Source organism: Streptosporangium sp. NPDC087985 (assembly GCF_044741965.1).
Classification (GTDB): Bacteria; Actinomycetota; Actinomycetes; order Streptosporangiales; family Streptosporangiaceae; genus Streptosporangium.
In genome coordinates, this window is record NZ_JBIUTQ010000010.1 from 97,406 (window position 1) to 151,992 (window position 54,587).

59 protein-coding genes and 3 tRNA genes are annotated in these 54,587 nt (G+C 69.8%); 25 read left to right on the forward strand and 37 right to left on the reverse strand.

Annotated elements, in window-relative coordinates; all coding sequences use genetic code 11:
• Positions 1-254: 254 nt before the first annotated feature.
• Both ACIN94_RS19845 and pta read right to left on the reverse strand, forming a co-directional pair.
• Positions 255-1,391 carry an acetate/propionate family kinase gene (locus ACIN94_RS19845; protein WP_400707978.1) on the reverse strand — a complete coding sequence of 379 codons (1,137 nt, stop codon included), beginning with the start codon at positions 1,389-1,391 and terminating at the stop codon, positions 255-257.
• A 34-nt stretch (positions 1,392-1,425) separates the two neighbouring features.
• Positions 1,426-3,471 carry a phosphate acetyltransferase gene (gene pta / locus ACIN94_RS19850; protein WP_400707980.1) on the reverse strand — a complete coding sequence of 682 codons (2,046 nt, stop codon included), beginning with the start codon at positions 3,469-3,471 and terminating at the stop codon, positions 1,426-1,428.
• A 442-nt stretch (positions 3,472-3,913) separates the two neighbouring features.
• On the opposite strand from pta, the gene typA reads away from it, so the two are divergent.
• The gene (gene typA, locus ACIN94_RS19855; RefSeq protein WP_400707982.1) at positions 3,914-5,764 is read left to right on the forward strand and encodes a translational GTPase TypA; all 1,851 of its coding nucleotides are present in this window, start codon (positions 3,914-3,916) and stop codon (positions 5,762-5,764) included.
• A gap of 343 nt (positions 5,765-6,107) precedes the next feature.
• Complete coding sequence (locus ACIN94_RS19860) at positions 6,108-6,347, forward strand: DUF397 domain-containing protein (protein ID WP_400707984.1); 240 nt, start codon at positions 6,108-6,110, stop codon at positions 6,345-6,347.
• 19 nt (positions 6,348-6,366) lie between these two features.
• Here the strand turns inward: ACIN94_RS19860 and ACIN94_RS19865 are convergent, their stop codons facing one another.
• The 3 genes from ACIN94_RS19865 to ACIN94_RS19875 all read right to left on the reverse strand — a co-directional run bounded on the left by ACIN94_RS19865 (position 6,367) and on the right by ACIN94_RS19875 (position 8,315).
• Entirely contained in the window at positions 6,367-7,194 is an 828-nt protein-coding gene (locus ACIN94_RS19865) for a polysaccharide deacetylase family protein (protein WP_400707986.1), read from the reverse strand.
• Positions 7,195-7,289: 95 nt separating this feature from the next.
• Positions 7,290-7,595, reverse strand: coding sequence for a hypothetical protein (locus ACIN94_RS19870; RefSeq protein ID WP_400707988.1), 306 nt, complete (start codon positions 7,593-7,595; stop codon positions 7,290-7,292).
• A 144-nt stretch (positions 7,596-7,739) separates the two neighbouring features.
• Positions 7,740-8,315, reverse strand: coding sequence for a helix-turn-helix domain-containing protein (locus ACIN94_RS19875; RefSeq protein WP_400707990.1), 576 nt, complete (start codon positions 8,313-8,315; stop codon positions 7,740-7,742).
• An 85-nt stretch (positions 8,316-8,400) separates the two neighbouring features.
• Here ACIN94_RS19875 and ACIN94_RS19880 point away from each other — a divergent pair, with 85 nt between their 5' ends.
• On the forward strand, positions 8,401-9,237 hold the full coding sequence (locus ACIN94_RS19880; RefSeq protein WP_400707992.1) for an EamA family transporter: 837 nt from the start codon (positions 8,401-8,403) through the stop codon (positions 9,235-9,237).
• A gap of 43 nt (positions 9,238-9,280) precedes the next feature.
• Here the strand turns inward: ACIN94_RS19880 and ACIN94_RS19885 are convergent, their stop codons facing one another.
• Entirely contained in the window at positions 9,281-9,868 is a 588-nt protein-coding gene (locus ACIN94_RS19885) for a sigma-70 family RNA polymerase sigma factor (protein WP_400708146.1), read from the reverse strand.
• 279 nt (positions 9,869-10,147) lie between these two features.
• On the opposite strand from ACIN94_RS19885, the gene ACIN94_RS19890 reads away from it, so the two are divergent.
• Positions 10,148-11,224 (forward strand): PLP-dependent cysteine synthase family protein, encoded by a 1,077-nt coding sequence (locus ACIN94_RS19890; RefSeq protein WP_400707994.1) that lies wholly within the window; start codon positions 10,148-10,150, stop codon positions 11,222-11,224.
• Between the two features lie 400 nt (positions 11,225-11,624).
• Here ACIN94_RS19890 and ACIN94_RS19895 read toward each other — a convergent pair whose 3' ends face one another.
• Positions 11,625-12,635 (reverse strand): ABC transporter substrate-binding protein, encoded by a 1,011-nt coding sequence (locus tag ACIN94_RS19895; protein ID WP_400707996.1) that lies wholly within the window; start codon positions 12,633-12,635, stop codon positions 11,625-11,627.
• Between the two features lie 97 nt (positions 12,636-12,732).
• Here ACIN94_RS19895 and ACIN94_RS19900 point away from each other — a divergent pair, with 97 nt between their 5' ends.
• From ACIN94_RS19900 to ACIN94_RS19910, 3 genes are read left to right on the forward strand one after another with little or no spacing between them, the layout of a single operon-like run.
• The gene (locus ACIN94_RS19900; protein ID WP_400707998.1) at positions 12,733-13,785 is read left to right on the forward strand and encodes a FecCD family ABC transporter permease; all 1,053 of its coding nucleotides are present in this window, start codon (positions 12,733-12,735) and stop codon (positions 13,783-13,785) included.
• Positions 13,782-14,858 (forward strand): FecCD family ABC transporter permease, encoded by a 1,077-nt coding sequence (locus tag ACIN94_RS19905; RefSeq protein ID WP_400708000.1) that lies wholly within the window; start codon positions 13,782-13,784, stop codon positions 14,856-14,858. Before ACIN94_RS19900 ends, ACIN94_RS19905 begins: the two co-directional genes overlap by 4 nt.
• Positions 14,855-15,637, forward strand: a complete 783-nt coding sequence (locus ACIN94_RS19910; protein WP_400708002.1) for an ABC transporter ATP-binding protein — start codon at positions 14,855-14,857, stop codon at positions 15,635-15,637. The genes ACIN94_RS19905 and ACIN94_RS19910 overlap by 4 nt, the downstream gene beginning before the upstream one ends.
• Before the next feature lie 19 nt (positions 15,638-15,656).
• Here ACIN94_RS19910 and ftsY read toward each other — a convergent pair whose 3' ends face one another.
• Both ftsY and smc read right to left on the reverse strand, forming a co-directional pair.
• Positions 15,657-16,778, reverse strand: a complete 1,122-nt coding sequence (gene ftsY, locus ACIN94_RS19915) for a signal recognition particle-docking protein FtsY (RefSeq protein WP_400708148.1) — start codon at positions 16,776-16,778, stop codon at positions 15,657-15,659.
• Between the two features lie 104 nt (positions 16,779-16,882).
• Complete coding sequence (smc, locus tag ACIN94_RS19920; protein ID WP_400708004.1) at positions 16,883-20,563, reverse strand: chromosome segregation protein SMC; 3,681 nt, start codon at positions 20,561-20,563, stop codon at positions 16,883-16,885.
• Positions 20,564-20,729: 166 nt separating this feature from the next.
• Between smc and ACIN94_RS19925 the strand changes: the two genes are divergently transcribed.
• Positions 20,730-21,536 (forward strand): alpha/beta hydrolase-fold protein, encoded by an 807-nt coding sequence (locus tag ACIN94_RS19925; protein ID WP_400708006.1) that lies wholly within the window; start codon positions 20,730-20,732, stop codon positions 21,534-21,536.
• 75 nt (positions 21,537-21,611) lie between these two features.
• On the opposite strand, the gene ACIN94_RS19930 is transcribed toward ACIN94_RS19925, so the two are convergent.
• From ACIN94_RS19930 to recG, 9 genes are all read right to left on the reverse strand, one after another.
• Positions 21,612-21,806, reverse strand: coding sequence for a hypothetical protein (locus ACIN94_RS19930; RefSeq protein WP_400708008.1), 195 nt, complete (start codon positions 21,804-21,806; stop codon positions 21,612-21,614).
• 187 nt (positions 21,807-21,993) lie between these two features.
• Positions 21,994-22,269, reverse strand: coding sequence for an acylphosphatase (locus ACIN94_RS19935; RefSeq protein ID WP_400708010.1), 276 nt, complete (start codon positions 22,267-22,269; stop codon positions 21,994-21,996).
• Positions 22,266-23,132 carry a bifunctional DNA-formamidopyrimidine glycosylase/DNA-(apurinic or apyrimidinic site) lyase gene (mutM, locus tag ACIN94_RS19940; RefSeq protein ID WP_400708011.1) on the reverse strand — a complete coding sequence of 289 codons (867 nt, stop codon included), beginning with the start codon at positions 23,130-23,132 and terminating at the stop codon, positions 22,266-22,268. Before mutM ends, ACIN94_RS19935 begins: the two co-directional genes overlap by 4 nt.
• A gap of 18 nt (positions 23,133-23,150) precedes the next feature.
• Positions 23,151-23,834 carry a ribonuclease III gene (rnc, locus tag ACIN94_RS19945; protein ID WP_400708150.1) on the reverse strand — a complete coding sequence of 228 codons (684 nt, stop codon included), beginning with the start codon at positions 23,832-23,834 and terminating at the stop codon, positions 23,151-23,153.
• A 258-nt stretch (positions 23,835-24,092) separates the two neighbouring features.
• Positions 24,093-24,272: a 50S ribosomal protein L32 gene (gene rpmF, locus ACIN94_RS19950; protein WP_012894381.1), complete on the reverse strand. Its 180-nt coding sequence runs from the start codon at positions 24,270-24,272 to the stop codon at positions 24,093-24,095.
• A gap of 1 nt (position 24,273) precedes the next feature.
• Complete coding sequence (locus ACIN94_RS19955; protein WP_400708014.1) at positions 24,274-24,828, reverse strand: YceD family protein; 555 nt, start codon at positions 24,826-24,828, stop codon at positions 24,274-24,276.
• A 66-nt stretch (positions 24,829-24,894) separates the two neighbouring features.
• Positions 24,895-25,371, reverse strand: a complete 477-nt coding sequence (coaD, locus tag ACIN94_RS19960) for a pantetheine-phosphate adenylyltransferase (protein ID WP_271221957.1) — start codon at positions 25,369-25,371, stop codon at positions 24,895-24,897.
• A gap of 15 nt (positions 25,372-25,386) precedes the next feature.
• Positions 25,387-25,956: a 16S rRNA (guanine(966)-N(2))-methyltransferase RsmD gene (gene rsmD, locus ACIN94_RS19965; RefSeq protein WP_400708016.1), complete on the reverse strand. Its 570-nt coding sequence runs from the start codon at positions 25,954-25,956 to the stop codon at positions 25,387-25,389.
• Between the two features lie 468 nt (positions 25,957-26,424).
• Positions 26,425-28,596, reverse strand: coding sequence for an ATP-dependent DNA helicase RecG (recG, locus tag ACIN94_RS19970; protein ID WP_400708018.1), 2,172 nt, complete (start codon positions 28,594-28,596; stop codon positions 26,425-26,427).
• Between the two features lie 251 nt (positions 28,597-28,847).
• On the opposite strand from recG, the gene rpmB reads away from it, so the two are divergent.
• Complete coding sequence (gene rpmB / locus ACIN94_RS19975; protein ID WP_012894387.1) at positions 28,848-29,033, forward strand: 50S ribosomal protein L28; 186 nt, start codon at positions 28,848-28,850, stop codon at positions 29,031-29,033.
• A 107-nt stretch (positions 29,034-29,140) separates the two neighbouring features.
• On the opposite strand, the gene thiD is transcribed toward rpmB, so the two are convergent.
• The 3 genes from thiD to ACIN94_RS19990 all read right to left on the reverse strand — a co-directional run bounded on the left by thiD (position 29,141) and on the right by ACIN94_RS19990 (position 32,089).
• Positions 29,141-29,938, reverse strand: a complete 798-nt coding sequence (thiD, locus tag ACIN94_RS19980; protein WP_400708021.1) for a bifunctional hydroxymethylpyrimidine kinase/phosphomethylpyrimidine kinase — start codon at positions 29,936-29,938, stop codon at positions 29,141-29,143.
• Positions 29,939-29,961: 23 nt separating this feature from the next.
• Entirely contained in the window at positions 29,962-30,957 is a 996-nt protein-coding gene (locus ACIN94_RS19985) for a hypothetical protein (RefSeq protein ID WP_400708023.1), read from the reverse strand.
• Between the two features lie 175 nt (positions 30,958-31,132).
• A complete protein-coding gene (locus ACIN94_RS19990; RefSeq protein ID WP_400708025.1) occupies positions 31,133-32,089 on the reverse strand; it encodes a thiamine-phosphate kinase in 957 nt (318 codons plus the stop codon).
• Between the two features lie 51 nt (positions 32,090-32,140).
• Between ACIN94_RS19990 and ACIN94_RS19995 the strand changes: the two genes are divergently transcribed.
• Both ACIN94_RS19995 and ACIN94_RS20000 read left to right on the forward strand, forming a co-directional pair.
• Positions 32,141-32,374 (forward strand): Lrp/AsnC family transcriptional regulator, encoded by a 234-nt coding sequence (locus tag ACIN94_RS19995; RefSeq protein ID WP_400708027.1) that lies wholly within the window; start codon positions 32,141-32,143, stop codon positions 32,372-32,374.
• 18 nt (positions 32,375-32,392) lie between these two features.
• Entirely contained in the window at positions 32,393-32,839 is a 447-nt protein-coding gene (locus ACIN94_RS20000; protein WP_400708029.1) for a DUF3515 domain-containing protein, read from the forward strand.
• Here the strand turns inward: ACIN94_RS20000 and ACIN94_RS20005 are convergent.
• The 3 genes from ACIN94_RS20005 to ACIN94_RS20015 all read right to left on the reverse strand — a co-directional run bounded on the left by ACIN94_RS20005 (position 32,822) and on the right by ACIN94_RS20015 (position 35,772).
• Positions 32,822-33,931 (reverse strand): D-alanine--D-alanine ligase family protein, encoded by a 1,110-nt coding sequence (locus tag ACIN94_RS20005; protein ID WP_400708031.1) that lies wholly within the window; start codon positions 33,929-33,931, stop codon positions 32,822-32,824. The two genes, ACIN94_RS20000 and ACIN94_RS20005, sit on opposite strands and share 18 nt — an antisense overlap.
• 105 nt (positions 33,932-34,036) lie before the next feature.
• Positions 34,037-35,038 (reverse strand): NAD(P)H-dependent glycerol-3-phosphate dehydrogenase, encoded by a 1,002-nt coding sequence (locus ACIN94_RS20010; protein WP_400708033.1) that lies wholly within the window; start codon positions 35,036-35,038, stop codon positions 34,037-34,039.
• 20 nt (positions 35,039-35,058) lie between these two features.
• Positions 35,059-35,772 (reverse strand): lysophospholipid acyltransferase family protein, encoded by a 714-nt coding sequence (locus ACIN94_RS20015; protein WP_400708035.1) that lies wholly within the window; start codon positions 35,770-35,772, stop codon positions 35,059-35,061.
• A gap of 67 nt (positions 35,773-35,839) precedes the next feature.
• On the opposite strand from ACIN94_RS20015, the gene cofC reads away from it, so the two are divergent.
• Together cofC and ACIN94_RS20025 are read left to right on the forward strand one after the other, a co-directional pair.
• Positions 35,840-36,502 carry a 2-phospho-L-lactate guanylyltransferase gene (gene cofC, locus ACIN94_RS20020; RefSeq protein WP_400708037.1) on the forward strand — a complete coding sequence of 221 codons (663 nt, stop codon included), beginning with the start codon at positions 35,840-35,842 and terminating at the stop codon, positions 36,500-36,502.
• A gap of 9 nt (positions 36,503-36,511) precedes the next feature.
• Positions 36,512-36,739 carry a hypothetical protein gene (locus ACIN94_RS20025; protein ID WP_400708039.1) on the forward strand — a complete coding sequence of 76 codons (228 nt, stop codon included), beginning with the start codon at positions 36,512-36,514 and terminating at the stop codon, positions 36,737-36,739.
• Positions 36,740-36,830: 91 nt separating this feature from the next.
• Here the strand turns inward: ACIN94_RS20025 and ACIN94_RS20030 are convergent, their stop codons facing one another.
• The 4 genes from ACIN94_RS20030 to leuC form a co-directional block, all read right to left on the reverse strand.
• Positions 36,831-37,130, reverse strand: coding sequence for an HU family DNA-binding protein (locus ACIN94_RS20030; RefSeq protein ID WP_012894400.1), 300 nt, complete (start codon positions 37,128-37,130; stop codon positions 36,831-36,833).
• Positions 37,131-37,271: 141 nt separating this feature from the next.
• Positions 37,272-37,526: a hypothetical protein gene (locus ACIN94_RS20035; protein ID WP_400708041.1), complete on the reverse strand. Its 255-nt coding sequence runs from the start codon at positions 37,524-37,526 to the stop codon at positions 37,272-37,274.
• The gene (leuD, locus tag ACIN94_RS20040) at positions 37,505-38,092 is read right to left on the reverse strand and encodes a 3-isopropylmalate dehydratase small subunit (protein WP_400708043.1); all 588 of its coding nucleotides are present in this window, start codon (positions 38,090-38,092) and stop codon (positions 37,505-37,507) included. The genes ACIN94_RS20035 and leuD overlap by 22 nt, the downstream gene beginning before the upstream one ends.
• Positions 38,093-38,103: 11 nt before the next feature.
• On the reverse strand, positions 38,104-39,483 hold the full coding sequence (leuC, locus tag ACIN94_RS20045; protein ID WP_400708045.1) for a 3-isopropylmalate dehydratase large subunit: 1,380 nt from the start codon (positions 39,481-39,483) through the stop codon (positions 38,104-38,106).
• Between the two features lie 71 nt (positions 39,484-39,554).
• On the opposite strand from leuC, the gene ACIN94_RS20050 reads away from it, so the two are divergent.
• On the forward strand, positions 39,555-40,271 hold the full coding sequence (locus tag ACIN94_RS20050) for an IclR family transcriptional regulator (protein ID WP_400708047.1): 717 nt from the start codon (positions 39,555-39,557) through the stop codon (positions 40,269-40,271).
• Positions 40,272-40,322: 51 nt separating this feature from the next.
• The gene (locus tag ACIN94_RS20055; protein ID WP_400708049.1) at positions 40,323-42,050 is read left to right on the forward strand and encodes a hypothetical protein; all 1,728 of its coding nucleotides are present in this window, start codon (positions 40,323-40,325) and stop codon (positions 42,048-42,050) included.
• 179 nt (positions 42,051-42,229) lie between these two features.
• On the opposite strand, the gene ACIN94_RS20060 is transcribed toward ACIN94_RS20055, so the two are convergent.
• The 3 genes from ACIN94_RS20060 to ACIN94_RS20070 all read right to left on the reverse strand — a co-directional run bounded on the left by ACIN94_RS20060 (position 42,230) and on the right by ACIN94_RS20070 (position 42,527).
• Positions 42,230-42,302 (reverse strand) — tRNA-Glu (locus ACIN94_RS20060).
• Between the two features lie 14 nt (positions 42,303-42,316).
• Positions 42,317-42,392: transfer RNA gene (locus ACIN94_RS20065), tRNA-Glu, on the reverse strand.
• Positions 42,393-42,455: 63 nt separating this feature from the next.
• Positions 42,456-42,527 (reverse strand) — tRNA-Gln (locus tag ACIN94_RS20070).
• A 175-nt stretch (positions 42,528-42,702) separates the two neighbouring features.
• Between ACIN94_RS20070 and ACIN94_RS20075 the strand changes: the two genes are divergently transcribed.
• Positions 42,703-44,682: a M3 family metallopeptidase gene (locus ACIN94_RS20075; protein WP_400708050.1), complete on the forward strand. Its 1,980-nt coding sequence runs from the start codon at positions 42,703-42,705 to the stop codon at positions 44,680-44,682.
• On the opposite strand, the gene ACIN94_RS20080 is transcribed toward ACIN94_RS20075, so the two are convergent.
• Positions 44,675-45,241 carry a PadR family transcriptional regulator gene (locus ACIN94_RS20080; protein ID WP_400708052.1) on the reverse strand — a complete coding sequence of 189 codons (567 nt, stop codon included), beginning with the start codon at positions 45,239-45,241 and terminating at the stop codon, positions 44,675-44,677. The two genes, ACIN94_RS20075 and ACIN94_RS20080, sit on opposite strands and share 8 nt — an antisense overlap.
• A gap of 54 nt (positions 45,242-45,295) precedes the next feature.
• Here ACIN94_RS20080 and ACIN94_RS20085 point away from each other — a divergent pair, with 54 nt between their 5' ends.
• Together ACIN94_RS20085 and thrS are read left to right on the forward strand one after the other, a co-directional pair.
• A complete protein-coding gene (locus ACIN94_RS20085; RefSeq protein WP_400708054.1) occupies positions 45,296-46,570 on the forward strand; it encodes an MATE family efflux transporter in 1,275 nt (424 codons plus the stop codon).
• A gap of 73 nt (positions 46,571-46,643) precedes the next feature.
• The gene (gene thrS, locus ACIN94_RS20090) at positions 46,644-47,972 is read left to right on the forward strand and encodes a threonine--tRNA ligase (protein ID WP_400708056.1); all 1,329 of its coding nucleotides are present in this window, start codon (positions 46,644-46,646) and stop codon (positions 47,970-47,972) included.
• Between the two features lie 12 nt (positions 47,973-47,984).
• Here the strand turns inward: thrS and ACIN94_RS20095 are convergent, their stop codons facing one another.
• The 5 genes from ACIN94_RS20095 to ACIN94_RS20115 form a co-directional block, all read right to left on the reverse strand.
• Positions 47,985-48,119 (reverse strand): hypothetical protein, encoded by a 135-nt coding sequence (locus ACIN94_RS20095; RefSeq protein ID WP_400708058.1) that lies wholly within the window; start codon positions 48,117-48,119, stop codon positions 47,985-47,987.
• 210 nt (positions 48,120-48,329) lie between these two features.
• On the reverse strand, positions 48,330-48,647 hold the full coding sequence (locus ACIN94_RS20100) for a type II toxin-antitoxin system PemK/MazF family toxin (protein WP_400708060.1): 318 nt from the start codon (positions 48,645-48,647) through the stop codon (positions 48,330-48,332).
• Entirely contained in the window at positions 48,644-48,841 is a 198-nt protein-coding gene (locus tag ACIN94_RS20105) for a hypothetical protein (protein WP_400708062.1), read from the reverse strand. Before ACIN94_RS20105 ends, ACIN94_RS20100 begins: the two co-directional genes overlap by 4 nt.
• Positions 48,842-48,913: 72 nt before the next feature.
• Positions 48,914-50,245: a glutamate--tRNA ligase gene (gltX, locus tag ACIN94_RS20110; RefSeq protein WP_400708152.1), complete on the reverse strand. Its 1,332-nt coding sequence runs from the start codon at positions 50,243-50,245 to the stop codon at positions 48,914-48,916.
• Between the two features lie 28 nt (positions 50,246-50,273).
• Positions 50,274-51,050: a fumarylacetoacetate hydrolase family protein gene (locus ACIN94_RS20115; RefSeq protein WP_400708064.1), complete on the reverse strand. Its 777-nt coding sequence runs from the start codon at positions 51,048-51,050 to the stop codon at positions 50,274-50,276.
• Positions 51,051-51,324: 274 nt separating this feature from the next.
• Here ACIN94_RS20115 and ACIN94_RS20120 point away from each other — a divergent pair, with 274 nt between their 5' ends.
• Genes ACIN94_RS20120 through ACIN94_RS20150 form a run of 7 tightly spaced genes read left to right on the forward strand, consistent with a single transcriptional unit; the run spans position 51,325 to position 54,449 of the window.
• Complete coding sequence (locus ACIN94_RS20120; RefSeq protein ID WP_400708066.1) at positions 51,325-51,831, forward strand: Asp23/Gls24 family envelope stress response protein; 507 nt, start codon at positions 51,325-51,327, stop codon at positions 51,829-51,831.
• Entirely contained in the window at positions 51,828-52,094 is a 267-nt protein-coding gene (locus tag ACIN94_RS20125; RefSeq protein WP_400708068.1) for a hypothetical protein, read from the forward strand. Before ACIN94_RS20120 ends, ACIN94_RS20125 begins: the two co-directional genes overlap by 4 nt.
• The gene (locus ACIN94_RS20130) at positions 52,091-52,279 is read left to right on the forward strand and encodes a hypothetical protein (RefSeq protein WP_400708070.1); all 189 of its coding nucleotides are present in this window, start codon (positions 52,091-52,093) and stop codon (positions 52,277-52,279) included. Before ACIN94_RS20125 ends, ACIN94_RS20130 begins: the two co-directional genes overlap by 4 nt.
• Positions 52,276-52,749, forward strand: a complete 474-nt coding sequence (locus tag ACIN94_RS20135) for an Asp23/Gls24 family envelope stress response protein (RefSeq protein WP_400708072.1) — start codon at positions 52,276-52,278, stop codon at positions 52,747-52,749. Before ACIN94_RS20130 ends, ACIN94_RS20135 begins: the two co-directional genes overlap by 4 nt.
• Positions 52,746-53,429, forward strand: a complete 684-nt coding sequence (locus ACIN94_RS20140) for a DUF6286 domain-containing protein (RefSeq protein ID WP_400708074.1) — start codon at positions 52,746-52,748, stop codon at positions 53,427-53,429. The genes ACIN94_RS20135 and ACIN94_RS20140 overlap by 4 nt, the downstream gene beginning before the upstream one ends.
• Positions 53,430-53,434: 5 nt before the next feature.
• Positions 53,435-54,019 (forward strand): hypothetical protein, encoded by a 585-nt coding sequence (locus ACIN94_RS20145; protein WP_400708076.1) that lies wholly within the window; start codon positions 53,435-53,437, stop codon positions 54,017-54,019.
• 52 nt (positions 54,020-54,071) lie between these two features.
• A complete protein-coding gene (locus ACIN94_RS20150) occupies positions 54,072-54,449 on the forward strand; it encodes an antibiotic biosynthesis monooxygenase family protein (RefSeq protein ID WP_400708078.1) in 378 nt (125 codons plus the stop codon).
• The last annotated feature ends 138 nt before the right edge of the window (positions 54,450-54,587 follow it).

The window sequence follows — 54,587 nt, forward strand, 5'->3', positions numbered from 1 at the left end:
GGCCGCCGGGGGGGGGGGGGGGCCCGCCGGGTAGACCGGGGCGCGCGGGGGGGGGGGCCCCCCCCGGGGGGTGGGGGGCCGGGCCGGCGCCCCCCCCCCCCCACGACAGCGGACGGACCGCTCAGCACGCCCCCGCGACGCTGGGCTACCGTCCGACTACATGAAGTATGTCCCACGGCCACCACTGCGTGATGATCCGCGTCCTGCGGACTTCTCCTGGCGGATTTCATCCATCCGCTCTAGATAGACGTCATTTATCCGCGATTGGTTCGCGAAATAACCTCAAGAGTTTGCCGGGCGATCTCCAGCTCCTCGTCCGTGGGGATCACCGCGACCTTCACGGCCGTGCCGTCGGCCGAGATCAGCCGGTCCCCTCGCCGGTTGCGCGCCGGATCCACGGCGATGCCGAGCGCCTCCAGACCGGCCAGTGCGGTCTCCCTGACCAGCGACGAGTTCTCCCCCACACCCCCGGTGAACGCGATCACGTCCACCGTGCCGAGCACGGCGTAGTAGGCGCCGATGTATCTGCGCAGCCGGTGGCAGTAGACCGAGAAGGCGAGCTCGGCGTCCGGATCTCCGGCGGCCAGCCGCTTCTCCACCGCGCGCATGTCGTTGTCCCCGCAGAGGCCGAGCAGGCCGCCGCGCCGGTTGAGCAGCGTGTCGATCTCCTCAGGGGACATTCCGCCTGTCCGCCCCAGATACAGGACCACCCCCGGGTCCAGGTCTCCGCTGCGGGTGCCCATGACGAGTCCTTCCAGCGGGGTCATGCCCATGGAGGTGTCCACGCACCGCCCCGCCGCCACCGCCGAGGCGCTCGCCCCGTTGCCGAGGTGCAGCACGATCACGTTGGCCGCCGGCCTGTCCACCGCGAGAGCGGCCTGGCGGGAGACGTAGGCGTGTGAGGTGCCGTGGAAGCCGTAACGGCGGATGCTCAGCCGCTCGGCCACCTCACGGTCGATGGCGTAGGTCGCGGCGGCCGGGGAGAGCGTGGCGTGGAAGGCGGTGTCGAAGACGGCGACCTGCGGCAGGTCGGGGCGGAGCCGCCGGGCGACCTCGATGCCCGCCAGATTGGCCGGGTTGTGCAGGGGGGCGAGCGGGACGAGCTCCTCGATCTTCCTGACCACCTCCTCGGTGATCAGTGTGGGCTCCGTGAAGGCCTTGCCGCCGTGCACCACCCGGTGGCCGATCGCGGTCAGCTCGGGGGAGTCGAGCCCGAAGCCCCGGTCGGCGAGTTCGGTCGCGATGACCTTCAGGGCCGCGTCGTGGTCGGTCACCGGGGAGCCGGCCTCGCCGATCCGCTCGACCGTCCCGGACGCCAGCCGTTCCTCGCCGGACAGGAGCCGGTATTTCACGGAGGATGATCCACTGTTGATCACCAGTACGCGGCTCATCACGCCTCCCCGGCCCCGGTCGGCACCCGCTCGCTCATCGGGTGACCTCCTGGGCCTGGATGGCGGTGATGGCGACGGTGCTCACGATGTCGTTGACCAGCGCGCCTCGTGACAGGTCGTTGACCGGCCTGCGGAGTCCCTGCAGGACAGGCCCGATCGCGACGGCCCCGGCGGAGCGCTGCACGGCCTTGTAGGTGTTGTTGCCGGTGTTCAGATCCGGGAAGATCAGCACGGTCGCCCGGCCCGCGACCTGGGAACCGGGCAGCTTGGCGGCGGCGACCCGGGCGTCCACCGCCGCGTCGTACTGGATGGGCCCCTCGACCAGCAGGTCCGGCGCCCGGTCCATGACCAGGGTGGTGGCCTCGCGGACCTTGTCCACGTCGGCGCCGCTGCCGGAGTGGCCGGTGGAGTACGACAGCATCGCGACCCGGGGTTCGATGCCGAATCGCTCCGCCGTACGGGCGGAGGAGACGGCGATGTCGGCGAGCTGCTCGGCGTCGGGGTCGGGGTTGATCGCGCAGTCGCCGTAGACGAGCACCCGGTCGGCCAGGCACATGAAGAACACCGAGGAGACGATCGAGGTGCCCGGCACCGTCTTGATGATCTGGAACGCGGGCAGGATCGTGGCGGCGGTGGTGTGCGCGGCGCCGGAGACCATGCCGTGTACGGCTCCGCAGTGCAGCATCATCGTGCCGAAGAAGTTGACGTCGGTGAGCACGTCCCTGGCCCGTTCGATGGTCATGCCCCGGTGCTCCCGCAGCGCGAAGTACTTCCGGGCGTAGGAGTCGCGCAGCGGAGAGGTCAGCGGGTCGACGACGGTCACCCCGGAGAGGTCGAGGCCGAGGTCTCCGATCCGCCGCCGGATCACCTCCTCCCTGCCCAGCAGGGTGAGGTCCACGATGCCGCGCCGCAGGAGGATGTCGGCGGCCCGCAGGATCCGGTCCTCCTCGCCCTCCGGCAGCACGATGTGCCGCCGGTCGGCCCGTGCCCGCTCCAGCAGGGTGTGCTCGAACATCATCGGGGTGACCCGGTCGGAGCGGGCCAGCTCGATCCGGTCGGTCAGGTCGGCGGTGCCCACGTGGGCCTCGAAGTGACCGAGGGCCGTCTCGATCTTGCGCGGGTTGTCGGCGGTGAGCCGTCCCTCCAGTCCGCCCAGGGTGGTGGCCACGCTGAAGCTGTCCGCGGCGGCCGCCAGCACCGGCATGCCGGGCGCCAGCCGGGCGGTGAGTGCCTTGACGGCCTCCGTGGGCTCCTCCCCCACCGTCAGCACCACACCGGACGGCCTGGCCGTACCCGTCGTCTCGGCCGCGGCCGAGACGAGCAGCAGGTCGGCCCGATCGCCCGGGGCGATCACCAGGGCTCCGTCGGTCAGGTATTCCAGGAACACCGGGAGTGTGGCCCCGCCGAACACGAACCCGAGCACGTCCCTGCGCAGCCCCTCCTCGTCCCCATGGATCTGCTTGGCGTTCACGGCCCGCAGCACCTGCCCGACGGTCGGCGCCGACAGCGAGGGGTTCTCGGGGATGACGTAGCAGGGCACCGGCAGGTCGAGCTCGACGACCGTCCCCTGCGGCGCCCGGTTGGCGATCACTGCCAGTACCGTGCCGCCCAGGTCGGAGAAGACCTGGTAGCCGGTGCGCATCTCCATCGCGATCTCGGCGGCCTGCTCACCGTGCGCTCCCACCACCACGATCATCGGGGCGCTGAACTCGGCGGCGAGGCGGGCGTTGAAGGCCAGCTCGCGCGGGAGTCCGTCGGTCTCGAAGGAACTGCCCAGCACCAGAAGCGCGTCGCACTCCCGCTCCAGCGCGTGGAACCGGGCGACCAGCAGGGCGATGAGCTCCTCGACGCCCTGCTCCGCGTAGATCGCCGCGGCGTTCTCTGCCGTGACCCCGATCGCCGAGACCGCCGGGCGGTATCTGGCGTTGAGCATCTCGAGCGTGCGGTCGTCCCCCATGCCGGTGATCGGCCGGAAAACCCCGACCCGATCCACGTGACGGGTGAGCAGCTCCATCAGGCCGAGTTCGACGATCTGCCTGCCGTCCCCACGCCCGAGTCCCGCCACGTAAACGCTGCGCATGCGCACCATCCCTTGTCTCGACACCTCCCTCGTCACCCCTGATCCCCGGGAGTAAACACTTCCTGGGGATCAGAAGGTGAGGGGTTGACGCTCCCTCGTTCGGGGCCGGAGGCCTGGTCCGAGCTTAGGGCGGTCACCGTACGCCCCCGGACATGCCCGGGGACGGGGGCCGGAGGGGAAACCGGCCGTTCACGGTCGCGGAGCCCCGGGACTGTGGGATTCTCGGAGGGCCGGAGAACGTCCGTGAGGGAGGCCACGGAAGTGGATTCCGGCAGTTCCGCCGGGGGAGAACGCGTGCGATTCGCCCGGCGAGAAGGTGTCCGCGAGGTGAATTGCCATGCTTCATACGGCGGACGCGTGAGAGTGATTGTGCGGATCAACTAAAATAGTGGGGTCGCACCGTCCGCGGCCAGCCTCCACGATCACAGAGCGAGATTCCATCATGCCTTTGAACAGCCGTGACGACCTGCGGAACATCGCTATCATCGCGCACGTCGACCACGGCAAGACCACTCTCGTGGACGCCATGCTCTGGCAGTCCGGAGCCTTCCGTGCCAACCAGGACGTGGACGACCGTGTCATGGACTCCAACGACCTGGAGCGCGAGAAGGGCATCACCATTCTCGCGAAGAACACCGCCGTCAAGCACGGCGACATGACCCTCAACATCATCGACACCCCGGGGCACGCCGACTTCGGCGGCGAGGTCGAGCGCGGTCTGTCGATGGTCGACGGCGTCGTGCTGCTGGTGGACTCCTCCGAGGGCCCCCTTCCGCAGACCCGGTTCGTGCTGCGCAAGGCGTTCGCCGCCAAGATGCCGGTCATCCTGTGCATCAACAAGGTGGACCGTCCCGACGCCCGGATCAAGGAGGTCGTGGACGAGGTCTACGAACTCTTCATGGACCTGGACGCCACCGAGGAGCAGATCGACTTCCCGATCGTCTACACCTCGGGCAAGGCCGGCCGCGCCTCGCTGAACCGTCCCAAGGACGGCGAGATGCCCGACTCCGAGGACCTCGAGCCGCTGTTCCAGGTCATCACGGAGACGATCCCGGCTCCGACCTACGACCCGACCGCCCCGTTGCAGGCGCACGTCACCAACCTGGACGCCTCGTCCTACCTGGGCCGGATCGCGCTGTGCCGCGTCCACCAGGGCGTGATCAAGAAGGGCCAGCAGGTCGCCTGGTGCCGCACCGACGGCACCATCCAGAAGGTGAAGATCACCGAGCTGCTGATGAACGACGCGCTGGAGCGCAAGCCCGCCGAGCAGGCGGGCCCCGGCGACATCATCGCGATCGCCGGCATCCCGGACATCATGATCGGTGAGACCCTGGCCGACCCCGACGACCCGCGCCCGCTGCCGCTGATCACGGTGGACGAGCCCGCGATCTCGATGACCATCGGCACCAACACCTCACCGCTGGTCGGCAAGGTCAAGGGCTCCAAGGTCACCGCCCGCATGGTCAAGGACCGGCTCGACAAGGAGCTCGTCGGCAACGTGTCGCTGCGCGTCCTGCCGACCGACCGTCCCGACGCCTGGGAGGTGCAGGGCCGTGGTGAGCTGGCGCTGGCCATCCTGGTCGAGCAGATGCGCCGCGAGGGTTACGAGCTGACCGTCGGCAAGCCGCAGGTGGTCACCAGGGTCGTCGACGGCAAGGTGCACGAGCCGGTCGAGCGCGTGACCATCGACTGCCCGGAGGAGTACCTCGGAGCGATCACCCAGCTCCTGGCCGTCCGCAAGGGTCGCATGGAGCACATGACCAACCACGGCACCGGCTGGATCCGGATGGAGTTCGTGGTCCCGGCCCGTGGCCTGATCGGCTTCCGGACCGAGTTCCTGACCGAGACCCGCGGCACCGGCATCGTGAACCACGTGTTCGAGGCCTACGAGCCGTGGTTCGGCGAGCTGCGCACCCGCAACAACGGCTCTCTGGTGGCCGACCGGCCTGGCCCGGTGACCCCGTTCGCCATGCTGAACCTGCAGGAGCGCGGTGTCCTGTTCGTCCAGCCGACCACCGAGGTCTACGAAGGCATGATCGTTGGTGAGAACTCGCGCGCCGACGACATGGACGTGAACATCACCAAGGAGAAGAAGCTCACCAACATGCGCTCCTCCACCAGCGACACGACGGAGACGCTGATCCCGCCGCGCCAGCTCTCGCTGGAGCAGGCGCTGGAGTTCATCCGCGAGGACGAGTGCGTGGAGATCACCCCGGAGACCGTGCGTATCCGCAAGGTCGTCCTGGACGCCGCGACCCGTGGCCGCTCCGCCGCCCGGGCCAAGCGCGGGTAGCTGACCTTCCGTCAAGGAACCGTACGCCCCGGAGGCGCCGGACCCGAGGGTCCGGCGCCTCCGGCGTCTCCGCGGGCTCCCTGGGGGGTCCACGCTCGGTGACGGCCACCGTCGGGATGGGCGGGCCGGTGCGGATCACCGCACCGCCCCGGAGCGGATGGGGCTTTCTGCCGCTTTGAAATGGTTGTCGAGGGTAGCGTATTCAGGCATGGCCTCTCACGGTCCTCATCACCGGCGGCATGTCGGCGGTGATGAAAACGGCCGGACTGTCCGAGGCCGTCCGCATCGAGGCGTTACCGCTTAACATGTCACCGGCCCTCATCTAGAGAATGGCAGAGGAGAGATGGACCCGAACAATCTCACATGGCGAAAATCGAGCCTCAGCAGCAGCAACGGCGGCGACTGCGTCGAGGTCGCGGAGCTCGGGAACGCCTCCCACCGGCCGGAGCACAAGAAGAACGCCACCCATGCCGTCCGTGACAGCAAGGATCCTTCGGGACCTGTGCTCTACTTCGATCTCATCGAATGGAAAACTTTCCTCAATAGCGTCAAATCATCCGGAATAGCGCCATTCTCGGCGTAGTCCTCCGGGGAAGAGTCCGTCAGGTCCGCGATCCCTTGTTCTTCAACCGATCGGACGTCCGCCCGTTGCCCGCCGCCTGCCGGGCGGGCTCGGTCTCTCCGAAATACTCCTTGCCCGGGGTGAGCTTGCCGTACATCTCGGAGAGTGTCACGAACGTGTAGCCGGCGGCGGTGAGCCGCTCCAGCACATGGGGGGCGGCCTCGACGGTGGTGCCGTGGATGTCGTGCATGAGCACGATGGACCCCGGCGTGGCACCGGTCGCGCGCCGCGTGACGACCACACTGTCGCGGTCGCGCCAGTCCATGGTGTCGAGGCTCCACAGGATCTGGGCGAGTCCCTTGCTGCGGGCCACGGCCGCGACCCGCTGGTTGGTCGATCCGTACGGCGGGCGCATGACGGTCATCCAGCGCCCGGTCATGTAGTGGACGATCTGCTGGGTACGGCCCAGCTCGCCCCTGATCCCGGCGTCCGACAACGCGGTGAGCTGGGCGTGGCTCCAGCTGTGATTGCCTATCTCGTGCCCTTCCGTCACCATCCGGCGGAGGTTGTTCGGGCCGTCCCCCGCCACCATCTGGCCGACCACGAAGAAGGTCGCCCTGGCGTTGTACCGGGCGAGGATGTCGAGCAGCTTCCCGGTGTACTGGCCCGGGCCGTCGTCATAGGTCAGCGCCACACACTTGACCCGCCTGCAGTCGATGCCGCGCGCCGCCGGCGCGACGGGGTATCTGCTCTTGGGCCACTGCGGCTGGATCCTGGCCAGTTTCGCGGCCAGCGCGCCGGGGTCGACCCGCGGAGGCCTCAGCGGGGGAACGGGGGCGGCGGCCACCGGCGCGTCCTCCGACCTCATCTGAGTAATGGGAGTGGCGCATCCCCCGGCTCCCAGGATCAGAACGACTGGAACAATCCACAATCGCATGCTTCCCCCAAGAAAGCAGAGCGAGGTTACGGATAATCCTCAGCCGCGTCTCCCCGCAAGATCTTGGCCAGGTCCTCCCACCAGGATGGGACGTCGATGCGCAATTCGGCGTATCGACGCGCCACGCGAACGGCACATCCACTCGGATCCGTACCCAGATGGCGATGTTTCACCTGTCCTTCCTGCCAGCGGTAGAAACCATCCCTGAAACGTATGACCAGGCCTATCCACACCGACAGGATTCCCTCATCCCCCACCTCATAGACACCGGTCACACCGAGCTCTCCCAGTTCGGTACGGAGCCGGGCTATCGCCACCTGGGGATCGCTCACCGGCCACCTCGTGGCCACGGGGAGAGAGACGGACGGCTGGGCATGCGCCCGCGCTCCGGCGGAGTCGACACGCCGATACGGGAGACCGAAAGCGACATAGTGTAATCATGCGGCTCCAGCCTGTGTCCGGACGGCCGATCACCACTATTGGTCAGGAGTCTCCTGAGGCTCCGTGACGACCATCGTGAACCGCAACGGCACGTCGCCGCTGTTGGCGTACCGGTGCGGCCGGTCGGCACTGAACACGACGGCGTCGTCTACCCGGAGGACATGGCTCCTGCCGTACACCGACAGGGTGAGCTCCCCCTCCAGCACGGTCAGCATCTCGCGGGTGCCCGGCGGGTGGGCGTCGCCGTCATGGTGCTCGCCCGGAGCCAGCCGCCAGTCCCACAGCTCCAGGATGGCCGGCGCGTCGGTGCCGACCAGCAGCCGCGCCGAACTCGCCCGGCCGTGCGGGAAGGTGACGACGTCGGCGGCGTGGACCACCCGGACCACCGGGGTGTCGGAGACCTCCACCATCCGCGCGACCGTCACGCCGAGCGCGTCGGCGATGCGGGTGAGCGTGTTGATGCTGGGGTTGGTCCGCCCCTGCTCGACCTGGACGAGCATGCCCCGGCTGACCCCCGAGCGCGTGGCGAGCTCGTCCAGCGTCATCTGCCGGTGTGCCCGCTGGGCCCGCACGTTGTTGGCGACCGCGGCGGTGATCGTCTCTGGATCCATGAGTTCAGTGTAGTGAACCTGTTTTGCACTACAGTGCACTCTATGTGCTGTACTAGTAGTTCAATCTATTGAACCGAGGTGATGTATGACCGCCGTGGTGCTGGCGACGCTCTGCGCGGTGGTGTACGGCACGGCGGACTTCTTCGGCGGCCTGGCGACCCGGCGGTCACGGGTGCTGGCCGTGGTGGCGCTCTCCCAGACGGCCGGCCTGGTCCTGGTGACCCTGGTGCTGCCGTTCCTGCCGGGGGTCCTCACGACGAGGGGCCTGGCCTGGGGGATGGCGGCCGGGGTGGCCGGCGCCGTGGGGCTGGTGCTGTTCTACCGGGCGCTCGCCACCGGCGTGATGTCGGTGGTGGCGCCCATCACCGCGATCACCGCGGCGGGGTTGCCGGTGCTGTTCGGGCTGGCCACCGGGGACCGCCCGGAGCCGGTGGCGCTGGGCGGCGTGGCGCTCGCGCTGGTCGCCGTGCTGCTGGTGAGCCGCGACTCCTCGCCCGCGGCCGCCGGCCGGGGCTCCGGCCCGGTCCTGGCCTCGCTCGCCGCGGGTGCGGGCTTCGGAGGCTTCTTCGTCCTGCTGTCCCGGGCTCCCGACGACGACGGCATGTGGCCGCTGTTCGGCGCGCGGCTGGCCTCGGTCGCCCTCATCGCCCTGCTGGCCCTGGCCACCCGCCGCACGCTACGGCCCGGTCCCGGCGCGCTGCACATCATCGTCGCCGCCGGAATCCTCGACATGGCCGCCAACGTGCTGTTCATGCTCGCCCAGCAGCGCGGTCTGCTGAGCATCGTCGCCGTCCTGGTCTCGCTCTACCCGGCGAGCACCCTGCTGCTGGCCCGTCACGTGCTGGGTGAGCGGCTCAACGCGGTCCAGGTGGTGGGGGTCGGCTGCACGCTCGCCGCCGTGGCGCTGATAGCGGCGGGCTGACAGCCGCAGGCGCGGGCCGTACCCGGCGCGGCGGAAAGGATGCCTACGCGACCCGCTGCTGCGCGGGAATCCGGAACTCGCCCTCCTCGATGGCGTAGTCCTCAAGCATCGTCCGGAGCTGACGACGGCCGCGGTGCAGGCGGGACATGACCGTGCCGATGGGCGTGCCCATCCGCTCGGCGATCTCCTTGTAGGCGAAGCCCTCCACGTCGGCCAGGTAGACGGCGATGCGGAAGTCCTCAGGCAGGGAGCGCAGGGCGTTCATCACGGCGCTGTCGGGCAGCCGCTCCAGTGCCTCGGTCTCGGCGGACTTGAGCCCGGAGGACATGTGGGACTCGGCGGCGGCGAGCTGCCAGTCCTCAACCTCCTCGGTGGCCGAGAGCTTGGGCGAGCGCTGCTTCTTGCGGTAGTCGTTGATGAAGTTGTTGGTGAGGATGCGGTGCAGCCACGCCTTGAGATTGGTGCCCTCGCGGAACTGGTGGTAGGAGGCGAACGCCTTGGTGACGGTCTCCTGAACGAGGTCCTCCGCGTCGGCGGAGTTGCGGGTCAGACGCATCGCGGACGCGTAGAGCTGGTTGGTGACCGGTACAACGTCACGCTCGAACCAATCCTGGCGCTGCTCTTCGGTCATCGTGATCACGCGATCCCCCTCTTACCTTTCCCCCCGGTCGCCGACCGGCACAGGCATGAAATTTCCCTTCCGACGGCTGATGGCATGCTTGCAGGCCCTCCGTAAAGGTGCCGTTAAAAGCGGTCCTGGCTGGTCAGGAGGTCTGTCAGTCACTGAGCCGATGGCGGGTTCAACACGCCTCGCAGTCAGACAAGTCTCATTAGCGTAACATCCCCCCTCCAATTTCGCCGGATGTGTGTCCATCATCACATAACCCCAGCTAGCGCTACCTTTGGGCTCATGGAATACGTGGATCGACATGACCCAGAGACCCGCTCGTGGGTGGCCGAGGCCATCCGCCGAGTCGAGGCCGATGCCCACCGGAGCTGCGACACTCATCTCCACGTCTTCCCGCTTCCCCCACGGTGGGGGGTAAACCTCTACCTGAAGGACGAGTCGGTCCACCCCACCGGTTCCCTCAAACACCGGCTCGCGCGATCCCTGTTCCTGTACGGCCTGGCAAACGGCTGGATCGGCCCCACGACCACGGTCGTCGAGGCGTCCAGCGGCTCGACCGCGGTGAGCGAGGCCTATTTCGCCCGGCTCGTCGGCCTGCCGTTCATCGCGGTGATGCCCGCCTCCACCTCACCCGAGAAGATCTCACTGATCGAGTTCTACGGCGGCAGGTGCCATCTGGTGGACGACCCCGGAACGATCTACGAGGAGTCCCACCGGCTGGCCGCCGAGACCGGCGGCCACTTCATGGACCAGTTCACCTATGCCGAGCGGGCCACCGACTGGCGCGGCAACAACAACATCGCCGAGAGCATCTTCAGCCAGATGGGGATGGAGCCCCACCCCGAGCCCGCCTGGATCGTGGTCGGCGCCGGAACCGGCGGAACCTCATCCACCATCGGCCGCTACATCCGCTACCGCCGCTACTCCACCCGGCTGGCCGTCGTCGACCCCGAAGGGTCCGCGTTCTACCCCTCCTGGCGCTCCGGCGACGCCACGGTCACCGCCCCCGGCTCCCGCATCGAGGGCATCGGCCGCCCCCGCGTGGAACCGTCCTTCCTGCCCAGCGTGATCGACCGCATGATCCAGGTCCCCGACGCCCGGTCCATCGCGGCGATGCGCTGGGTCCGTGAGGTCACCGGCCGCGACGTCGGCGGCTCCACCGGGACCAACGTGGCGGCGGCCGTACAGATCCTGTGGGAGATGCGCGAGGCGGGCCGGCAGGGCAGCGTCGTCACGCTGATCTGCGACGGCGGCGAACGCTACCGCGGCACCTACGACGACGACGCCTGGCTCGCGGAACGCGGCCTGGACATCGCCCCCCACCTGGAGGAGTTGAGGTCCTTCCTCACCCGTCCCTAGGTGCGCCTCCCCGCCCGGCGGCGGCCCGTCAGGCCCCGCCGTCCCGTCGCGCGTTCTTCCTGGCGATGGCGTCCACGACCTCGGAGACGTGAGGGCCGCACACGGGGTCGAGGGAACGCCGGCCCGAGAACCAGGAGGTCTGGATCACGAAGTCAGCTGGATATCCACATAGACATGTACCGGGAGATTCCGGATCTGCCGGCAGGACCGCCGAGCGGTGAGTCACCATGGCCCTGACTTTAGTCCGCTTTGACCGGTTGCCCAGAGGAAGCGGGAAACTCGGCGCGGGATCCTCGACGGGGAGACCGCCCGGGTGCGCCACCAGACGGGGTTCCATCGCCCGGCGGCGAGGGCCGGAAGCTCCGGGAGCACCCCACCCTCGCCGCCGGAGCCGGGCAGATCAGGCCGCCTTCGCCGGATCGACCCCGAAGATCGTGGCGAGGTCGTCGAGGATGGCGTGGGCGCCCTGCATGCCGACGGCGCTCATCCAGATGACGTCGGCGACGTCGTGCTTGACTCCCTTGAGCTTGCCCCAGAGCGGGTTGGCCTCGAACTTCTTCTTGATCGGATCGACGCTCGGGTCGGAGTAGGCCGCGACGAAGATGTGGTCGGCGTCGAGCTGGGAGATGTTCTCCTGGCTGATGTCCACCATGATCGTTTCGGTGGTGGTGGGCTGCTTCTCAGGACGCGGGAAGCCGACGTCCTTCAGCACCAGACCGGAGTAGGAGTTCTCCACGTAGAGGCGGACGGTCGGCTCACCGGCGAAGCGGGCGACGGAGACGGTGGGCAGCGCGCCATCCTTGGCCTTGATGGACGCCCCGATCGTGGCGGCGCGGTCCTGGTAGGCCGTGATCTTCTGCTCGGCGAGGTCCTCCTTGCCCAGGGCCTCGCCCATGAGCCGGATGTTCTCCTTCCAGATGGCACCCGTGGTCTCGCTGAACACCGTCGGTGCTATCTGTACCAGCTTGTCGTACAGCGCCTCGTGACGGACTTTGGCCGAGACGATCAGATCGGGCTTGAGCGCGACGATCTGCTCCAGGCTCGGCTGCTCCAGGGTGCCGACCGTCTTGGCCTCCTTGGCGTAGCCGAGGACCGGGGCCAGATAGTCGGGGAGCTTCTCGTCGATCGCCCGGTAGGTGGTGTAGCCGACGACCTCGGTCTCCAGGGTCAGCACCGCGTCCACGAAGCTCTGGTCGAGGGCCACGACCCGTTTCGGCCGGTCCGGGATGCGTGTCTCGCCCATGGCGTGCTTCACCGTACGGGGGAACGCCGCGGCGTCACCCGCCGCCGGGGCCGCGGTCGCATCGCCGGCGCCGGGCGCCGTGCCCGAGCCGCTCGATCCACAGGCGGCAAGACCGAGGGTGAGTACGGCTCCCGCCACGCCGGCGGTCAGGGCGCGTAACGCTCTCATCAAGGGCTCCCTTCAAAGTAAAGCCAACCTAATTTAGGTTAGCCATACCTAACCTGACATACTTGTCCGGGATCCGGCAAACACGAGAGGAGTACGGGTGAGCACAGAGGTAGCCACCGCGCGGCCACCGTCGCCGGGCACGGCACGGACGCCCCGGCACAGACGCCCGGCCGTGCTGGCCGGTCTGCTCGGCGCCCTCCTGGTGACGATCATGCTGAGCGTCACGATCGGCGCGAAGCCGGTCCCGCTGAGCGACGTGTGGCATGCACTGACCGGCCCGGCGGGCACCGAGAACGACATCATCATCCGGTCGCTGCGCATCCCCAGGACCGCCGTCGGCGTGCTGGCCGGGGTCGCGCTCGGCGTCGCCGGCGCGCTCATGCAAGGTCACACCCGCAACCCGCTGGCCGATCCCGGCCTGCTCGGCGTCACCCAGGGTGCCGCGTTCGCGATGGTACTCAGCATCATGGTGCTCGGCGTCACCAGCCTGTACGGCTACATATGGCCCGGCATGGCCGGGGCCCTGATCGCCAGCGTGGGCGTCTTCGCCCTCGGCATGGCCGGGGGCCGCGGCGCCCCTACCCCGGTGACGCTGGCCCTCGCGGGCACCGCGGTCAGCGCCTTCCTCTACGCCCTCACCTCGGCCCTGGTTCTGATGGACCAGCAGGCCATGGACGTCTTCCGCTTCTGGCAGGCGGGCTCGATCGCGGGGCGGGGTACCGACGTCGTCTGGCAGGTTCTTCCGTTCGTCACCGTCGGCCTGATCCTGGCCATGGTCAACGCCCCCGGCCTCAACGCGCTCTCCCTCGGCGAGGACGTCGCCCGCGCCCTCGGCCAGAACATCACCCTGACCCGGACCATCGGCGTGACTTCGGTCACGCTGCTCAGCGGGGCCTCCGTCGCGGCCTGTGGCGCGCTGGCCTTCCTCGGCCTGATGGTCCCGCACCTGGCCCGCCCACTGTCCGGCCCGGACCACCGCTGGCTGCTGCCGTACTCCGGGCTGATCGGCGCCGCCGCCCTGCTCGGCGCCGACGTGATCGGGCGGATCATCGCCCGTCCCGGCGAGCTGGAGGTCGGCGTCGTGCTCGCCCTGATCGGCGCGCCGTTCTTCGTCTCCCTGGTCCGCCGTAGAAAGCCGATCCGCCTGTGACCTCTCCCCCCGTACGGCTCGCGCACGGACGTCCGCTGCGGACCGGCCCCGCCTCCTGGCTGCTGCGCACCCGTTCCGTCGCGGTGGCCCTGATCCTGCTGGCCGCCGCGGTGCTGCTGGTGGCACTCGGCCTGCGCATCGGCGACATCCCGATGAGCGTCCCCGAGGTGTTCCAGGCGATCACCGGCGACGGCTCGAACCACTTCGTCGTGATGGAGCTCCGGCTCCCCCGTGCGCTGACCGGCGTCCTCGTCGGCGCGGCCCTCGCCCTGGCCGGCGCGATCACCCAGGCCATCGCCCGCAACCCGCTGGCCAGCCCCGACATCCTCGGCGTCACCCCTGGCTCCAGCGTTGCCGTGGTCGCGGCCATCGTGGCCGCCGGAAGCACCGCGGGCGGCGCCAGCGGCGCCCTGGCCTCCGTGGGCATCCCCCTCATCGCCCTGCTCGGCGGCCTGGCCGGAGCGCTGGCCGTCTACCTGCTGGCCTGGCGCAAGGGGCTGGACGGTTACCGCCTGGTGCTGGTCGGCATCGGTGTGTCGGCGGTGTTCACCAACGTCAAATACTGGCTGCTGACGGTCGGGGACGTCACCGACAGCAGCCGGGCGATGGTCTGGATCAGCGGCTCGCTGAACGGCCGGGGCTGGGAGCACGTCGTCCCGGTCGCGCTCGCGCTCGCCGTGCTCGTCCCGTCTGCCCTGGTCGGCACCCGTTCGCTCGGCGCGCTGCGCTTCGGCGACGACACCGTGACCGGCCTGGGGATACGGATGAACCTCGCCAGGTGCCTGATGATCCTGGCTGCCGTCCTGCTCGCCGCGGTGGCCACCGCGGCCGCCGGGCCCATCGCGTTCGTCGCCCTGGCGGCCCCGCAGATCGGGCTGCGCCTGGCCGGGGTGGCCCAGCCGCCCCTGGTCGTCTCGGCGCTTGCCGGAGCCGTGCTCACCGCCGCGGCCGACCTGGTCGCGCGGACCCTGTTCAGCCCCGCCGAACTGCCGGTGGGTGTGGTCACCGCGGTCCTCGGCGCCCCCTACCTGATCTACCTCTTGATCCGTGTGCGCAGAAAGGGACGATCGTGAGACTGCAGGCCGTCGACGTCACGCTCGGGTACGGTGACCGCGTCATCGTCGACGGGCTCGACCTCGGGATCGAGCCCGGGACGGTGACCACGATCATCGGGCCGAACGGGTGCGGAAAGTCCACGCTGCTGCGCGCGCTGGGGCGGCTGCTGCGGCCGTCGGGCGGCGAGGTGCTGCTGGACGGCAAGCGCATCGACAGGATGCCCACCAGGGAGGTCGCCAAGGTCCTGGGCGTGCTGCCGCAGGCTCCGACGGCCCCGGAGGGGCTGACCGTGGCCGACCTGGTGGCCAGGGGACGGCACCCGCACCAGACGTGGTACCGGCAGTGGTCGTCCGGCGACGAGGCCGCGGTCCGCGAGGCGCTGTCCATGACCGGCCTGCTGGAGCTGGAAGAGCGCCCGCTGGACGAGCTGTCCGGCGGGCAGCGCCAGCGCGCGTGGATCTCGATGGCCCTGGCCCAGGGCACCGACCTGCTGCTGCTCGACGAGCCGACGACCTTCCTCGACCTGGCCCACCAGGTCGAGGTCCTGGAACTGGTCCGCAGGCTCCACGGCGAGCACGGCCGTACCGTCGTCATGGTCCTGCACGACCTCAACCTCGCCGCCCGCTACGCCGACCGTCTGGTCGCCATGCGTGACGGCAGGATCGTCGCCGCCGGACCACCGCACGACGTTCTCACCGAACCCCTCCTCGCGGAGGTCTTCGACCTCGACGCCAAGGTGATCCAGGACCCCGTGGCCGGAACCCCCCTGGTCGTCCCGGTCGGCGTGCTGCACTGACCGCCGGTCTCGCCGGCGGTCAGTCTCCGAGGAGCGCGTCGACGAAGACCTCGGGATCGAACGGGGCCAGGTCGTCGGGGCCCTCGCCGAGGCCGACGAGCTTGACCGGGACGCCCAGCTCCCGCTGGACGGAGATGATGATGCCGCCCTTGGCGGTGCCGTCGAGCTTGGTCAGGGCGATACCGGTGATGTTCACGGCCTCGGCGAACACCGTGGCCTGGCGCATGCCGTTCTGACCGGTGGTGGCGTCGAGGACGAGCAGGACCTCGTCCACCGTGGCCTTCTTCTCGATGACGCGCTTGACCTTGCCGAGCTCGTCCATCAGACCGGTCTTGGTGTGCAGCCGCCCGGCGGTGTCGACGATCACCACGTCGACCTTGTCCTGGATGCCCTTGGCCACCGCCTCGAAGGCGACGGAGGCGGGGTCGCCCCCCTCCGGACCGCGCACGACCTCGGCTCCGACCCGGTCTCCCCAGGTCTGCAGCTGGTCGGCGGCGGCGGCGCGGAAGGTGTCGGCCGCGCCGAGCACGACCTTGTTGCCGTCCCCGACCAGGGAACGGGCCAGCTTGCCGCTGGTGGTGGTCTTGCCGGTGCCGTTGACACCGACCACGAGCACCACGGCCGGACGCTCACCGTGCGGCGTGACGTGCAGGGTGCGGTCCAGATCCGTGCCGAGCTGGGTGAGCAGCTCCTCCTTGAGCAGGGCGCGCACCTCCTCGGGCGTCCGGCTGCCCAGCACCTTCACGCGGGTGCGCAGGTCCTCGACCATCGCCTGCGTGGGCGCGACGCCGACGTCGGCGGTGATCAGGGTCTCCTCGATCTCGTCCCAGGTGTCGTCGTCGAGACGGTCCCGGGAGAGCAGGTCGAGAAGCCCCCTGCCCAGGGTGCCCTGCGACCTGGCCAGCCGGGCGCGCAGCCGTACCATCCGGCCGGCGGACGGCGGCGGGATCTCGATGACCGGGCCGACGACCACGGGCTCGGCCGGCTTGACCGGCGGAGGCGGGATAGTGGTGGTCGCCGCGTCGTCATCGGTGGCTCCCCTGGGGGGCGCCTGCTCCCCCTTCTCGGGGATCGGCAACACCACGGGCGGCTCGACCGGCGGCGGAGCGGTCTTGCTCCCCGACCTGAGCAGCAGGAACATGCCGCCTGCGGCGAGCAGGACGACAACGATCACGATTACGCCAAGGTAGGCTTCCACAAGACCATAGTTTTCCAGACGCCCCGGAATGCTCCGACCTCGCCGGGTCAGGCCGGCTCGTGTTCCCTCAGTCGCTGGCTGATGACCTGGGTGACTCCGTCTCCCCGCATCGACACGCCGTACAGGGCGTCAGCGATCTCCATCGTGCGCTTCTGATGGGTGATGATGATGATCTGTGACGTCTGCCGCAGCTCCTCGAACAGGGTCAGCAGACGCTGGGTGTTGGTGTCGTCCAGCGCGGCCTCGACCTCGTCCATGACGTAGAACGGCGAGGGCCGCGCCTTGAAGATGGCGACGAGGAAGGCGACGGCGGTCAGCGACCGCTCACCACCGGACAGCAGCGACAGCCGCTTGACCTTCTTGCCCGGGGGCCGGGCCTCGACCTCGACGCCGGTGGTCAGCATGTTCTCCGGGTCGGTGAGCAGCAACCTGCCCTCCCCGCCGGGGAACACCCGCGTGAAGATCGTCTCGAACTCGCGGGCCACATCGTGGTAGGCGGCGGTGAACACCTGCTCGACCCGGTCGTCGACCTCCTTGACCACGAGCAGCAGGTCACGCCGGGTCTTCTTCAGGTCCTCCAGCTGCGAGGTGAGGAAGGCGTGCCGTTCCTCCAGCGCCGCGAACTCCTCCAGCGCGAGCGGGTTGACCTTGCCGAGCTGGGCCATCTGCCGCTCGGCCGCCTTGGCGCGCCTCTGCTGTTCCTCCCGGACATAGGGCACCGGGTCGCCATCGGTGGGGACCGGTTCGCCGGGGCCGTACTCGGCGATGAGCGTGTCGGCCTCGACGCCGAACTCCTCCACCGCCCGCGTCTGGAGCTGCTCCAGGCGCATCCGCTGCTCGGTCCTGGCCATCTCGCTGCCGTGCACCCGGTTGACCAGTTTGTCCAGCTCCCCGGACAGCTCGCGCACCCGGAGCCGGACGGACTTGAGCGAGGCGTCGATCTGCCCGCGCGCCTGCTCGGCCTCGTCACGCTCGGCCGCTGCGCCCGCCAGTGACGCCTCCAGCGTCCCCAGCGTCATCTCGGCCCCCCGGACCACCGCCTGGGCCACCTGAGCCTGCCTGCGCCGCCGCTCACGCCGCTCGGCGGCTCTGGACCGCTCCTCGCGCTCCCGCTCGGCCGCGCGCATCAGGCCGTCGGCCCTGCCCTCAAGGCCCCTGACCCGTTCCTCCGCCGTCCGTACGGCGAGGCGGGCCTCCATCTCCGACTGCCTGGCCGCCGAACAGACCTCGGCGAGCTCGTCGCGGATCTCGGTGGTGGGTTCGGTCTCCACCCCCTCCGTGCTCTCCGCCGCGGCGAGCCGCTCCTCAAGCTCGGCGAGCCCGGCCGCATCCCGGTCACGTGCCTCCTGCGCCGCCCGCACGCCCCTGGCCAGCCGCTCGCACTCGTCGCGGGCGGCCTTGGCCGCGGCGTCGAGCTGGGCGAGCCGCCTGGCCGCCGTGGCGGCCCGCTGGTCGGCGTCGCGCTGCCGGGCCCGGACCTGGTCCAGTGCGGCCTGCGCCGCGTTGACCCCGGCCTGCGCGGTCTGCACACCCGTCTGCGCCTCGGTCACCCGTGCCTGGGCTGCCTCGACCGCGAGCTGCGCCTCCCCCTCGGCCTCGGCGGCCTCCTCCATCGCCGTCGCGGCCTGTTCGGCGACCAGCCGGGCGGTGGTCAGGTCGGCGGCCGCCTCGTCCAGCGCGGCCCGCATCTGCAGCGCCGACGTGCCACCGGCCGAGCCGCCCCGGGCTGCATAGGCGCCCAGCAGGTCGCCGGAACGGGTGACCGCCCGCAGCTCCGGCCGCTGATCGACCGCCTTCCTCGCGGTCGCCAGCTCGTCGACGACCAGCACGCCCGCCAGCAGGTGCGCGGCGGCGGCCCGCAGCTCGGCGGGGACGGTGACCAGGTCGATCGCCCATTCGGCGCCGGCCACCGGCACGGGACCCTCCGGGGTCTCCCCGCCGTCGGCGGCGATGACCAGGGCGGCCTGGCCGCCGCCGGAGCTCCTGAGGAAGTCGATGGCGTCCGCCGCACTCTGCAGGGACTCCACGGCGACGGCCTCGGCGGCCGCGCCCAGAACGGTGGCGACGGCCACCTCGGCGCCCGGCCGGACGGTCAGCATGGTGGCCACCGGTCCGAGCACGCCGGCCAGGTCGGCGGCGAGCAGCGCCGCACCGCCGTCCGCGCCCCTGGCCAGGCTCAGCTCCAGCGCCTCGGATCTGGCCTCCAGCGCGGCGACCTGGCGCTGCGCCTCCTGGTCGGCCCTGCGGGCCGCGCCGAGGGCCGCCTTGGCCGCGCCGAGGGCTGCGTTCGGGCCCGCGACGGCCGCCTTGGCCTCCTCCACCGCGGCCTTGGCCACCTCGACGGCCTGGCGGGTCTGCTCCACGACCTCCAGGGAGATCTCCAGCTCCTCGGTGAGCGCGGGATCCGCCGCCGGGCCGGCCTGCTCCTGGCTGTCGTGCTCGGCCTGGGCACGCTCGGCGCGCTGCCGGGCCTCCTCCAGGGAGCGGGCCAGCCGTCCGATCTCCTCCTCGGCCGCCCCGGCGCGGCTGCGCACGGCGCCGACCTGACCCCGGAGCCTGGCCAGTCCCTCCCGCCTGTCGGCGGCGGCCCTGGCCTCGGCGGCCAGCCGCCGTTCCTCGGCCGCCAGCGCACCCTCGGTCTCGGCGCGTTCGGCCACGGCCCGGGCGAGCGACTCCTGCTCCTCGGCGAGCAGCTCGGCCAGGACCCGCTCCTGTTCCCGGACCTCCTCGGCCTCGCGTTCGAGGTCCTCCGGGTCACGCCCGCGTCGCTCCACAGCGGTGTCGGTGGCGTTCCGGTGCCGCTCGGCGGCCAGCCCGGCCAGGCCTCTGAGGCGCTCCCGCAGCGAGGAGAGCCGGAAGTAGGTCTCCTGCGCGGCGGCCAGACGCGGCTGGGCCTCGGCCTCGGCGGCCTCCAGCTCGGCCTCTCCGAGCTGCCCCTGCTCCAGCTCGGTCTCCACCACCGTACGGCGGGCGAGGATGGCCGCCTCGTCCGCGGTCTCCCGCTCCAGCGTGGTCCGCAGGGTGAGCACATCGTCGGCGAGCAGCCGGAGCCGGGCGTCGCGGAGGTCGGCCTGGATGACGGCGGCCTTGCGGGCGATCTCGGCCTGACGTCCCAGCGGCTTGAGCTGGCGGCGCAGCTCGGTGGCGAGGTCCTGGACGCGGGTCAGGTTGGCCTGCATCGCGTCGAGCTTCCGCAGCGCCTTCTCCTTGCGCTTACGGTGCTTCAGGACGCCCGCCGCCTCCTCGATGAACGCCCGGCGGTCCTCGGGACCGGCGTGGAGCACCTGGTCGAGCTGGCCCTGCCCGACGATGACGTGCATCTCGCGGCCGATGCCCGAGTCCGACAGCAGCTCCTGGATGTCGAGCAGGCGGCAGGTGTCGCCGTTGATGGCGTACTCGCTCTGCCCTGCCCGGAACATCAGGCGGCTGATCGTGACCTCGGTGTAGTCGATCGGGAGCGCGCCGTCGGTGTTGTCGATGGTGAGCGTGACCTCGGCGCGGCCCAGCGGGGCCCGCGAGGAGGTCCCGGCGAAGATCACGTCCTCCATCTTGCCGCCGCGCAGCGACTTGGCGCTGTGCTCGCCCATGACCCAGGCCAGCGCGTCGACCACGTTGGACTTGCCGGACCCGTTGGGACCGACGACCGCGGTGATGCCCGGCTCGAAACGGAGGGTGGTGGCCGAGGCGAAGGACTTGAAACCGCGCAGGGTGAGGGTCTTCAGATACACGCAGAACCCTCCATCCCCGGTGTGCCTCGCGCGACCGCGCACGCCGGGCGTCGCGGCTCGGGCGTCCGCGACCAGCGTCCTCCCCCGTCGTCCGCCTGGTCCGCCCGCCTGGGAAGACTACCGTTCTTCCCCCACGCTCGCCCGTACACCGCCTATGGTGCCCTCCATGGATGCGGAACGCGGTGAGGGCGAGGCTCCAGCACCCCCGGTAAGGGGGGAAACCTCCCTCGGACGGCGCGCTTTTCTCGTGGGCGGCGGACTGGCCGCCCTGAGCCTCGGCGGTGCCGCGCTGGCGGCCGGGCCGGACGGGGTCCGGGAGGCGTACGCGCAGATCGTCTGCGGTGCGCTCCCCGAACCGCCGAAGACACTGCCTGGAACGCTCCAACGGAGCAGGGTGGACGGCCGCAGAGTGGTCATCGGGCTGCCCCCGGACGCGCGCGGCGCGCTCACCGTGGTGGTCATGCTGCACAGCACCACCGGGGACGCGCGCACCCCGTTCGATCGTTATGCGGTCGCCCGCCACCTGGCCGCGAGCGGCGGCCATTTCGCGGTGGCCTCCATCGACGACTGGCCGTCGGCCGACCTCACCGGGGAACTCCTCCCCTACCTGCGGGAGTGCAACCTGGACACCCGGCGGATCGGGCTGCTGGGCTGGTCGGCGGGGGGCGCAGGCGCGCTCAGGCTGGCGGCGGAGCTGGGTCCGGAGCGGGTGTCGGCGGTCGCCGCGACCGCACCGGCCGTCAGCGCGGCGCGGGCACCGCTACAGAAGCTGGTGGACATCCCCGTCTGGCTGGGCTGCGGCGAGCGCGATCTGTGGGCTCCGCAGACGGAGACGATGCTGAAGGGCCTGAAGGCGCTGGGCGCCACGGCCGAGGGCGGGATCTCCGGCGGATGCAGGGACACGGCCTACCGCCGCCGGGTTCTCCCCGAGCAGCTGGCCTTCTTCTCACGTCACATGGGACGCCGTGCGTGACGGCCGGGTAACGCCGGATATGACAAGGGACGCCTCTGGAGGCGTCCCTGGACAGTGTGGTTTCGTCCCGGCCCGTTAGGTGAGGGCCGGCTCACGATCCTGCAGGCGGTTGAACGCTTCGTCACGGGTGCCTGCCGCGAGTTCGTCGTTCTGGGCCTGGAGCCGGGTGAGCTCTGCCTCAAGATCACGGATACGCTGCTGGAGGCGGCGCATTTCCGAGACCATACGAGGGTCAGGACCGCCGACGTGGCCGAGTAGAGCCTTCGCCATGGTTAAGGGTCCTCCACGCTGAGTGACCAGACTGGTTCGCGCACTTCTTGCCGCGGGAGGGGTGCGCGTGGTTCTTATCAAGAGTCGCACCGGTGAGAGAGACGGTCAAGTTGAACGCTCCGCTCGGATGCACTTCGGGCACTCCCAACGGTAAAATATACCTCATTTCAAGGGGCTAAAGAAACGGCTAGCGTTCCACAAAACCAGCGAGCCCTTCCTTGGCCTCGCTCCAGCGCTCCACGACCCCGTCGACGCGGCCGGGCGCGTCACCGCTCCGGAGCAGTTCGAGCAGCCGGACACAGGACGCCTGTGAGCCCTCCGCCACGACCTCCACCCGCCGGTCAGGCATGTTCCTGGCCCAGCCCGCCAGGCCGAGCTCCAGCGCCCGCGCACGCGTCCACCAGCGAAAACCCACGCCCTGCACGTGACCCCTGACCCAGGCGGTCAGCCGGACGTCCGTCATGACACGGCCTTTCTCGGCCGGGGCTGGCAACGGGGACAGCTGTAGGAGGAGCGGTTCATGAACGACTCCCTGATGATCGGTGCGCCACACCTGGGGCAGGGCTCGTCCCGCCTGCCGTACACGGCGAGCGACCGGTCGAAGTAACCGCTCTCGCCATTGACATTCACGTAGAGACTGTCGAAGGATGTGCCCCCCTCCGACAGCGCCGCCGCCATCACCTGCCGGGCGGCGCCCAGCAGCTCGGCGATCTTCGGCCGGGTCAGCGCTCCGGTGGGCCGGGCACCGTGCAGCCGTGCCCGCCAGAGCGCCTCGTCGGCGTAGATGTTGCCGACGCCGCTGATCAGCGACTGGTCGAGGAGCGCCCGCTTGATCTCGGTCTGCCTGGCACGCAGGCGGCGGCCGAACAGCTCCTCGTCGAAGTGTTCCTCGAACGGGTCGGCCGCGATGTGCGTGATCGGCTCCGGCACGGGCCGGCCGCCGGCGTGGGCCATCGCGGTCACCAGCACGTGGCCGAAGGTCCGCTGGTCGATAAAGCGCAGGTCGGGGCCGCCGTCGGTGAAACCGATCCGGACACGGAGGTGCTTCTCCAGCGGCGAGTCGGGCTCCACGACCAGCAGCTGGCCACTCATGCCCAGATGGGCCAGGAGGGCGTCGGAGCCGTCCAGAGGCAGCCAGAGGTACTTACCCCGGCGCTCGGCGGTGCCGATCGTACGGCCCCTCAGCCGGGAGGAGAACTCCTCGGCGCCGGGGACGTGCCGCCGGATCGCCCGCGGGTGCAGCACCTCGGCGTAGGCGACGACCCGCCCGGACACCCAGCGTTCCAGACCACGCCGTACAACCTCGACCTCGGGCAACTCGGGCATGCGCCCCTCCTTGAAAGGTCAGCCGGTTCCGCGCTTGTCCCGGTCCTGGCGGATCCGGTTCCAGGCGGCCTCGGCGGCCTGCTGCTCGGCTTCCTTCTTCGAACGGCCGGAGCCGGAGCCGTAGTCCTCGCCGCCGAGACGGACGACGGCGGTGAAGGACTTGGCGTGGTCGGGGCCGCTCTCCCCGACGTGGTACTCGGGCACGCCGAGCGACTCGGACGCGGTGAGCTCCTGGAGGGAGGTCTTCCAGTCGAGACCGGCGCCCAGCGAGGCCGAGCGGATGATGAGAGGGTCGAAGAGCAGGTGGACGACACGGAACGCCTCGTCCAGGCCCCGGTTGACGTAGACCGAGCCGATGAGCGCCTCAAGGGTGTCGGCGAGGATCGAGGACTTGTCGCGCCCTCCGGTGCCCTCCTCGCCCCGGCCGAGCCGCAGGAAGCGGCCCAGGCCCAGCGTGCGGGCCACGTCGGCGAGTGCGCGCATGTTGACCACCGCGGCCCTGAGCTTGGCCAGCTGCCCCTCGGGCAGGTCGGGGTGGTTGCGATAGAGGGTGTCGGTGACCACCAGGCCCAGCACCGAGTCGCCGAGGAACTCCAGGCGCTCGTTGGTGGGCAGGCCGCCGTTCTCATAGGCGTAGGAGCGGTGGGTCATCGCCCGCTCCAGGATCGCGACGTCCAGCCGCACGGACAGCAACTGCTCCAGCTCGTCCCTGACGAGCTCGACGGCCACTGGCTTAACGCTCGTACCCACGTCTTCTCCTCGCACTTCTCTCGTTGAATGCGCGATGGCGAAGGGGAACGAGAAGTGCCCGAAGACGTGGTGGGCGCCGGGAGGGTACGCGTCATCGCGGACCCCGGCGTCCACCACAGCCGCGGGCGGACCGCCATCGCAGTGGTGGCCAGACGGTGACGCCGACCGGGGCCAGAAGGACCCGGCCGGCATCCGTCAGTCAGAATGCGATCAGGCGGAGGGCTCGATCACCTGACGGCGGTTGTAGGTGCCGCAGGTCGGGCACGCCACGTGCGGACGCTTCGGCGAGCGGCACTGGGGGCAGCTCACGAGCGAAACCGCGGCGGCCTTCCACTGCGACCTGCGGGAGCGAGTATTGCTCCGCGACATCTTGCGCTTGGGGACAGCCACGTCAGCTCTCCTGATCGTTGTTATGTTCCGGAATCAGACCTTGCAACTTGGCCCAGCGAGCGTCGATCACCTCATGCGTGTGACCAGGCTCGGCATCCGCCAGCCTGACCCCGCATTCCACGCACAGCCCCGCGCAGTCTTCACTGCAGACCGGGCTCAACGGCAGTGTGAGGACCACCGCGTCGCGGAACGTGGGCTCGAGGTCGAGAAGTTCACCATCGAGGATCGAGTCACCCTCGGCAGCATCCTCTGCCGAGTAGAAGAACAGCTCCTGGAAGCCGACCTCGGTCTCCGAGACCACCGGTTCCAGACAGCGTGCGCATTCCCCCCGCAGCGGGGCTCGCGCCGTGCCCGTGACGAGCACACCTTCCATGACCGCCTCAAGCCGGATGTCCAGCTCGACATCGGCGTCCCTGGGGACGCCGATCATGTCAACGCCGATCTCCGCCGGTGCCGGGAGAGTGCGGGTCATCTGAAGCATCGAACCTGGTCGCCTGCCCAGATCGTGGGTGGATATCACCCAGGGGGCTCGAGGATCGAGGCTGTGCAGAGTCATTCCGCTCTCATCAGGCATGGCGAATAACCGCCGTTGTGCAAGGCCAAAACAAGAGAATACCAGGACCTAGCCCCTGAGCCGTTCGACCAGGAGTTCCTGTACAAGATCGGGAACCAGCCCGGCCACGCTTCCGCCGTACCGGACGATCTCCTTGATACGGCTGGAGGACAGGAACGACACCTCCGGCCCGGTCGCCATGAACAGCGTCTCGACACCGGACATCCGATAGTTGAGCTGGGCCATCTGGAGTTCGTAGTCGAAGTCGCTGATGGCGCGCAGGCCCTTCACGATGGCGGGGATCTCCTGTTGCCTGCAGTAGTCCACCAGCAGGCCGTGGAACTTGTCCACGCGCACGTTGCCGTACTCCTTGGTCACGGTCTGGAGCATCTCGATGCGCTCCTCGACGGTGAACAGGCTTTTCTTCTCAATGTTGATCAGAACGGCGACGACGACCTCGTCATACTGCCGGGAGGCCCGGCCGATGATGTCCAGGTGGCCGTTGGTAACGGGATCGAACGACCCCGGACAGACAACGCGACGCAAGGCAAACCCCCTGCTCTATGGATTTCCGGCGGCGCGACCGTACCAAACGGACGCTTCACCATAACGACGGACCCTCTCCTCCTCGTATCCGGCAGGCCACACCAGGTCATTCCCCCGGCTCTCCCGTTCCACCGCGATCAGCGCGTCCTCCGCCAGCCAGCCACGGTCCCTCAGTTGCCCGAGCATCGCGTCCACCGCCTCATCGGTCACCGCGTACGGCGGATCCGCGAACACGAGGTCGTACGGCCCCTCCGCGCCTCGCTCCAGCACCCGTTCGACCCGGTCGGCGGCGAGCCTGGCTCCGGGCAGTCCGAGGGTCGCGATGTTGGCCCTGATCGTCCTGACCGCCTTGGCGTCGGACTCCACGAGCAGCGCGTGGGCCGCTCCCCGTGAGAGCGCCTCCAGCCCGACCGCACCGGATCCGGCGTAGAGATCCAGCACTCTCGCCCCGTCCAGCGAGCCGAGCAGGGATCCCACCGTGGAGAAGATCCCTTCCCTGGCCCGGTCGCTCGTGGGACGGGTCCCCCGTCCCGGCGGCACGGCCAGCCGTCGTCCTCCTGCGCTTCCTGCGATGACTCGACTCACCCGTCCATTGTCTCAGTGCCGATCGAGACGTCCGCCTTTACGCCGATCACGGCAGCGGCGGGGGCGCCACCCTGTGTCTCAGCAGCACGGCGTGTCGCGGCGGATTACATAACCGCAGGTCAAAAGGGTATGCGGAGGTGATCTAGGTCAAGAGTGGGCAAGGAGTGGCGACGAAAGCGCAAGGGTCGTTCCACCCACTCCCGGTGCCTTGCATGATGAGTGCTGCGGCCTTCAAATGACCCAGAGGGAGGCCGACCGGCGTGATCGTGAGCCCTTCCGCGCGCCGGTGCTCTCGGCACCTGACCCGAGAGTGGGCCCAGGCGGGGACGGCATTCGGGGGGAGGCCGTCCCCGCAGCTGGGCACCGGTCCGCACACTTTCCCCCGGGCACCCGGCTCCCGCCGGAACCACCCCATCCCGCACCCGGCAGCTCGCCCCCCGGCTCCGTCCGGGGGCGTCCCGCGGGTTCTCAGGTCTTCTCGAGATACTCCGCGCGCTCGTCCGCGAGGAGCCTGTCGATCTCCATGCGGAGGAGGGGGTGATCCGCCAGACCGGGATCCGCCGTCAGCATGGCCTCGGCGTCCTGGCGGGCGGCGTGGATGACGTCCTCGTCGCGGAGGAGCTGGAGCATCTTCAGAGACGACCTGCGGCCCGACTGGGCCACACCCAGCACATCACCCTCACGGCGCTGCTCCAGGTCGACCCGGGACAGCTCGAAGCCGTCCAGCGTCGCCGCCACGGCGTCGAGCCGCTGACGGGCCGGGGTGCCGCCCAGGGAGTCGGTCACCAGCAGGCAGAGCCCCGGCAGGCCACCCCGGCCGACCCGGCCGCGGAGCTGGTGGAGCTGGGAGACCCCGAACCGGTCGGCGTCCATGATGACCATGACCGAGGAGTTCGGCACGTCCACACCGACCTCGATGACCGTGGTCGCCACCAGGACGTCGATCTCGCCCCGGGTGAAGGCCCGCATCACCGCGTCCTTCTCCTCCGGGGGCAGCTTGCCGTGGAGCACCGCCGTACGGAGACCGTGCAGCGGCCCCTCCGCCAGCATCTCGGCCACGTCCAGCACCGCCAGCGGCGGCCGCCGTCCGTCGTCGTCCTTCGACAGGTCGCCCTCGTCGCCCTCCAGGTCGCCGATGCGCGGGCAGACGATGTAGGCCTGCCGGCCGAGCTCGACCTCCTCACGTAGCCGCGTCCAGGCGCGGTCCAGGAAGTGCGGCTTCTCCGCGGCGGGCACCACGTGCGTGGTGATCGGCGCGCGGCCGGAGGGCAGCTGGGAGAGCGTGGAGACGGTGAGGTCGCCGAAGACCGTCATGGCGACCGTACGCGGGATCGGGGTGGCGGTCATGACCAGCACGTGCGGGCGCCCGCCGCCGGCCTTCTCCCGGAGGGCGTCGCGCTGCTCGACGCCGAACCGGTGCTGCTCGTCCACCACGACCAGGCCGAGGTCGGCGAACTGCACGTGCTCCTGGAGCACCGCGTGGGTGCCGACCACGATCCCCGCCGCCCCCGAGGCCGCGTCGAGCAGGGCCGAGCGACGGGCCGTCGCGCCCAGCGAACCCGTCAGCAGGGCGACCGCGGTGCCGCCGAACATGCCGCCGGCGGCCAGATCGCCGAGCATCGCCGAGATCGACCGGTGGTGCTGCTGGGCGAGCACCTCGGTGGGCGCCAGCAGCACGGCCTGCCCTCCGGCGTCGACCACCTGGAGCATGGCCCGCAGCGCGACGACGGTCTTGCCGGCGCCGACCTCGCCCTGGAGCAGCCGGTGCATGGGATGGGCGAGGGCCAGATCGGCGGCGATCTCCTCCCCCACGGCCCGCTGCCCCTCGGTGAGCTGGAACGGCAGGCGCCCGTCGAAGTCGGCCAGCAGCCCGTCGCCGTGCGGGGGCCGGGGGGTGGCGGGCCAGGACGCCGCGGCCATCCGGCGCTGCAGGAGCACGGCCTGGAGCAGGAACGCCTCGTCGAACTTGAGCCGCTTGCGCGCCCGGGTCACGTCACCGTGATCACGTGGCCGGTGGATCGCGAGGAGGGCCTCGGTCAGGCCGGGGAGTCCGTGCCGGGTCCGCAGGCCCGCCGGGAGCGGGTCGTCGAGGGTGCCCATGGTGTCGAGGACGACCCCCAGCGCGCGGCGGATCGCCCAGGGGGTGACGTCCTTGCCCGCGGGATAGATCGGCACCAGCGCGGCGGCGAACTCCTCGGCTCCGGCCTCGGTCTCGTCGAACAGCTCGAACTCGGGGTGGGAGAGCTGCCATCTGCGCTTCTCGCCCTGGCCGAACGCGCCGACCTTCCCCGCGAACATGCCTCTGGTGCCCGGCCGCAGCCGCGACTCCGCGAGGTGGGACGCCTTGCCGAAGAAGGACAGGTAGATCTTGCTGCGCCGGCCGTCGACGACCTCGGCCTCCAGCCAGGTGCCGCCCTTGTTCCGCATCGGCTTGCGCATGACCCTGGTGACCTCGCCCACCACGGTGACGTGCTCGTCGACCTGCAGGTCGTCGAGATTGGTCAGCTCGCCTCGCTCGGCGTAGCGCCGGGGATAGTGCCGCAGCAGGTCACCGGCGGTGCGCAGGCCGAGGACGCTCTCCAGCAGCTTGGCCGTCTTGGGATCCAGGGCCTTGGCCAGCGGCTCGTCGAAGCTCGTCACCCCAAGTTTCTACCGTGTCCGGGCGACAGAATTCACGCGGCGCCTCTTGCCCCGTCCCCGCTCTCTCCCCTCGGGGATGCGCTACGGTTGCCTCGGAGATTATCCCGTTCGACCTGTCGTGGTGGCTCGTGTTGGCATGCATGGCCGGACATCGGATATCCTCGCATGGCCAGCCGGTTGTTCCGGCGTGCCCGATGACCGCCCGCCAAGCGTGGCGGATCGAGCCTCTCGACTGATCTAAGGAGCGAACCGTGGCTTCCGTCTGCGACGTTTGCGCTAAGAAGCCGACCTTCGGCAACAACGTCTCCCACTCGCACCGCCGCACCCGCCGCCGCTGGAACCCCAACATCCAGCCCGTGCGCGCAGTGGTGAACGGCACGCCGAAGCGGCTGAACGTGTGCACCTCCTGCATCAAGGCCGGCAAGGTCACCCGCTAGTCAGACCTCAGCAACAGCCCGCCGCCCCCGGAAGGGGGCGGCGGGCTGTTGCTTTTCCGGCTGGTGAGGATCACCGGTCGCTTTTCCCCGGGTCCCCCGGGCAAGGATCACCGGCGCCAGAGCCAGGCGTGGTCCACCGGGCCGATGCCCTCGCCCAGCGGGAACCCCCGGGCGATCGCCCCCGTGACGTACGTCTTGGCCTTCTCCACCGCGGCCGGGACGTCCTCGCCGAGCGCCAGGTAGGAGGCGATCGCCGAGGCCAGGGTGCAGCCGGTGCCGTGGGTGTGCCGGTTGTCGTGGCGCTCGGCGGTGAAGCGGAACTCCCGGGTGCCGTCGGTCAGCAGGTCCACCGGGGCGCCGGGCAGGTGGCCGCCCTTGATCAACGCCCAGGTGGGGCCGAGTTCCAGGATCGCGTCGGCGGCCCGGCGCAGGTCCCTTTCGTCCTCGACCTCCACCCCGGTGAGCTGCGACACCTCCCAGAGATTGGGAGTGACCACGGTGGCCGTCGGCAGCAGGCGCGACTTCACCGTGTCCACGGCCTCGGGGGCGAGTAGCGCGTCACCGTGCTTGGAGACCCCCACCGGGTCCACCACGACCGGGGCGTCCACCCGGGCCAGCACGTCGGCGACCGTCTCCACCAGCACGGGCGAGGCCAGCATCCCGGTCTTGATCGCCTGGGCGCCGATGTCGCCGAGCACCGAGTCGAGCTGGGCGCGCACCGCCTCCGGCGGGAGCTCCCAGTATCCCTGGACGCCCAGCGAATTCTGCGCGGTCACCGCGGCGATCACGCTCATGCCATGCACGCCCAAAGCCAGCATGGTCTTCAGGTCGGCCTGGATGCCCGCACCACCGCCGGAGTCGGAGCCGGCGACGGTGAGCACACGAGGAGGGGTCAAAACGGTCATACCCCCATCAAACCAGCTCTTGGTCAGCTGACCGCGCACTCCGCCTGGGTACTCTCGCAGCTCCGCGGAACCTCGGCCCGGCCGTACGCGGTGAAAGTGAGGACCAGATCCTTTCCCGCCTCCAGGTCCCTGACCGTCTCAAGCACGAGGGTGTCGCCGTCCTGCTTCCAGTCGGCCCCGGTGACCGAGGCGACCTCCCCGCCGACCGGCAGGCTCAGTGTCAGGCCGGTGAGCTTCGCGTTGGCGGTGACCACGAGCTTGGCGGTGTACGTCTCGCCCCTCTTGCTCACGATGCCGAAGCCGACCCTCAGCGCGGCGCCGCCGGCGGCCGGGGTGGCGAGGATCTCCGGAGAGGAGGGCTGGGTGGTCGGAGGCTGGGTGGGCTGGGTGGTCGGGGGCTGGGTGACTGCCGGGGAGGGCGCCGGGTCCTGCGTGCGGGTGCCGGTGATGAGCGCCTCGCCGGTCGGGCTCGGCTCGGGCTCGGGCTCGGGCACGGGCACGGGCGCGCCGGTGCGCCGGGCCGGTCCGCCGCGCTGGGCGGTGCGCGTGGCCTCCGGCGTCGGAGTGGGCCTCGCGGTGGAGGTACGGCCGGCCCGCGAGGGGGTGGCCGAAGGGGTGGGGGCGGGGGCGGGACCGGTCTTCTCCTTCCCCGCCTTCTCGGGCTCATCGCTCGGCGCGGGCCTCTCGGTGGGATCGGCCTGGCCGTCGCCGGTGGAGTAGAGCTCCGGCTGCTCAGACGCCTCCGCCAGGCAGCTGCCGGCCGGGCAGTTCTCACTCGATCCGGCCGCACTCATCACCTGGACGCCGGCCACGGTCCCGCCAAGAACCACGGCCACCGCCGCGACGGCCAGCACCATCGTCTTGACCCGCCCGCCGGAGCGGCGTTTCTCGTCGGGCCACACGGGCTCGGACAGCTCGGTCCGGGCCGACCATCCGGAACCCAGGAATCCCGTCTGGGTCTCGGTGACCGCCGATTCCTCGGGACGGAGCCGGCGCCCGATCGGCTCGTCGCGATACACGGGCTCCGGAACGGGCTCCCGGTCACGTTTCCCCCGGTTACGGGGGGCGTCGTCTTCATGTCCACCGTGGCGGCCCATATTGCCCCTTTCTCTCGGGAATCTCGGCCGCCCATCTTCATACCAGTTCAATAACCGTTTGTCGTAAATTTCGCCGATGTCACATAGGTGGTGAACGTCACTTTCGGAAGTGATCCCAGCCGCCGTGATCCATCGGACGGCCCCTGACCTGTACGCCCTTGCCCTCGATCACCTGACCGACCACCCTCCACGGGGGCGGGATCGGCACCCCCTCCGGGAAGGTCGCCGCGAGGGCGTGGTCGTCCCCGCCGGAGAGCACCCACTCCAGTGGGTCGGCGCCGAGCAGCCGGGCGGCCTCCTCCAGGAGGGGAGGGATGGCGAAGGCCTCCGGGGTGAGCAGGATGCCGACCCCGCTGGCCTCCGCCACGTGCCCCAGATCCTGGAACAGGCCGTCGCTGACGTCGAGCATGGAGGTCGCGCCGAGCGCGGCCGCCTGGGCGCCGCAGGCGTAGGGCGGCTCCGGGCGGCGGTGGGCGTCGATCAGTTCCACCGGCTCTTTCCGGCCACCGTGGAGCAGCGCGAGCCCGGCGGCGGCGTGTCCGAGCCGGCCCGCCACCGCCACCACGTCACCCGGGCGTGCCCCCGCCCGCGTGACCGGTGCGCGCCCACCCAGGTCTCCCAGGGCGGTGACAGCGATCACAACCAGGTCGCAGCGGGTGACGTCACCCCCCACCACGCTGGCGCCGACGAGGTCGCACTCGTCGCGGAAGCCGTCGGTGAGGTCGTCCAGCCAGTCCGTACCGGCCTCGGGAGGCAGGCCGAGGCCGACCACGATGCCGGTGGGATCGGCACCCATCGCCACGACGTCGGCCAGGTTCTGCGCCGCAGCTTTCCGACCGATTTCGTACCCACTGGACCAATCGCGACGGAAGTGCCTACCCTCGATCAGTAGATCTGTCGTCACGACGACCCTGCCGTCGGGGGCGCCGACCAGCGCGGCGTCGTCTCCGGGGCCGAGCAGTACGGCCGGGCCCTGAGGCAATCGTCCAGTGATACGTGCAACAACTCCGAATTCGCCGAGATCTCCGACTGCGATGACGCACCTCCCGTTCATCACAGGGTACGGTGGCCCTCCGGCACTGATCCAATCGCCCGGGAGGACGTTATGGTACAGGCCTACATCCTTATCCAGACCGAGGTCGGCAAGGCGGCGGGCGTGGCCGGGGAGATATCGAGGATCTCCGGCGTCACGCAGGCCGAGGACGTCACCGGCCCCTATGACGTGATCGTCCGCGCCGAGGCGCGGAACGTGGATGAACTAGGCAAACTTGTAGTGGCTCAGATTCAAGCGGTCGAGGGGATTACACGTACTCTTACGTGTCCAATCGTCCATTTTTAACCTTTTCGGGATCATATGATGTCACTCCGGTTCACTCGGTGGACGGTCTGTGCCTGCGCCCTGCTGATCCTGGCAGGATGCGGTAGTACGGTCCGGGTGGACCCGCCCACTCCGGAGGGTGCGGCCGCCGCCGCGTGCACGGCACTCGGCGGGCGGCTCCCGCAGAAGCTCGACGGCGCCGCCCGGGTGGAGAGCACTCCCGCGTCGCCGTACGTCGCGGTGTGGGGGGAAGGGGAGATCGCGCTGCGCTGCGGAGTGCCGCGGCCGGCGACGATGACGGCCACCGAGGAGGTGCCCGAGCTCGACGGGGTGGCGTGGTTCTCCGATCCCGCGAGGCCGCTGCTGTTCACCTCGATCGGCAGGGAGGCCTACGTGGAGGTGACGGTCTCCCGGCGGCACATCCCGGAGAACGTCCTCGTCGACCTCGCGGTCCCGATCAAGGCGGCGCTACCGCAGACCGGGTGAGCGATGCAGGGCCAGCTGGATCAGCCGGTCGACCAGCTCGGCGTAGGACAGGCCGGTGGCCGCCCACAGCTGCGGCGCGACCGACATCGCGGTGAAGCCCGGCATCGTGTTGATCTCGTTGAGGATCAGCCGGCCGTCGGTGGTGTAGAAGAAGTCGACCCGGGACAGGCCCTCGCAGCCCAGCGCCTCGAACGCGCGGACGGCCATCGCCCGCAGGCTCTCGGCCACGTCGGCGGGGATGTCGGCGGGCACGGACAGGGACATGTCGTCGCCGATGTACTTGGCCTCGAAGTCGAAGAACTCGTGGCCGCCGTGGACCAGCACCTCTCCGGGCACGCTGGCCCGTGCGGCCTCGTCGCCCAGTGACTCCAGCACCGCGCACTCGATCTCGCGGCCCACGATCGCGGCCTCGACCAGCACCTTGGGGTCGTGCTCGCGGGCGAACTCGACGGCCCGCTCCAGCTCCTCCAGGTCGTGTGCCTTGGAGATGCCCTGGCTCGACCCGGCACGGGCGGGCTTGACGAAGACCGGCCAGCCGAGCTCCTGGACCTCCTTGAGGATCCGGTCACGATCGGTCCGCCAGTCACGCTCGCGGATCACGACATACGGGCCGACGGGCAGGCCGGAGGCGGCGAGCACCATCTTCATGTAGGCCTTGTCCATGCCGACCGCGCTGGCGAGCACCCCGGAGCCGACGTAACGGACGCCGGCCATCTCCAGCAGGCCCTGAATCGTGCCGTCCTCGGCGAACGGCCCGTGCATCACGGGGAAGACGACATCCACCTGGCCGAGCTCGACCGGGATGCTGCCGGGGTCGTAGGCCATCAGCGAGCCACCGCCGGACGGCAGCGCCAGGCCCGCGCCGTCGGCCTCGACGGACGGCAGCTCGTCGCCCTCGATCGCGTAGCGCTGGTCACCCGAGGCGAGCACCCACCGTCCGTCCTGAGCGATCCCGATGGGGACCACCTCGTATTTGGACCGGTCGATGGCCTCCAGCACACTTCCGGCTCCCAGGATGGAGACGGCGTGCTCGGAGTTACGTCCGCCGAAGACGATTGCGACCCTCGGCCGGGTTTCGTGCTGCTCGCTCATGATGACCGAATCTACCCCCTCTGGGGGGCCCAGCCTCCTGTCAGACGCGCGCGCCGCCCAACCCGACGCGACGGGAGAATCCCCGGCCCCAGGCCGGGGAGGAGTTCAACGCTCTGGTCTGGGAGCCCGCGACATCAGCAGCATGCCGGCCTCAGCGGGGGGCATTCCGTCATGGACGACGGCCACCACGACCTCGGTGATCGGCATCTCCACATCGTGCTTTCTGGCCAGTTCCAGGACCGACTCGCAGGACTTGACGCCCTCGACGGTCTGCTTCGTCGCGGCGGTGGCCTCGGCCAGGGTCATGCCCTGACCGAGATTCATACCGAACGTACGGTTCCGCGCCAACGGGGAGGTGCAGCTCGCTATGAGATCGCCCATCCCGGCGAGCCCGGCGAAGGTGTGCGGGTCCGCGCCGAGCACCTCACCCAGCCGGGAGATCTCGGCCAGCCCGCGCGTCATCAGCATCGCCCCGACGTTGTCGCCGAGCCCCATGCCGGCCGCGACGCCGACCGCCAGGGCGATCACGTTCTTGACCGCCCCGCCGAGCTCCACCCCCACCACGTCGGGGTTGGTGTAGGGGCGGAACCACGGCGGCAGGTGGCATGCCTCCTGGAGCCGTTCCATGGCCCGCTCGTCGGTGCAGGCGACCACGGTCGCGGCAGGCTGGCCCCGCATGATCTCACCGACCAGGTTGGGGCCCGACACCACGGCGACCCGCTCCTGCGGTACCTCGGCGACCTCGCAGATCACCTCGCTCATCCGCTTGGTGGTGCCGAGCTCGACGCCCTTCATCAGGCTGACCAGCACGGCGCCGGACGGCAGGTCCGGCTTCCAGCCGACCAGGTTGGACCGCAGTGTCTGGGAGGGGACCGCGAGCACCACGAAGTCGGCGCCGTCGAGCGCCTCGGCGGGATCGGTCGTGGCCCGCAACGTCTCGGGCAACGTCACGCCGGGTAGGTAGTCGGGGTTCTCGTGCCGGCGGTCGATCGCCTCCACGATCTCCGGCCGCCGGCCCCACAGGGTCGTCCGAGTACCCGCCCTCGCCATGATCATCGCAAAGGTGGTGCCCCACGATCCCGTGCCGAATACAGCCGCCTTGGTCATCTCATCACCGTACGTCGAAGTCAGTTGTCAGCGGGTTTCTTGAACGGCGCCTGGGGCTCCTCCTCCCCGCGCAGCTCGGCGAGCAGGGACGTGATCGCCTCCATGATGTCGGCGGTCGCATCGCGCAGGACGTCGGCGTGGATCGTCTGCCCCCGGTACTTAGACAGATCGACCGGCTCCCCCGCCAGAGCGCGGAAGGTCTTGCGCGGAAAGAGCCGGGGCCTCTTGCTCCCGTAGGGGAGGATCTCCTGCGCCCCCCAGTGTGCCACCGGGATCACCGGCGCGCCGGTGGCCAGAGCCAGCCGGGCCGCGCCCGTCTTGCCCTCCATCGGCCAGAACCGGGGATCACGGGTGCAGGTGCCCTCGGGGTAGAACAGCACGCACGCTCCCTCGGCGATCCGTTCCTCGGACTCCCTGAGCGAGTGGACCGCCTCGGCGCTCCCCCGGTAGACCGGGATGGCCCGCAGCGCCCTCAGCATGTGCCCGATCACCGGCACCGAGAAGAGCCCCGACTTGGCCAGCACCACCGGCCAGCGCCCGTTGTTGTAGAGGTAGTGCGAGATCAGGAAAGGATCCACCCAGGACAGGTGGTTGGTCGCCAGGATGATCCCGCCGGTCCGGGGCAGGCGGTCGGCCCGGCGCCAGTCCTTCTTGACCAGGAGCCACGCGAACGGCTTGACGATCACGACGGCCACGGCGACCCAGAATCGGGAAGGCCATCCAGGGCGTCTCATGAACTCCTCCATATAAGCGGGATGCGCCCTAAGTGTCCCGGTTGGCTCTATGGGCTGTCGAGGCGGGATGCTTAAGGGTATGCCTGCTTCGGAGATCTCCGGCTGGACCCTCGTCGTCCCGGTCAAGACACTGGTCGCCGCCAAGACCCGGCTGTCGGAGGCGGCAGGCTCCTGGCGCGCCGCGCTGGCCGTGGCAATCGCCTGCGACACCGTGGAAGCCGCGCTGAGCTGCGTGCTCGTCGCGCGGGTCATGGTGGTGACGGGCGATCCGGTGGCGGCCGAGGCGCTCGGCGGGGTGGGCGCCCACGTGATCGGCGACCCGGAGTCGGGGCTGAACGCGGCGCTGCGGCACGGGGCCCAGGAGGCGGTACGGCTGGCGCCCGGCGACGCCGTCGGTGCACTCCAGGCCGATCTCCCCGCGCTCCGCCCGGCGGAGCTGGCGCTCGTGCTCACCGCGGCCGCGGAGTCCGACCAGGCGTTCCTGCCCGACGCCGCCGAGGTCGGCACGACCTTCTACGGCGTACGGCCCGGCATCCCTTTCACCCCCCGGTTCGGCGGCCGGTCACGCGACCGCCATCTGCTGCACGGCGTCAAGGAGATCTGCCTGGACGGGGTCGACTCGGTCCGCCGGGACGTGGACACCCCCGACGACCTGCGGACGGCCCTCTCCCTCGGCCCCGGTCTCCGCACCCGGACGATCGTAGAAAAGATCAACTTCCACAAGGGCTAAGCTGATCGGGTGCAGGCGACGGTGCGGACCTTTGACGCGGCGACCCGGTCGGGGTCGGTGTTCCTGGACGACGGGACCGAGGTCCCGTTCGGCGCGGCGGCGTTCGACGCCGGACCACTGCGTCTGCTCCGCTCAGGTCAGCGGGTGAACATCACCGTGGACGACGGACAGGTCACCTACATCACGCTGTCGACCTTCCCGCTGCCGGGACCGGCCGGAGACCCCCATCCCGGATAGCCCGGACGAGCGACCGCTCCACACGTCCCGCTCCGGATAAGCCGGACGCCCGGATTCCCTCCAGGGGAATCCGGGCCGCCCACGTGAAGCCCTACTTTTTCTTCGCGGCCTTCTTCCCCTCCACGTTGACGAGCTCCTTGAAGTCCGAGCCGGGCCGGAACTTCGGCCCCCAGCTCTCGGCGACCTTGATCTCGGCACCGGTCGAAGGGTTCCGGGCCGTGCGAGCCGGCTTGTGCACCATCTCGAAAGCACCGAAGCCCGTGATGGAGACCTTGTCTCCGCTGGCGACAGCCTTCTGGATGGCGTCGAGCACCGCGTTCACGGCCTCGGTGGCTGTCTTCTTGTCGCCGACCCGATCTGCGATCGCGTCGACGAGCTCTTTCTTGTTCATAAAGGTTGCTCCCCCTGTTACCGATGTCTGGGAGTGGGTCATGAGGCAGAAAACCCGTCTCACCCGATTTGTCACGGCACGGGGTCTCAACAGAGCGAGAAACCCCTTGCCGCTTGAAATTAGGGGACGGAGCCGTGCGACTCAATCACCTTCCGCAATGTTTCCAGCACTCGGCGTATCTGAAACCAGAGCATCAAGGTCGAGAAGGAATAAATCAAGACGCCCCGCTGCATGACTGAGATCACGTTTGGCGACATCACAGATGGAAAGCAGGCGCTTGACCAGACGTTCCCTCTGCGCGAGAGACACACGCAGAGAACGGACGCGGCGGTGCGCCTCGCGCAGCCGCCACGCCAACTCGCTCTCTGAACCCGTCAGACGGTCGTCGGCAGCCATGACTGCCGACCATTCTCGTATATTTCGACGTCATCGGCATTACGCAGGGTCAGCCCGATATCGTCCAGTCCCTCCAGCAGCCGCCAGCGGGTGTAGTCGTCGAGCTCGAATTCGGCGGTCTGCCCCGCCCAGCGAACCTGGCGTTCCCGCAGGTCAACGGTAATTTCCAGAGTGGGTTCCGCCTCTACGGCAGACTGCAGAGCCTCAACCGTGGCAGCCGGCAGCACGACCGGCAGCAGTCCCATCTTGGTGGAATTATTACGGAAGATGTCGCCGAAACGGGCTGCGATCACGACGCGGAAGCCGTACTGCTGCAGGGCCCAGACCGCGTGCTCGCGCGAGGAGCCGGTGCCGAAGTCGGGTCCCGAGACGAGGATCGAGGCGCCCTCGCGGACGGGGTCGTTCAGGACGAAGGCCGGGTCCTCGCGCCAGGCCGAGAACAGGCCCTTCTCGAATCCGGTCCGGCTGACCTGCTTGAGCCAGACCGCGGGGATGATCTGGTCGGTGTCCACGTTGCTGCGGCGCAGCGGCACGGCCCGGCCGGTGTGGGTGGTGAAAGCTTCCATGTTCGGATCTCCTAGGCCAGGTCGGCGGGCGCGGTCAGTTTGCCGGTGACGGCGGTCGCTGCGGCGACCTGCGGGGAGACCAGGTGAGTACGGCCCCCCTTGCCCTGGCGCCCCTCGAAGTTGCGGTTGGACGTCGACGCGCTGCGCTCGCCGGGGGCGAGGGTGTCGGGGTTCATGCCCAGGCACATCGAGCAGCCCGCCTCGCGCCACTCGGCGCCCGCGGCCTTGAACACCTCGTCCAGCCCTTCCTGCTCGGCCTGGAGCTTGACCAGCATCGAGCCGGGGACGATGAGCGTGCGGGTGACGACCTGACGGCCGCGCAGCACGTCGGCCGCGGCCCGCAGGTCCTCCAGGCGCCCGTTGGTGCAGGAGCCGACGAAGACCGTGTCCACCTCGACCTCGCGGAGCGGGGTGCCCGCGGTCAGGCCCATGTACTCCAGCGCGCGCTCGGCCGCGGCCGGGTCGTCGGTGTCCTGCGGGGCCGGCACCGCCGTCCCCAGCGGAGCGCCCTGGCCCGGGTTCGTACCCCAGGTGACGAACGGCGTCAGCGTCGTGGCGTCGATCTCCACGACCCTGTCGAAGACGGCGTCCTCGTCGGTCGTCAGCGACCTCCAGTATTCGACCGCGGCGTCCCAGTCGGCACCGGTCGGCGCGTGGGGGCGGCCCTTCAGGTATTCGAACGTGGTCTCGTCCGGAGCGATCATGCCCGCCCGCGCGCCCGCCTCGATGGACATGTTGCAGACGGTCATCCGGCCCTCCATGGAGAGCTTGCGGATCGCCTCGCCGCGGTATTCGACGATGTAGCCCTGGCCACCCCCGGTGCCGATCCTGGCGATGATCGCCAGGATCAGGTCCTTGGCGGTGACGCCGGTCGGCAGCTCGCCGGAGACCTCGATGGCCATCGTCTTCGGCCGGTAGGCGGGCAGGGTCTGGGTGGCCAGCACGTGCTCCACCTCCGAGGTGCCGATGCCGAAGGCGATGCCCCCGAAGGCGCCGTGGGTGGAGGTGTGAGAATCACCACAGACGATCGTCATTCCCGGCTGGGTGAGGCCGAACTGCGGCCCGATGATGTGCACGACGCCCTGGCCCGCGTCACCCATGGGGTGCAGCCGGATGCCGAACTCGGCGCAGTTCTTGCGCAGGGTCTCGACCTGGGTTCGGGACACGGGGTCCTTGATCGGACCGAGCAAGGTCGGGACGTTGTGGTCCTCGGTGGCGATCGTGAGATCCGGCCTCCGGACGGAACGTCCCGCCAGGCGCAGGCCGTCGAACGCCTGCGGGCTGGTCACCTCGTGAATGAGGTGAAGGTCGATGTAGAGGAGATCGGGTTCTCCGTCGGCACGTCGCACCACGTGCTGCTCCCAGACCTTCTCCGCCAGCGTGCGGCCCATGTCGCCTCCTTGCGATCGGCTATTCCGCACCCAACTTGCTTTCTCATATGTCGAGACGGCAGTATCGGTGTATGGACAACTCTAGCGGAGTCGGCGTACTGGACAAGGCCGTGCTCGTGCTCAACGCCCTCGAAGCCGGTCCGGCGTCCCTCGCGCAGCTCGTCCAGGCCACCGGCCTGGCACGCCCCACCGCCCATCGGCTCGCCGTCGCGCTGGAGCACCACCGCATCGTCTCCCGCGACACACAGGGCCGATTCGTGCTGGGACCACGGCTGTCCGAACTGTCCACGGCCGCCGGGGAGGACAGGTTGCTGGCCGTCGCCGCCCCGGTGCTGGCACAGCTCCGGGACATGACCGGCGAAAGCGCGCAACTTTACCGGCGGCAGGGTGACGAGCGGGTGTGCGTGGCGGCCGCCGAACGGTCCAGCGGGTTGCGTGACACCGTGCCGGTCGGCTCGGCCCTGCCGATGCTCGCCGGATCGGCGGCGCAGATCCTGCTGGCCTGGGAGGAGCCGGACCGCCTCCACCGCGGACTGCGCGGCGCCAGGTTCACCGCGGCCACGCTGGCGAGCGTCCGGCGCAGGGGCTGGGCGCACAGCGTCGGCGAGCGCGAGCAGGGCGTGGCCAGCGTCTCGGCGCCGATCCGGGGCGCCGCCGGCAAGGTGGTCGCCGCGGTCTCGGTCTCCGGGCCGATCGAGCGGCTGACCCGGACTCCGGGCAGACTGCACGCCATCCCCGTGGTCACCGCCGCCGAGCGGATCACCGAGTCGATGCGACGGGCCAGCTGAACCATGCGATATGGGGAGGCGAGCACCCTTGCGGCCCCCTAGGCTGGGAAGGTGACAGATCGCATCGAGGCCGCTGCCGTTGAACTGCGTCCCCTGCTCCAAGAATTCATCCTCTGGGCGCGTGAGAACGCGCCCGGCAGCGATTCCAACCTGGTCGGGGCGGTGGCCCTGTGGCACCGGCTGATCGCCTCCGACAACGTCGGCCGCTGGAGGCAGGGCGATCTGCGCACCGTGCTGCTCGACCGGATGCCGCAGGTCGTGGAGGACCCGGACGCCGCCGCCGACGGCATGGTGTCCGCGGTCCGCGCCTATCTGACCTTCCTGTCGGAGACCGACCGGCTGGCCAAGGGCTCCGCCTCGCTCAAGTCCCTGCTCTCCGAGCTCGACGAACTGGAGGACGACTTCGTCGACGCGATGGAGGATCTCGTCGTCGAGCAGGACGACTACGACGACGAGGAGGAGTCCGAGGGACTGGGTGACTTCGAGCCGTTCGCGGACGAGCTCGCCGAGCTGCCGACGATCCGGCTCCGGCCCGATGCCGAGCTGGCCATGGCCACCCGGAAGGCGGCCCTGATCACCAAGGCGCGCGACCTCGCGCTCTGGGTCGGGTCCGAGCGCCGGGTAGGTGAGACGAGCCTGCTCACCGATGCCGAGATCATCGAGGCCCTCGCCGCTCTGGGACTGCCCGCACCCGAGGGGAGCGGCAAGCCACTGGCCGACTCCGTGCCCGCGCTCTGGAACATCTGGAACCTCGCGATCGACCTGGACTTCCTCCAGCCCGAGGGCGAGGACACCGTCAGCGCCGACGTCGACACCGCCGACTGGCCGTTCGAGGAGGACGACGACGCCCTCGACGTCTGGATGGCCGGCCTGCACTCGGTCGACTACGGCGATCCCGAGCTTGAGGACGAGGACGCCACGATCGCCCTGTCCGGGCTGACCCGGGCCCTGCTGGTCCGGGTGCTCCTGGCGACCGGTTCCAAGCCGCTGGCCGAACTCCGTACCGAGCTGGCGGAGGCCGCCGCCGAATACGACGACCAGGGCGCCGACGCCTGGGCCGCGGCCGTCGCGCAGTACGGCGACCCGCTCGCCCCGGTCCTCGACTGGCTGGCCGGCTACGGCATGGTCGAGGTCGAGCACGATCAGGTACGGCTGACGCCGCTCGGTATGGAAGGCGTGGTCCACCTCGTGGACGACGCCGACATCGAGCTGGACGCCCGCCCCGCCATCGACGCGATGACGGCTCTGGACCTGCTCTCCTTCAGCGCGGAGCTGCCCGAGGAGGAGGCGGACGCCGAGTTCGCCGCCTGGATGGAGCTGCGCGAGCCCCACCAGGCCGCCAAGGAACTACTGGAGGCGGCGGCCGAGGACGATGCGGACGCCCTGGTCCGGGTCCAGGCGGCCAGCATGGTGGGCTCGCTCGGCGAGGTGGCCGTGCCCGCGTGGCGGGAGGTCCTCGACGAGCCGTCCCTGCGCCCCTATGCGGCCACCCACCTGGCCCAGCTCGGCGTCGAGGACGCCCCCCAGCCCACCCCGGCCGACACCCACTGGCTGATCCTCGACATGCTGACCATCTCGGCGGGTCTCGGCCGGCCGGAGTTCGTCAGCAGCCTGGACGATATCGGCACGAACCTGGTCAACCTGCTCGACGTGATCTGGAAGGTGCCTCACCCGCACCTGGAGGAGCTGCTGGAGGAGATCGGCAAGGCCCACCCGGACAGGCAGGTGGGCAAGGCCGCCAAGCGGGCCCTGTTCAAGGCCCGCTCCACCCACAGCTGACACGCGCGGGGGCGGGGAGGCCGCCGGATCGGCCTTCTCGCCCCCAGGACCGGCCCGGTGCGTTGCTCACCAGGTATTGGGCAGAGAAACCATCCAAGCAAGGGACATGCCGGACAAAAGGTGGTCCTGGAAAAACAGAAAACCCTCGGAAGCCGTTGCTTCCGAGGGTTTCACCGATGTAGCCCCGACCGGATTCGAACCGGCGCTACCGCCTTGAGAGGGCGGCGTCCTAGGCCACTAGACGACGGAGCCTTGCGAAATGACAGTGGTAGTCCCGACCGGATTCGAACCGGCGTTACCGCCTTGAGAGGGCGGCGTCCTAGGCCACTAGACGACGGGACCCTACACACTGTCGTCGGACTCGGGGGGACCGAATCCGCAGCACCTCTCGATAGAGAGGTGCAGCTGGGGTACCAGGACTCGAACCTAGAACAACTGAACCAGAATCAGCCGTGTTGCCAATTACACCATACCCCACCGCGCTTGACCTCCTTGCGGAGTTCGTTGGCGACTCCGAAAGAATAGCCCAGGTTGGGGGTCAAGGCCAAAACGATTGACGGCGGCCGAATCCCCAGGGCACCGGAGTGCGTCGGAGGGGTCCGTTATGTAACGCTGCTGTCCGAGACCCACCCGCATGTGAGGAGCCTGCGCCTTGGCCGAGAACCCCTTCTTCCACCCCAGCACGCTGCCCTACGCGCTGCCGGACTTCGCCGAGATCCGGGAGGAGCACTACCTGCCCGCGTTCGAGCGCGGCATGGCCGACCAGCTGCGGGAGGTCGAGGCGATCGCCGGTGACCCCACCCCGGCGACGTTCGCCAACACGATCGAGGCCCTGGAGCGCTCCGGCCAGATCCTGAAGCGGACCGCGATGGTCTTCTTCAGCATCGCCTCCTCCGACGCGACCGACGGCATCCGGGAGATCGAGACCGAGATCTCCCCCAGGCTGACCAAGCACGACGACGCCATCCACCTCAACCGCGCCCTCTACCAGCGGATCAAACAGGTCACCACCGAGGACCCGGAGGAGGCCTGGCTGCTGGAGAAGTACCGGGTGGACTTCGTCCGGGCCGGCGCCGACCTGTCCGAGGCCGAACAGGAGCGGCTCAGGGAGCTCAACGAGGAGCTGACCAAGCTCGCCACCACCTTCTCCCAGAACCTGCTGACGGCCTCCACCGCCTCCGCGCTCGTCGTCGGGGACGCCAAGGAGCTCGACGGACTCTCCGAGAGCGCGATCAAGGCGATCGAGAAGGACGGCGAATACGTCCTGCCGCTGCTCAACTTCACCAACCAGCCCGCTCTGGCCGAGCTGACCGACAGGCAGACCCGGAGGAAGCTGTACGAGCTGTCGGTGAGCCGGGCGCCGGAGAACTTCGAACTGGCCGCCACGATGGCGGCGCTCCGCGCCGAGCGGGCCGCCCTGCTCGGCTACCCCAACCACGCCGCCTACTCCGTCGCCGACCAGACGGCCAAGACCACCGACGCCGTCGAGGAGATGCTCGGCAAGCTGGTGGGCCCGGCCGTGGCCAACGCCCGCCGCGAGGCCGAGGCGCTGAGCGAGCAGGCCGGGTTCCCCATCGAACCGTGGGACTGGTCGTTCTACGCGGAGAAGGTACGCAAGGCCCGCTACGACTTCGACAGCTCCGAGCTGCGCCCCTACTTCGAGCTGAACCGGGTGCTCAGGGACGGCGTCTTCCACGCCGCCGGCGAGCTGTACGGGATCACCTTCACCGACCGGGACGACCTGGCCGGTTACCACCCGGACGTCCGGACCTTCGAGGTGTTCAACGCGGACGGCTCGCCGCTCGGCCTGTTCCTGTTCGACCCCTACGCCCGGCCCACCAAGCGCGGCGGCGCGTGGATGAACAACCTCGTGGACCAGTCGCACCTGTTCGGCGACCTGCCCGTGGTGATGAACAACCTCAACATCACCAAGCCCGCCGAGGGCCCGACGCTGCTGACCTTCGACGAGGTCAACACCGCCTTCCACGAGTTCGGCCACGCCCTGCACGGCCTGTTCTCCGACGTCCGCTTCCCCCGGGTCTCCGGCACCACGGTGCCGCGCGACTTCGTGGAGTACCCCTCGCAGGTCAACGAGATGTGGGCGACCTGGCCGTCGGTCCTCGCCAACTTCGCCAGGCACCACGAGACCGGCGAGCCGGTGCCGGCTGAGCTGCTGGAGAAGATGAAGGCCGCCGAGAAGTTCAACCAGGGCTTCGCGACCGTGGAATACCTCACCGCGGCACTGCTCGACTGGGCCTGGCACAAGCTCGCCCCCGGCGAGACCGTCGAGGACGCCGAGGCATTCGAGGCGGCGGCCCTAGAGCGCGCCGGGATCGCCTTCGAGCTGGTCCGCTCGCGCTACCGGACCAACTACTTCGCGCACGCCTTCTTCAGCGGTGTGGGCGGCTACAGCGCCGGCTACTACTCCTACATCTGGAGCGAGGTGCTGGACGCCGAGAGCGTCGAGTGGTTCAAGGAGAACGACGGCCTCAAGCGTGCCAACGGCGACCACTTCCGGTCGACCCTGCTGTCTGTCGGCGGCTCCAAGGACGTGATGGAGGCGTTCCGCGACTTCCGCGGCCGCGACCCCCGCATCGAGCCCCTGCTGGAGCGCCGCGGCCTGCTCAGCTGAGCCTCAGCGGGCTGAACACACCCTGATGCTCCAGCTCGGCGACGGTCTGCCTGAGCCACCGCTTCTCGGCGTCGCCGGTGGCCCGTGCGATCAGGAGCATGCCGCGGTGGAACGGGTCGGGGACCTCCTCGGCCCGTTGCGGCTTCCCGTCACGGTAGAAGAAGCTCGCGGGGGTCTCCAGGAAGCCGAGGCGGCGGCGGAGCACCCGGACCTGGTCGGCGCGGTCCGGAAGCTGTGACAGGAAGGTCAGCAGGCCGAAGAAGCGTGTCTGATCGCTGATGTCGAGGTCGGAGGGTTCACGGAGCCGCCGCAGGAGCTCCGCCCGCCCCGCCCCGGTCAGGGTGAGAACCTGGCGCCGGGCGGCGCCCGCCCCCTCCTCCTCGTGCCGCTCCACGAGTCCGGCCTTCTCCAGCCGGGCGATCGCCGGGTAGAGGGCCCCGTCGCTGACCGGGCGGAGATGACCGCTCAGCTCCAGGATGCGGGCCTTGAGTTCGTAGCCGTGCATCGGCCCCTCACCGAGGAACCCGAGGATCGACAGGGTCAGGTCGCCACTTGCCATGAGAGCATCGTATCGCTATACCTCTAAACGAGATAACTCGAAACGAGGTATACGATGAAGCTACTCCGCCTTGCCCTGCCCGTCTACGTGGAGTTGCTGACGGCCGTGGTCGCGGTCGGCCTGATCGACCTGTTCTGGGTCTCCGGACTGGGCAGCCAGGCCGTGGCCGCGGTGACGGTCGCGACCACCGCCGAATACCTCGCCCTGGGCGTGATTCTCGCCGTCCAGACCGGGACCACCGTCCTGGTCGGCAGGCGCGACGGCAGGGAACCGACCCAGCCGGTGATCCGTACGGCGTGGCTGCTCTGGGCGGCGACCAGCCTGGCGGTGGCGGTCCCCGGGGTGCTGCTGCGCGAGCCACTCGCCCGGCTCTTCACGGCCGACGCCGTGACGGCCGGCCTGACGGCCGGCTTCTTCCTGGTCTCCCTGGCCGGCATCCCGGTCTTCTTCGCGCAGTCGCTGGTGGACGGGATCTTCAAGGGACACGGTGACACCACGACCCCGATGCGCACCGCCCTCCTCTGCAACGCTTTGGTGATCGGTCTCGACCCGTTGTTCATCTACGGACTCGACCTCGGTATCCAGGGGGCGGCGGCGGCGACCGTACTGGGGCGGACGGTCACCCTCGCCGTCGCGCTGACCCTGCTGACGCGGCGGACGCCCCGCGCCCGCACGGCGCGGGCGAACCGCGCGGACGCGGTGGACATCGTCCGCACCGGGCTGCCCATGGCCGGCGACTTCCTGGCCAGATCCATCGTCGGGATGGCCCTGGTGGAGGTGGTCGGCGGGTTCGGTGTCGTGGCGCTGGCCGGCTACGGCATCGGGACGAAGATCATGCTGGCCGGAGTAATGGCCTTCTACGCGCTCCGCCAGGCCGCCCTGATCCAGACGGCCCGCTCCGGCGACGCGGGCCCCGCCCTCCGGTACGGCCTGGCCACCGGGCTGATCGTCGCCGTCGCGCTCAACGCCGTCGCCGCTCCCGTCGCGGGCCTGTTCACCGGCGATCCGGCGGTGGCCACCGAGGTGGTGAGCTTCCTGCGCTGGATGACGCTCTACCTCGTCCCGTTCGGCGGCCTGATCTCCGTGGGCGGGGTGCTCCAGGCAAGCGGGAAGGGGAGCCGCCTGCTCACCGCCACCCTGGCGGGTTTCGCGGTCCAGCTCCCCCTCGCCTACGCGCTCGGTACCGCGCTCGGCCTCACCGGCGTCTGGCTCGCGATGGCCGCGGGCACCGCGCTCACGCTCACGCTCGTCACGGGCCCGGCCCGCCGGGGTGGCTCCCTTCCCGCCGCTCCGGCACTGCGGCCTCCGCATTCCCCGGCCGAAGAATGACCGCGTGGACACCACCGCGCCTCTGCTACCGTGATCGGCATGAAGCGCGCTGCCATGACGACGACGCCGGAGAGTGTCCCGGCGCGCTGACAGATGTCTTAGTCAAAAGCCCCGGGGCGAGTGCCCCGGGGCTTCGCCTTGCGGTCACTCCCCCGATGTCCGCGAGGAGACCGCCATGCACGACCACCGCAAGCTCGGCCGCGAGCTGGGCCTGTTCGACACCGACCCGCTGATCGGCGCGGGACTGCCGTACTGGCTGCCCGACGGGGCAGCCGTACGGCACACCCTGGAGGAGTACATCCGCACCGCCGAGCGGCGGGCGGGCTACCGGCACGTGTACTCGCCGGTGCTCGGCAAACGGGAGCTGTACGAGATCTCCGGGCACTGGTCGCACTACAGCGACGACATGTTCCCCCCGATGGACCTCGGCGGTGAGCAGGTCGTCCTGCGGCCGAGCCTGTGTCCCCACCACGCGGTGATCTACCGCTCCCGCTCCCACAGCTACCGCGAGCTGCCCCTGCGCATGGCCGAGCTGGGCGGCATGTACCGCTCCGAACTCTCGGGCGTGCTCGGCGGGCTGACCCGGGTGCGGGCCATCCAGCTCAACGACGCGCACATCTTCTGCACCATCGACCAGGTCGCCGAGGAGGCACAGGCCGCCCTGGAGATGATCCGTCAGGCGTACGAGGCTCTCGGCATCAGCCCGACCCGCTACCGGCTCTCCCTTCCGGGCCCCGGTGGCAAGTACGTCGCCGCACCCGAGATGTGGCAGCGGTCCACCGCCCTGCTGACCGAGGTCCTCGACCGCTCCGGTCTGCCCTACGAGGCGGCCGAGGGAGAGTCCGCGTTCTACGGCCCCAAGATCGACGTCCAGGTCACCGATGGCGCCGGCAGGGAATCCACCCTGTCCACCGTCCAGGTCGACTTCCACCAGCCCGAGCAGTTCGACCTGCACTACATCGGCCCGGACGGCGCGAAACACCGTCCGGTCATGGTCCACCGCAGCATCATCGGCAGCGTGGAACGAGCCGTCGCCCACCTCATCGAACAGCACGGCGGCGCCTTCCCCGCCTGGCTCGCCCCCACCCAGCTGGTGATCCTCCCGATCTCCGAAGCCGAGATGCCGAACGCCGCGGCCCTCGCCCAGCGATGCACCGACCTCGGACTGCGCGCCGAGATCGCCGGGCCGGAACACGGCACCCTGGGCGCCCGCATCCGCCAGGCTCGCCTGGTGCCCTACCAAGCCGTCATCGGCGCTAAGGAAGCCGCCGACGACCACGTCGCCCTGCGCCTGCGTGACGGACGCCGCCTCGACCCGCAGCCCGCCAACGACGTCCTCACCCGCATCGGCGCTCTTGTCGATGCCCACAGCACCGACTTGTGGGACAGCGCCGCCTCGTAGCAGACCCCGAAGTCAGCGCTTGCTGTCGCCCGGCGCGAGGAGGCCGGTGATCTCCGCGATGGCCTCCGGGGAGGGTTTGAAGTAGCGGCGGACGTTCTCCGCCTTCTTGTGCCTCGACAGCCGGGCGAAGCCAGTGTCCGGGCACACGTCACGCGAGCTGACTACCTTCCCCGGACCGGGCTTGCGGTGGGTGAGGAACACCGGCCCGCGCGTGCGGCCTTCAGCAGACGCGACAGAAGCCGGGCAGTGCCGGCATCCCAGTAACTCGCGCGGATGTTCCTCAACCCCCGGATCCAGCCCATCGAGCGCTCCCGGCCGAGCGTCTCGATCGACTCGAACACCGGCAGGCCGTAGTGTTCACAACCCCAAGTAATGGATCACGGCATGCTCCACCTCGGCCAGCTCATCCCGGTCGAGGTAGTGCACGGGGTCACCGTGGATGAAACCGACGTCGACGGTACGGATCTGATCCACCAGGAATCGGGTCGGCGTGCCCGCCACCTCCAGCTCGGGGCGGAAGACCGCCGGCTGGGCACTGGTCGACGTGGGGACGATGGTCGCGACGCTCCACGGCATCGCGCTCGGGCTCAGTACCAGACCGTAACGGCGCCCACGCTGCTCGTGCCCGTGCTTCGCTTCCCCCAGGTCCACGCGGTAGACCGCCCCGCGGATCACCAGGCGTCCCGCTCTCCGGCCAGGTCCTCACCGGCCAGCCGTTCGGCATCGGAGCGGGCCTGGGCAAGCCACACCTCGCGCTCCAGGAGGCGCAGCGCACGGCGGATCACATCACTGGTGCGTTCACCGCCGCGCATCGCCGCCTTGATGATCCGTTCGTCCTCTTCCGTGGGTCGGAAACCGATCGTCGCCATACATCCATGCTATCCGGCTGTCTAACATCCGTCACGCATTTGTAAAACAGCGGCGCCGGTCCCGAGCCGGGCTCAGCCCCGCAGTCTGGCGAGGGCGGTTCGGATGCGGTCCATCGAGCGTTCCCGGCCGAGTGCCTCGATCGACTCGAAAAGCGGCAGGCCGACGGTCCGGCCGGTGACTGCCACGCGGACCGGGGCCTGGGCCTTGCCGAGCTTGAGGCCGTGCTCAGCGCCGACCTCCTCCAGTGCCGTCTTGAGCGAGTCGGGGTCCATGGAGACCTTCTCCAGACGGTCGAGGTAGCCGGTGAGGATCTCCACGGCGGAGCTCTTCATGGCCTTGTCCCACGACGCCTGGTCGAAGACCGGCTCGTCCAGGAAGAGGAAGTCCACGTTCGCGGTGATCTCCGAGAGGACCGCGATACGGGTCTGGGCGAGCTCGGCGACCTTGGCGAAGGTCTCCCGGTCCCAGTCGGGCTCCAGCCACGGCTCGCAACGGGCGATGAAGGTCGCGAGCGGCAGCGCCCGGATGTACTCACCGTTGAACGCCCGGAGCTTCTTCTCGTCGAAGAAGGCGGGAGAGGGGTTGACGTCCGCCAGCTTGAACAGCGGCACCATCTCCGCCCAGGGCATGATCTCCCGGTCGTCGCCGGGCCCCCAGCCGAGCAGCATCAGGTAGTTGACCATCGCCTCGGCCAGGTAGCCCTCCTCGCGGTAGGACTCCAGGGCGACCTTGTCGCGACGCTTGGACAGCTTCTGGCGCTTCTCGTTGACGATGACCGGCACGTGCGCCCAGATGGGCGGGGTGACGCCGAGCGCCTCCCAGAGCAGCTGCTGCTTGGGCGTGTTGGACAGGTGCTCCTCGGCGCGGACCACGTGGCTGATCCGCATCTCGATGTCGTCGACCACGTTGGCCAGCACGAACAGCGGGGAGCCGTCGGCGCGCGCGACGACGAAGTCCTCCATGGCGTTGTTGGGGAACTCGACCGTGCCGCGGACCAGGTCCTCGACCACGGTGACGCCGTCGTCGGGGGTACGGAAGCGGACCGCGCCCTCGGTCAGGCCCCGGTCGCGGCAGAAGCCGTCGTAGCCCCTGTGCTCCGAGCCGGTGCGGGCCTTCACGTCGTCGCGGGTGCAGGTGCAGTGGTAGGCGCGGCCGCCGGCGGCCAGCTTGGCCACCGCCTCGCGGTGCTGCTCCTCGTAGGCCGACTGGAAGTAGGGGCCCTCGAAGAACGGGCTGTCGCCGTTGATACCGATCCAGGCGAGCGCCGAGATGATGCCCTCGGTCCACTCGGGCCGGTTGCGGGCGGCGTCGGTGTCCTCGATGCGCAGCACGAACGTGCCGCCGGACTGCTCGGCCAGCGCCCAGTTGAACAGCGCCGAACGGGCGCCGCCGACATGGAACATGCCGGTGGGAGACGGAGCGAAACGAACCCTAGTCACGGGAGACCACCCGGTTGGTGAGAGTGCCGATTCCTTCGATGCCGACGCTGACCTCGTCGCCGACGTCCAGCGGGCCGACCCCTTCGGGGGTCCCCGTGAGGATGACGTCACCGGGGATCAGGGTCATGACCGCGCTCACGTGGGCGATCAGCGTCGGGATGTCGTACATGAGCTTGGAGGTGCGGGAGCTCTGCTTGACCTCACCGTTCACCGTCGTGGTGATGCCCAGGTCACTCGGGTCAAGCTCGGTCTGGATCCACGGGCCGAGCGGGCAGAACGTGTCGAAGCCCTTGGCCCGGGTGAACTGGACGTCCTTCTTCTGCAGGTCCCGGGCCGTGACGTCGTTGGCGCAGGTGTAGCCGAAGATGACCTCGTGGGCCCGTTCCGCGGGGACCTCGCGGCAGAGTCTGCCGATGACCACGGCCAGCTCGCCCTCGAAGTCGACCTGCCGGGTCAGCCCGGTCGGGTAGGCGATGGCCTCTCCCGAGCCGACCACCGAGGTGGACGGCTTCAGGAAGACCAGCGGCTCGTCGGGGACCTCGCCCCCCATCTCGCGGGCGTGGTCGGCGTAGTTCTTGCCGATCGCGACGACCTTGCTGGGCAACATGGGCGCGAGCAGCTTGACCTGGGAGAGCGGGTGACGCTCACCGCTGAACTGGATCGGGCCGAACGGGTGCCCGGAGATCGTGGAGATGAACTCCTCGCCGGGTCCGCCCTCGACCACGCCGAATCCGACACCCTCGCCTGTGGAGAACCTCGCTATACGCACACGACAAGGCTAGTCGCGCCCGGAGTCCCACCGGACCGCCGCCCGGTGTCGGGCCCACCGGCGAGCCGGTGGTACCGCGCAGCCGGCGGAGGCTTCACGTATCGCTACGGGAACCCCCAAACGGTCACTTCTCTCATAAAAACCACTGATAGGGCATATTCAGGATTTTCTCAAGAAAAAGTATGTGCTGGTTACTGTTCCTATGGGGGGTATTACGTCTTTTAGGCAGTATCCGGGGAAGCACACGGTCTTCCCCTCACGGGAGGGAATCGACGTGACCGAAGCCAACACGGTGAACACGCCGCCAAGGAGCGACGAGACCTCGGTGCCACGAGCTCGGACCAGCACCCCAGGGGGTCCTGGAAGCCTGGTGACCTCCAAGGGGACCACGAGCATCGACGGCGGAGTCGTCGCGAAGATCGCTGGCATAGCGGCCCGGGAGGTCTCCGGCGTCTACGACATGGGCGTCGGCACCGCACGGGCACTCGGCGCGGTCCGCGGCATGGTGGGGGGCGAGAAGAGCGCCACGCAGGGCGTGTCCGTCGAGGTGGGCGAGCGGCAGACGGCGGCCGACATCGACCTGGTGGTCGAGTACGGCGTGGCCATTCCGGACGTCGCCGCCGCCGTACGCCGCAACGTGATCACGGCCGTCGAACGCATGACCGGCCTGGAGGTGACCGAGGTCAACATCAGGGTCGACGACGTCCACATGCCCGACCAGGAGAGAACAGGCGACGGGGGCAGGACAGAGGGGCCCGAGGAGGGATCGCGCGTCCAGTGAGCGATCTCGCGCATGAGATAGCCGACACCGTACGGCGATGTCCCGACGTCGCCGACCTGTCCGGCGGCCCGTTCGGGACCGTGGCGACCTATCTGCCCGGCGAGAGGGTGTCCGGCGTCGCCGTCCGGGACGGCGAAGTCGAGGTCTCCATCGTCGCCCAGATGGGACGGCCGTTGCCGGAGATCGCCGAAGAGGTGCGGACGGCGGTCGCCCCTCTGGTGGGTGACCGCCCGGTGAACATCTATATCGGAGGTATTCGATGAACCAGTTCCCCGTATGGAGCGTGGCCGGCATGTTCGTCGGCATCATCCTGGGCTTCGCGGCGGCCTTCGGCGGTCTCGGCGCGTTCCTTCTGGTGCTCGTCCTGGGCGCCGTCGGACTCCTCATCGGCCGCATCGTCGAGAGTGGCGAGATCCACCTGTCCCGCCTGGGCATGAGGCGCCAATGACCACCCCGGTCGAGCACCACACCACACCTTCCGGATCGCCCGCGGACGTGCACGGTCTCCCCGCCCAGCGGCCGGGGGACGCCCCGTCCGCCGGGGAGGTGTGCTCAACCCGGCCCGTTCAACCGGTACGGCCCGCCGTACCGGCTGAACGGCGCGGGAGGACGGACATCCCGGAGCGGGTGGTGTCGCGCATCGCGGCCCGCGCGGCCAGAGAGGTGCCGTGGGTGCGGGAGGTCCACGAGCGCGGGCCGCTGGCCTTCGGAGGGCACACCCGCGCCGTCGTGAACGGAGAGCTCGCGACGCTGAGCCTGGACATGTCGGTGGAGTACCCAGCCCCCCTCCTGCAGGTCACCGAGACGGTCCGGCGGCACGTCGCCGACCGGGTCCGCACGCTCACCGGTCTGCACATCGGCCACATCGACATCGACGTGACCGGCGTGGTACTCCCCCGAGGAGAGGACGGCGGATGACGGTCCCCGCCTCTCCTCCACCCACTCCGGCCTCCGGCGCGCAGCCCGCACCGGAGAGAATGACCGCACCCGGCGCGGAGACCATGGAATGGCCCTCGTCACCCCTGCCCGCCGAGGTTCCGAGGAACCGGGCGGCGGACCGGGCGGCGAGCAGGGCCTTCCGTCCGCGCCGGGTGGTCCCCGCTGTGATCACGGCCGCTCTACTGACCGTGATCGGCGTCCTGGTCGCGGTGGAGGCGATCTCCGCCCTGCTGGGCAGGACGGTGCGCTGGATGCCGTACGACCGGATTCTGGGCTGGGCGTCCTCGACGCCGTGGAACAGCCCGCAGGTGGTGCTGGGCGCGAGCGTAGTCACCGTCCTGGGCCTGTTCCTGTTGCTGCTCGCCCTCGTTCCAGGGCGGTCCAGGCTCATCCCGGCCAGGACCGGCGACCCCGACCTGATCATCGGCATGCAGCGCCGGGGCTTCACCCGTTCCCTGGCCCATGCCGCCCGGCAGGTGCAGGGGATCGATCACGCCCAGGTGAGACTGCACGGCAGGACCGCGCAGGTGACGGCGGACAGTCTCCTGAGGGACACCACCGGGCTGGCGGAGGCCGTCCGGCTGACCGTCACCGAGCGGATCGCCGCGCTCGCTCCGGTCGACGACTACTCCGTGCGCGTGAACCTGCGAGGAAAGTGATCGCCATGGACAGGAAGACTCCGCGGGGCAACCGGCTGGGGCTGCTGATCGTGGGACTGGTGCTGACGGTCCTCGGCTGCCTCACGGTCGCCCGTGGCGTGGGCTCGTTCTCGCGGGCCGGGGCGCCCGCCGGTGAGCCCCTCCTCAACGGCCCGGTGCGCGGGGCCTTCGCCCACTCCCTCCAGCTGTGGTGGGTGATCGCGGTGGCGGGGATCGTGCTGACCCTGCTCGGCCTGCGCTGGCTGCTGGCCCAGGGACGGCGCGCCAAGCTGGGCGGCATCCGCCTGGCGAGCGGCCCCGGCGGGGTCACCGACGTCCACACCGGCGGCGTGGCCGACGCGATGGCCGCCGACGTCAGCGCGCACCCCGCGATCCTCCGCGCCAGCGCGGCGATGATCGGCACGGAGACGCACCCGGCGGTACGGCTGCGCGTGATGGCCGACGAGACCATCCCCATGGACGCGATCCGCGAGCAGCTCGACGGGGTGGCCATCCCGCGCATGCGCCGGGCGCTGGAGACCGAGCGCATCCCGGCCATCGCCCAGGTGAGCCTGGAAGAACCGCCACGCCACCGCAGGACCGTCGTCTGACGGAGCCGCGATCGTAGAGTGGTCGGCGGAACCAACGCTTCGAGGAGACGATGTGCCTTCGGTTGTGAAGATAAACGTGCTGACGGTGCCGGCGGAGATGCGCCAGGAACTGGAGCGCCGGTTCTCCGGGCGCGCCGGGATCGTGGAGTCGGCGGACGGGTTCGAGTGGTTCGAGCTGCTCCGCCCGCTGGAGGGCACCGACCGGTACCTGGTCTACACCCGCTGGCGGTCCGAGGAGGACTTCACGCGCTGGACCGACAGCCAGGCCTTCCAGAAGGGCCACGCCCAGGCCGGCGGGCAGGGAGAACAGCAGGGGCACGGTCACGGCCAGGCCGCCGGGCACGGTCACGGTCAGGGGCCGGCTGCCAGCGGCGCCGAGCTCTGGTCGTTCGAGGTCGTCCAGAGCACCGGCCCCGCATCCGGGTCCTGACCGCCGCCCGCCGTACGGCTCGCAGGCGCACCGGCGGAGCGGCGCGCCTGCGAGCCGGGGTGAACGGTTTCAAACGCCGGACGCGCATCTAGTTGCTAACGATGTGCTGGAAGAGGTCCGCCCAGCTTGACCGGTTTG

Coding starts and splice junctions, on each gene's coding strand:
- ACIN94_RS19880 (WP_400707992.1), top strand. CDS start 8,401: ATGACCGCCGTGGTGCTGGCGACGCTCTGCGCGGTGGTGTACGGCACG.
- ACIN94_RS19925 (WP_400708006.1), top strand. CDS start 20,730: ATGGATGCGGAACGCGGTGAGGGCGAGGCTCCAGCACCCCCGGTAAGG.
- ACIN94_RS19995 (WP_400708027.1), top strand. CDS start 32,141: ATGGTACAGGCCTACATCCTTATCCAGACCGAGGTCGGCAAGGCGGCG.
- leuC (WP_400708045.1), bottom strand. CDS start 39,483: ATGGGCCGCACGCTGGCGGAGAAGGTCTGGGAGCAGCACGTGGTGCGA.
- ACIN94_RS20030 (WP_012894400.1), bottom strand. CDS start 37,130: ATGAACAAGAAAGAGCTCGTCGACGCGATCGCAGATCGGGTCGGCGAC.
- ACIN94_RS20005 (WP_400708031.1), bottom strand. CDS start 33,931: ATGAGCGAGCAGCACGAAACCCGGCCGAGGGTCGCAATCGTCTTCGGC.
- ACIN94_RS20130 (WP_400708070.1), top strand. CDS start 52,091: ATGAACCAGTTCCCCGTATGGAGCGTGGCCGGCATGTTCGTCGGCATC.
- ACIN94_RS20035 (WP_400708041.1), bottom strand. CDS start 37,526: ATGGCTGCCGACGACCGTCTGACGGGTTCAGAGAGCGAGTTGGCGTGG.
- ACIN94_RS20050 (WP_400708047.1), top strand. CDS start 39,555: ATGGACAACTCTAGCGGAGTCGGCGTACTGGACAAGGCCGTGCTCGTG.
- ACIN94_RS19890 (WP_400707994.1), top strand. CDS start 10,148: ATGGAATACGTGGATCGACATGACCCAGAGACCCGCTCGTGGGTGGCC.
- ACIN94_RS19865 (WP_400707986.1), bottom strand. CDS start 7,194: ATGAGGTCGGAGGACGCGCCGGTGGCCGCCGCCCCCGTTCCCCCGCTG.
- ACIN94_RS19955 (WP_400708014.1), bottom strand. CDS start 24,828: ATGACTCTGCACAGCCTCGATCCTCGAGCCCCCTGGGTGATATCCACC.
- leuD (WP_400708043.1), bottom strand. CDS start 38,092: ATGGAAGCTTTCACCACCCACACCGGCCGGGCCGTGCCGCTGCGCCGC.
- ACIN94_RS20085 (WP_400708054.1), top strand. CDS start 45,296: ATGAAGCTACTCCGCCTTGCCCTGCCCGTCTACGTGGAGTTGCTGACG.
- ACIN94_RS19860 (WP_400707984.1), top strand. CDS start 6,108: ATGGACCCGAACAATCTCACATGGCGAAAATCGAGCCTCAGCAGCAGC.
- ACIN94_RS19895 (WP_400707996.1), bottom strand. CDS start 12,635: ATGAGAGCGTTACGCGCCCTGACCGCCGGCGTGGCGGGAGCCGTACTC.
- ACIN94_RS20080 (WP_400708052.1), bottom strand. CDS start 45,241: ATGGCAAGTGGCGACCTGACCCTGTCGATCCTCGGGTTCCTCGGTGAG.
- ACIN94_RS19935 (WP_400708010.1), bottom strand. CDS start 22,269: ATGACGGACGTCCGGCTGACCGCCTGGGTCAGGGGTCACGTGCAGGGC.
- mutM (WP_400708011.1), bottom strand. CDS start 23,132: ATGCCCGAGTTGCCCGAGGTCGAGGTTGTACGGCGTGGTCTGGAACGC.
- ACIN94_RS19845 (WP_400707978.1), bottom strand. CDS start 1,391: ATGAGCCGCGTACTGGTGATCAACAGTGGATCATCCTCCGTGAAATAC.
- ACIN94_RS20105 (WP_400708062.1), bottom strand. CDS start 48,841: ATGGCGACGATCGGTTTCCGACCCACGGAAGAGGACGAACGGATCATC.
- typA (WP_400707982.1), top strand. CDS start 3,914: ATGCCTTTGAACAGCCGTGACGACCTGCGGAACATCGCTATCATCGCG.
- ACIN94_RS19930 (WP_400708008.1), bottom strand. CDS start 21,806: ATGGCGAAGGCTCTACTCGGCCACGTCGGCGGTCCTGACCCTCGTATG.
- ftsY (WP_400708148.1), bottom strand. CDS start 16,778: ATGTTCCTGCTGCTCAGGTCGGGGAGCAAGACCGCTCCGCCGCCGGTC.
- ACIN94_RS19990 (WP_400708025.1), bottom strand. CDS start 32,089: ATGAACGGGAGGTGCGTCATCGCAGTCGGAGATCTCGGCGAATTCGGA.
- thiD (WP_400708021.1), bottom strand. CDS start 29,938: ATGACCGTTTTGACCCCTCCTCGTGTGCTCACCGTCGCCGGCTCCGAC.
- ACIN94_RS20015 (WP_400708035.1), bottom strand. CDS start 35,772: ATGAGACGCCCTGGATGGCCTTCCCGATTCTGGGTCGCCGTGGCCGTC.
- ACIN94_RS20140 (WP_400708074.1), top strand. CDS start 52,746: ATGACGGTCCCCGCCTCTCCTCCACCCACTCCGGCCTCCGGCGCGCAG.
- cofC (WP_400708037.1), top strand. CDS start 35,840: ATGCTTAAGGGTATGCCTGCTTCGGAGATCTCCGGCTGGACCCTCGTC.
- ACIN94_RS20145 (WP_400708076.1), top strand. CDS start 53,435: ATGGACAGGAAGACTCCGCGGGGCAACCGGCTGGGGCTGCTGATCGTG.
- pta (WP_400707980.1), bottom strand. CDS start 3,471: ATGCGCAGCGTTTACGTGGCGGGACTCGGGCGTGGGGACGGCAGGCAG.
- ACIN94_RS20000 (WP_400708029.1), top strand. CDS start 32,393: ATGTCACTCCGGTTCACTCGGTGGACGGTCTGTGCCTGCGCCCTGCTG.
- ACIN94_RS20010 (WP_400708033.1), bottom strand. CDS start 35,038: ATGACCAAGGCGGCTGTATTCGGCACGGGATCGTGGGGCACCACCTTT.
- ACIN94_RS20135 (WP_400708072.1), top strand. CDS start 52,276: ATGACCACCCCGGTCGAGCACCACACCACACCTTCCGGATCGCCCGCG.
- gltX (WP_400708152.1), bottom strand. CDS start 50,245: ATGTTCCATGTCGGCGGCGCCCGTTCGGCGCTGTTCAACTGGGCGCTG.
- ACIN94_RS19875 (WP_400707990.1), bottom strand. CDS start 8,315: ATGGATCCAGAGACGATCACCGCCGCGGTCGCCAACAACGTGCGGGCC.
- ACIN94_RS19885 (WP_400708146.1), bottom strand. CDS start 9,868: ATGACCGAAGAGCAGCGCCAGGATTGGTTCGAGCGTGACGTTGTACCG.